Below are 56,984 nucleotides of genomic sequence, written 5' to 3'. Positions count from 1 at the left end.
GCGCCGGCGGCGCCTAACGGCCAGTTGGAGCCACCCGCGAACTGATTGGCAACCAGATTACCCAGCATCATGCCCTTGCCGCCCCCGAGCAGCTCGGGGATCACGTACATACCGAACGCTGGAATCGCCACCAGCACCGTACCCGCCAGCAGCCCCGGCAGCGTCTGCGGAAAGACCGCATGCCAGAAGGCGCGCACCGGCGAAGCATAGAGATCCTGGGCGGCCTGCACCTGGGCCGTATCGAGCTTCTCGAAGGCGGCGTAGAGCGGCAACACCATGAACGGCAGGAAGTTGTAGACCAGCCCCAGTGTGACGGCAAAGTTGGAGGGATAAAGCCCCATGTTGGGGGGGATGAAGCCCAGTGACTGAGCGATGTCGGACAGCGGTGTGCCCGGCGCCAGCAGATTCATCCAGCCGAAGGTACGGATGACCTGATTTGTCCAGGAGGGCACCACCACCAGCAACAGCATGATGGCGCGCCATTTCACACGACAGGTGGTGATGTAATAGGCGATGGGATAGGCCACGATCACCACCAACACCGTCGCGATCAGGGTCTGCCACAACGAACGCAGCAAGGTGTAGAGATTTCCGGGGCTCCAGCCCAGAAACCCGAAGCCGGCCAGCTGCTTGAAAGAGTCCAGAGTCAGCGGCATCTGGGGCAGGCCATAGGGGCCATTGGTCATGAACGCCACGGCCATCAGATAAAGGCCCGGCAGCACCAGGAATACCACGATCCAGATCGCGCCCGGTGCCACGCTGAACAACAGATGCCGCGACTCACCGACAACGGCTCGACCACGAAACGCCACACGTGAAGATTCCACCATTGCATTCATCCTTAGAAAGCGACCCACACCTTCGGAAAACGACCCGTGCCCCTCAGGAGGCGACCCGTACAAGATCGTCAGGGCATACACTGACCGTCACCCTGTCATCGACATCGTGCAGCCGCTGCCCGAGATTGCTCGCCGTAGCCATCACGGTCACGCCTTCTACTTCCAGGCGATACTCGACGCGGCTACCCCGGTAGAGCCGCTCCATGACCCTGCCTTGGAGCTGGTTGTAGTTCTCGGGAACCTCCGCATTGAGCTCCAGAGTCTCGGGGCGAATCAACAGCCAGCCATCCTGTTCCTGACGTTGCTCCTCAGGGTCGATACGCAGACGGCCCAGCTCGGTATCCACCCAGTCCTCCTGGCTTGCATGAATGGCGAACAGGTTGTCGTGACCCATGAAGCGTGCCACGAAGGCATTGCGAGGATGCTCGTAGACCTCGTTGGGCGGCCCGACCTGCTGAATGATGCCGGCATCGAGTACGGCGATACGATCCGACATCACCATGGCTTCGTCCTGATCGTGGGTGACGAACACGAAGGTCATGCCCAGGCGCTTCTGGATACGCTGCAACTCGACCTGAAGTTGGCCCCGCAACCCCGCATCGAGGGCCGATAGCGGCTCGTCCAGGAGTAGCACGTTGGGCTCGCAGATCAATGCCCGGGCCAGAGCGATGCGCTGGCGCTGTCCACCGGAGAGCTGATCGACGGGCCGCTCGACCAGAGACCCCAATTGGATGAACTCCGCGACCTCATCGACTTTACGCCGTTGTTCCGTTTTCGATTCGCCGCGCATGCGTAGACCGAAAGCCAAATTGTCACGTACCGACAGATGGGGAAACAGCGCATAGGACTGAAAGACGGTATTGACGCTGCGCTTATGGGGTGGAATGTCGGTGATATCCTCGCCACCGATCAGCAAGCGCCCGGCATCGGGTTCTTCAAGCCCGGCGAGAATACGCAGCAGAGTCGTCTTTCCACAGCCGGAAGGTCCCAGCAAGGTAAAGAACTCCCCGGCTTCGATGGTCAGATCGACATCGTCCAGGGCCACGGTGTCCTTGCCGAAGCGTTTGTGCAACCCTTTGAGTTCGATCGAACAGGGCTCACGGCGTCCGCGGGCGGCGCTCTCCTGTGCATCGTCGGCGCTTTGGTTCGCGTCGCTTCGGCGATCGGCCTGGGCGGTCGAGGTGGGATGATCCATGTAGTACTCTCCCGTTATTGTCGTCGTGTGTCGGAGAATAAGACGCCTCCGAAACTACAATCGGTCCCGCAACTTGTAGAAATTGGTTGCCAATACCAATAGTGGTTGGCGTAGCCAGCGCCCGCCAGGAAACCGACGATGCGGCATGTCGGCAAAAACATCGAAGCGCTCGGCTTGCCCCGCAATGGCATCGCTCATCAGACGCCCGGCCAAGCCAGCCAGGGACATGCCATGACCCGAATAGCCTTGCGCGTAGAAGATAGTGTGATCCAGACGCCCGAAATCCGGGGCACGATTGACGGTGATGGCCACATCGCCCCCCCAGCGGTAGTCGATCCTGATTCCCTTGAGGACAGGAAATAGATTGGCAATCTTGGCATCCATGCGGGCCTCGAGGCCGCGTGGCTCACGCCCGTCGTAGCTGACCTCGCCTCCGTAAAGCAGACGCCGATCGCCGGATAACCGATAGTAATCGAGCACGAAATTGGTATCCGAGAGGGCGTCGTTATGGGGCAGCACCTGGGCGACCTGATGCTCGCTCAAGGGTTCGGTGGCCACGATGTAATTGGCGGCGCTCATGATGCGACCGCTCAATTCGGGCAGCAGGCCACCCAGATAAGCATTGGCGGCCACCACCACGAAATCGGCGGTTACCTGACCCTGCGCAGTGATCACCCGGGCCGGTTGACCACGCTCGACACGGACTGCCGCGCTATGCTCGTGAATCACGGCACCTGCTCGTTGGGCGGCACGAGCCAAACCGAGGGTATAGTTGAGCGGATGCAGATGACCCCCTTCCGCATCGTGAAGACCCGCCAGATACGCATCGCTGACGACCCGCTCACGCAGGGCATCGCCTTCGAGAAACGTCATCGAATGATAATCGTAGCGCTGCGCCATGCTGTCCTGAAAGGCATGCAGCTCGCGCACATGGCGGGGCTTGATCGCCGCGTTCACATAGCCCCAGGTGAGATCGCAAGGGATGTCGTGGCGTTGAATCAACTGTTCGGTGAGGCGTACCGATTCGCGGCTCATTTCCCATATTTCTCGCGCCCGCTCGAGCCCCAGCGCCTTTTCGACCACCTCGAGTTCGGTGCCCAGCCCCGGCAGGATCTGTCCTCCACTGCGCCCTGAGGCGCCATAGCCGATTTCACCGGCCTCCAGCAGCACCACCGAATAGCCACGCTCGGCCAGATGCAAGGCCGCCGAACAGCCGGTCACACCGCCCCCGACGACGCAGACATCGGCCTTGCCATCGCCCTCCAGCGAGGGAGTAGGCGCCAGGCTAACCGCGATGCTGGCATTGTAGTAAGAGGCAGGACGATGAGGTCCGGGTGCAGCAGTCATACGCCTTCCTGGTCCAGTGAGCCGCCAAAGACGGCTCGATATTATTGTTGAATTCTTCGACCGCTTTCGCATTGCTGTTTCGAGCATCTGGTTATCAGTCTTGCACCAAACCCCACACGGGTGTCAAGTATAAAATACCAAACGTTCAACGCAGCGATACGAACAAGGGCTAGTTCAGACCCCATCTTTCATCCGAATGAGCTTCTTGTTGACGAACTCATCGATGCCGAAACGACCGAGTTCCCGCCCGAATCCACTGCGTTTGACGCCACCAAAGGGCAACTCCGCGGCTTCGCCACCTACTTCGTTGATGAAGACCATACCCACCTCGAGTTGATCGGCGACACGTAGCGCCTTCTCCCGATCCTGGGAGATAACGATGGAACCAAGACCAAAAGGCGATGCGTTGGCAAGCTCGATGGCCTCGTCTTCACTCGCTATCTTGTAGACCACGGCGACCGGGCCGAACAACTCCTCGCGATAGGCATCCATTTCCGGCGTAACCTGGGTAAGCACGGTGGGTGCAAAGAAGTTACCCTCGGGATCTTTACCGCCTACCTTGGCGACCGCTCCCTGTTCGAGCGCTGTCTTGACCTGGCGCTCGAGGGTGGCGGTGGCATTGGCGGAGGACAACGGGCCCAGGGCGACGCCTTCGACCGTGGGATCGGCAGGCTCGACCCTGTCCATGGCGGAGGCGAACTTCTCGACGAACTCGTCGTGGATATCCTCCATCACCAGGATGCGCTTGGAGCCATTGCAGGCTTGGCCGCTATTCTCCAGACGTCCCGCCACGGCCATCTCGACGACGCCATCGATATCGTCGGTATCGAGCACCAGGAACACATCGGAGCCGCCTAGCTCCAGCACGACCTTCTTGAGATGTCGTCCGGCGATCTCTGCCACGGCCGCACCGGCACGCTCGGAGCCGGTCAATGAAACCCCTTGAATACGAGGGTCGGCAATGACATCGGCCACCTGTTCATTGGTGGCAAAAACGTTGACGTAGGCCCCTTCCGGAAAGCCTGCATCGTTGAAGATTCTTTCCAGTGCCAACGCAGATTCAGGACACTGCGGGGCGTGTTTGAGCACGATCGTATTGCCCAGCACCAGATTGGGCCCAGCGAAACGCGCCACTTGATAGAAGGGAAAATTCCACGGCATGATACCGATGAGCACCCCGAGGGCCTGACGGCGGATGAAGGCCTTGCCACCGGCCGGGGACGGAATGGGCTCGTCTGCCAGGAAGGTCTCGGCATTGTCCGCGTAGTAATTGTAGATATCGACGCAGAAGTCGATTTCCCCCCGGGCCTGATCGATCGGCTTGCCCATCTCCTTGACGATGATGGCGGCCAGTTCTTCGCGACGTTCCGCGTGCAACTGCGCCACGCGCTTGAGAAGCGCTGCCCGCTTGGCCACATCGGTAGTGCGCGACCATTGGCGATAAGCATTATCGGCACTGGTCACTGCCTGTTGAATCTGATCGTCCGTGGCGGTGGGATAAGTGGCGATATTTTCGCCGGTAGCAGGATTGGTGACCTGATAGTGACTCATGATGTCTCCTTGAAGTGTCTTATGTGACACCCGCGTGAATGATGGTAAATAGCGGGAGCGAGGGGACATTCTCAGGCAGATGATAGCCTCTCGACAAATGCTCGAGTGCTGGTAGCCGCTCTGCGCATGAATACGCAATGGACGACGCACGCCGCCCATTGTCAATTCCCTGGCGTTAACTACCGGACGGAAAATGAAACTCTGCATGCGCCTTCTCGAAGGGCGCTGCCCAGCGCTGAGAGACTGCCTTGCGCCGGGTATAGAAACGCACCGCATCCGGGCCGTAGGCGTGCAAATCGCCAAATAGCGAGCGCTTCCAGCCGCCGAAGCTGTGATAGGCCACCGGCACCGGTAGCGGCACATTGATGCCCACCATGCCGACTTCGATCTGATCCGCGAAACGTCGCGACGCCTCGCCGTCCCGGGTGAACAAGCAGGTGCCGTTGCCGTATTCGTGGGCGTTGATCAGTTCAATAGCAGCGTCCAGGCTAGCGACCCGCACCACGCACAGCACCGGGCCGAAGATCTCTTCCCGATAGATGCGCATCTCCGGGGTCACCCGGTCGAACAAGCAGCCACCGAGGAAGAAGCCGTCCTCATGACCGGGCACACTCAGGCCCCGACCATCGGCCAGCAGCTTGGCGCCGGAACGCACGCCATCCTCGATATAGCCCAGCACCTTTTCACGGTGTTCTCCAGTGACCAGCGGCCCCATGTCGAGCCCCTTGTCGGTCCCAGGCCCGACCTTCAGCTCGGCAATCTTCGGTTGCATGGCATCGATCAGCCGGTCGGCGGTGTCATCGCCCACGCACACGGCCACGGAGATCGCCATGCAGCGCTCACCGCAGCTGCCATAGGCCGCACCCATCAAGGTAGTGGCGGCGTTGTCGATGTCCGCGTCCGGCAGCACCACGGCATGGTTCTTGGCCCCGCCCAAGGCCTGGACCCGCTTGCCGTTGGCGCAACCCCGGGCGTAGAGGCTTTCGGCAATCGGCGTGGAACCTACGAAGGAAATCGCCTTGACGTCCGGCGCATCGAGCAGCGCTTCCACCGCTTCCCGATCGCCGTGCACCACGTTGATCACGCCCTTGGGAGCCCCGGCTTCTTCCAGCAGTTCGGCGATGGCCAGGGACGAGGTTGGGTCCTTCTCCGACGGCTTCAGGATGAAGGTATTACCGCAGGCGATCGCCATGGGGTACATCCATAGCGGCACCATGGCGGGGAAGTTGAACGGCGTGATACCGGCGACCACGCCCAATGGCTGGAAGTTGGACCAGGCGTCGATGTTGGGCCCCACGTTATGAGAGTACTCACCTTTGAGCAGTTCCGGCACGCCGCAGGCATATTCGACATTCTCGATACCACGCTTGAGCTCACCCAGGGCATCTTCCACGGTCTTGCCGTGTTCCTCGCTGACCAGTTGCACCAAACGTTCAGTGTGCTCCTCGAGCAGCTGCTTGAAGCGAAACATGACCTGGGCGCGTTTGGCCGGCGGCGTATCGCGCCAGGCAGGGAATGCGGCCTTGGCCGCCGCCACGGCCTGCTCCACGGTAACGGTATCGGCGCAGGCCAGTTGGCGAATCACCTGACCGGTCGACGGATTGGCCACCTCGAGGGTGCGATTACCGGCGATGCGTTCACCGCCTATCAAATGCAAAACCTGCTCCATCGTCGTCTCCTATGTTGTATTTCGGTTTAATCCAGCTTATCGAGGGTCGTGGCCACCGCATCGAACAGGCGCTCGAGCTCTTCCGTTGTGGAGGCGAAAGGCGGGCCGAACTGCAAGGTGTCGCCGCCGTAGCGCACATAGAAACCGGCTTCCCAGAGCGCCAAATGCGCGTCCCGTGGTCGAACCGTCGGGTCTCCGTCCCGGGGTGCCAGTTGAATGGCGCCGGCCAGGCCGTAGTTGCGAATATCCACCACGTGGGGGCGCCCTCTCAGCGCATGCAACTTCTCTTCGAATGCCGGCGCGATGGCTTGCACCTGAGCGGGAAAGTCTTCGCGCTCGAACAGCTCCAGTGCCGCCAGCCCCGCGGCGCAGGCCACCGGATGACCGCTGTAGGTGTAGCCGTGGGGAAACTCGATGGCATGCTCGGGTCCGCCGGCCTGCATGAAGGTATCGAAAATTTCATTCGAGGCGATCACCGCGCCCATGGGTACCGCACCGTTGGTCAGCTGCTTGGCGATGTTCATGATGTCCGGCGCGACGCCAAAGGCCTCGGCCCCGGTACGCGCGCCACTGCGGCCGAAGGCGGTGATCACCTCGTCGAAGATCAGCAGAATATCGTGCTGAGTGCAGATCTTACGCAGGCGATCGAGATACCCCTTGGGCGGCACGATCACCCCGGCGGAGCCGGCCATGGGCTCGACGATGACTGCTGCGATGTTCGAGGCGTCATGCAGCGCGATCTGATCGAGCAAGGCATCCGCCAGCTCCACGCCGATCTCAGCTTGCCCTCGGGTGAAAGCCAGATGGGCTTGCAGGGTATGGGGCAGATGCGTGACGTCCATCAGTTGGCCATAATGCTTGCGATTGCCACCGATGCCGCCAAGGCTGGTGCCGCCGATGTTGACACCGTGATAGCCCTTGGCACGGCCGATCAACCGGGTCTTTTCCGGTTTTCCCTTGAGCCGCCAGTAGGCCTTGGCCATCTTGATGGACGTATCTGCGGCCTCGGAACCGGAGTCGGTGAAGAACACATGATCGAGCCCTTTCGGGGTCAGGCTGGCAACCTTTTCCGCCAGCTGAAACGCCAGCGGATGAGCGACCTGAAAGCCTGGTGCAAAGTCCAGGCTGCCCAGCTGCTTGGCCACCGCTTGCTGAATCTCGGCGCGATTGTGGCCGGCGCCACAGGTCCAAAGCCCGGACAGGGAGTCGAACAGCCGTCGTCCCTTATCATCGATGAAATAGCGCCCTTCAGCCCCGGTAATCACCCGTGGGTGGGCGTGAAAATCCCGATTGCTACTGAACGGCATCCAATAGTGCTGATTGAGTGAGGTTGAACCTGCGCTGGGCATGCGCTCGGTTTGAGTTGTGCTATCGCCTTTGGTCTCAACCTGATGGTTTGTCTCGAACATGACGTGATCCTCCAGCTGCCTAGTAGTATGTATTACAGCATGGCTCAGTCATCAGGTTTGAAAAATACACGCTTGCTTGCGTTAACGTGAGCCCTGGCTGACGTATTGCGCCTGCCCTTTCCTCTCTCGAGCCAATCTCAAGCCAATCCCTCCAGAAACGCCTCCAGCACGCGATGAAAACGTCGATCGCGCCGGGTGATGACCACGAAGGGCGTCAGATAATGGCACTTCTCAACGAGCAAAGCCTTGAGGCGTCCGGCTGCTATCCAGGGAGCGGCGAGATGCTCCGGCAGATAACCGATGTAACGCCCGGTCAGTATCAGGAAGACGGCGCCCTCGCGATCCGAGGCGCTGGCAGTGCCGTCGAGAATGGCGTGAGCCTCACGCGCAGCTTGAGGTAGCGGATAACCGGGGATCACTGCATCCTGCTGACTCAAGCAGGAAATCGTCAGTTCCTTGTCCAGCGCTGCGAAAAGTGGATGGGTGTTAGAGCAATAGAGCAGCGAGCGCTCATCGTATAGCGCGCGGGTTTCGAGGCTGGCAAGCAGATTGACCTCCGGCACCACCCCGACATGCAGCCGAGCGTCCAGCACCCCCTGGGCGATCGTGTCCGAGGACTCCATGTGAATGTTGATGCGCACCTCCGGCCCCTTTTCCTTGAGATCCGCCAGGGCATGGGTGATGCGCATTTCCGGTTTGCTGACCAGATTGTCGGTGATACCGATATTGAGTTCGCCGCGCAGGGTCTGGTGCAGCCCATTGACCTCGGTGCGAAAGGTCTCAAGCGATGCGAGCAAAGTGAGCACGGCGCCGAACACCTGGCGCCCCTCCTCGGTGAGCGAGAAGCCGCCGCGCCCACGCTGGCACAGACGCAGCCCTAGACGTTTCTCAAGATCGCTCATGTGCAGGCTGATTGCCGAACGGCTGATACCCAGAGTCGGTTCGGCGGCGGTAAAACCGCCGCACTCGACCACTGTCTTGAACACCCGCAGCAGGCGGATATCGAAGTCGCTGACCTGACTCAAAGGAAGAGGCGAACGCTCCATGGCCATCTACCGTTCAACCTGATGCACTGCAGACGCTGCACTCGGGATCTCGCTGCACATTGAAACGTCGCCACTCCCCGCTCAAGCCATCGAAGGTGGAGAGGCCTTGGTGGGGCGTACCGGCACCGCTCAGCAACTTCATCGCCTCGAGTGCCTGAAAGGTACCAATCATGCCGACCAGTGGCGAGATGACGCCATTCTCGGCGCAGCGCAGTTCCTGATCGGTGTATTCATCCTCCTTTCCTGCAGGATAGAGACAGGCATAGCAGGGGCTTTCCCTGTTCCGCAGGTCGAAAACCGCCAGTTGACCGGAAAAACGAATGGCAGCGCCCGAGACCACGGGCTTACGCATCTGCAGACAGGCACGATTGATGGCATATCGACTGGAGAAGCGATCGGTGCAATCGAGCACCACATCCGCCTCCGCCACCACCTCTGCCAGGGCGGTCCCTTGCAGATGATGGGGAACGACTTCGATTCGACAATCAGAGTTGAGCGCCTGGACCGCCGCCGCTGCGGAATCGACCTTCAGCCGGCCAAGATCCGCTTCACCATGAGCGATCTGGCGCTGTAGATTGGAAAGCTCTACCACATCATCGTCGATCAGGGTCAGACGCCCCACCCCCGCTGCCGCGAGATAGAGCGCCACTGGCGAGCCCAACCCACCGGCACCGACAATCACGGCATGTCCGGCAAGCATCCGTTCCTGGCCGGCAATATCGACCTGCGGCAGCATGATTTGCCGGCTGTAACGCAATAGCGCTTGATCATTCATGGCTCACCTTGATGCTCAATGGCGACTCTGGCAATAGTGCTATACGAGGCGCGTGCTTTCCTCGCGGCATCATTGCGCGCGCTGATCGAATTCTGGAATCGGCAACGCGAACTCTTCCTTGACCTCTTCCATGACCACATAGCTCTTCGACTCCTTGACCCCGGGCAGGGTCAGCACGACTTCGCCGAGCAATTGACGATAGGCGGACATTTCGGGAATTCGACACTTGAGAATGTAGTCGAACTGGCCGGACACGAGATGACACTCCTGGATCTGAGGCAATGTAGCGATCGCGCGGCGGAACTCGTCGAATACAGCCGGCGATTGAGTTTCAAGGCTGATCTCGACGAACACCAGCAGGTTGGCCTTGAGTGCCGTCGGATCGAGCAAGGCCTTGTATCCACGAATGATGCCGGTGCGCTCGAGACGCTTGACGCGCTCAAGGCAAGGGGTCGTCGAAAGCCCCACCCGGGAAGCGAGATCGACATAGGAGATGCGGGCGTTCTCCTGCAAGACACCAAGGATCTTGAGATCGATGCGATCCAATGATCGCGCCTTGTTTTTCATCGTAATGACGTCCCCAGTCGAGTGTCAGCAGTGTGATCGTCTGCCTGTCGCATTTCGAGTAGTTGCAATTATAACTATCACAGTCGATCACCGGGGCTCTAGCCTGGGATATTCCACGCTCTATTCATGACGACAAGCATGCCGGCATGCGGCCCAAGGATACCCGTGGCTGGCCCGCCAGATCGGCGAGCGTCATGACGTCGGCATAGCCCGCTTGGCGCAACGCCTCGGCAACGGCCTGTCCCTGGGTCCAGCCATGCTCGAGCAACAGCCATCCCTGTGCTTCAAGATGTGCGCGCGTCGCGACGATCAGGTGCCGAAGATCCGCAAGTCCCTTGTCGTTGGCCACCAGCGCCGAACGCGGCTCGAAGCGTACATCGCCTTGCCCCAGGTGAGGATCGTCGTCAGCAAGATAAGGCGGATTGGCCAGGATCAGCTCGAATCGCCGGTCCGCCAGCGCCGAGAACCAATCGCTCTCTAGAAACTCGACGCTGGCGATACCCAGGCGTTCAGCGTTGCCTTGCGCCAGGGAAAGCGCGTCGGCGATTCGATCGACCCCCGTTACCTGCCAGCCAGGGCGTTCGCTGGCAAAGGCCAAGGCAATGGCGCCGCTCCCGGTGCCGAGATCCAGCGCCCGCCCGTCCAGCGCCGTGGCCTTGGCCAAGGCCGCCTCGACCAGACATTCGGTATCCTGTCGTGGAATCAAGGTAGACGCCCGGGTCTGCAGCCGCAGCCCCCAGAACTCCCGCTCACCGACCAGATAGGCAATCGGCTCGCCATGGTTTCGTGCCGCCACAAGCGTATCGAAATGCGACCGTTCTGCATCGGTAACGTCCCGATCACTCCAGGTATAGAGCCAGGTACGATCGCGCTTCAGCACATGTCCCAACAGCACCTCGGCATCCAGCCGTGGTGTGGTTGATCCCGCGGCACTCAAGCGCGTACCCGCTTGAATCATTAGCTGCTCGATAGTCATCAGGCGTCCTGCAGCGCAGAGAGGCGTTCGGCCTGGTACTCGTTGATCAACGGCTCGATGACCTCATCCAGCTCGCCGGCCATCACCTCGCCGAGTTTGTACAGGGTCAGGTTGATGCGGTGATCCGTCAGCCGTCCCTGGGGAAAATTGTAGGTACGAATACGTTCGCTGCGATCCCCGGAGCCGACCAGGGAACGGCGGGTGTCGGCCTGTTGCTGGCGCTGATTGGCCACGGCGCTTTGCTTCAGACGCGCGGCCAGTAGCGACATCGCCTTGGCTCGGTTCTTGTGCTGGCTGCGCTCTTCCTGGCACTCCACCACCACCCCGCTGGGCAGATGGGTAATGCGAATGGCCGAATCAGTGGTATTGACGTGCTGACCACCGGCGCCACTGGAACGAAAGGTATCCACCCGCAGCTCGTTGGGGTCGATGTCGACATCCCCTACTTCATCGGCTTCCGGCATGATCGCCACGGTACAGGCCGAGGTGTGGATGCGTCCCTGGGACTCGGTGGCCGGGACGCGCTGTACCCGATGCGCCCCGGATTCGAACTTGAGCCGGGCATAGACGCCCTCGCCCCGCACCCGGGCGATGATCTCCTTATAGCCCCCCTGGTCGCCATGGCTGGCACTCACCACCTCGATCTTCCAGCCCAGCTTTTCGGCATAGCGCGAATACATGCGAAACAGGTCGCCGGCGAACAGCGAGGCTTCGTCGCCTCCGGTGCCGGCGCGCACCTCGAGAAAAACGTTACGGTGATCGTCCGGGTCCTTGGGCACCAGCAGTTTCTTGAGGCGTTCTTCCAGGTCTTCGAGACGAGCGCGCCCTTCTTGAAGTTCCTCTTGTGCCAGCTCCCGCAGGTCCGCATCGCCGTCGGTACTCAACTGAGCAGCATCCTCGACATCCTGTTCGACCTGGCGGTACTCACGCCAGGCAGCAGTGAGCTCCTCGAGTTCGGCGTACTCTCTCGAATAGTCGCGAAACCGCGTCTGCTCAGCGATCACGTCGGGATCGGCGAGCAGCGCCGCCAGTTCCTCGAAGCGTTCCTGAAGACTTTCCAGACGTTGACGCAGTGACGCTTTCATGAAGGGTCCTGTTGTGAATCCCGGGAGGAGTCTGCCGAGTCGAGCAGCAGTTGCTCCGCGGCTTGAATGAGATCATGACGTTCCGCACCGGAGGCTTCCCGCATGCGCAACGTCGGGCCGTGCAGTAACTTGTTGGTGAGTTGCTGGGTCAGGCGACGGATGACCTTCTCGGGATTCTGGCCCCGAGCCAATTGCGCTAGCGCCTGGGATTCGGCGCTCACCCGTAGCGCCTCGCTCTGCTCGCGATAACGGCGGATCAGCTCTCCCGCCCCGCGCACACGACGTTCGTGCAACCAGTGATCGACCCCAAGCGCGATCAATTCCTCGGCCTGATCCGCCGCTACCTGCCGATGGCGACGGTTTTCCTCGATCACTTCCTGCAGGTCGTCGACGGTGTATAAAAAGACATCGCCGAGCTCGCCGACCTGAGGTTCGATATCTCGCGGCACGGCGATATCGACCATGAAAACGGGACGATGGCGGCGCAGTTTCAGAGCGCGCTCGACCATGCCCTTGCCCAGGATCGGCAGTGGCGCGGCCGTCGAGGTGATCACGATATCGGCACGCGGCAGCACATCCGGGATCTCGCTCAGAGAAATGGCCTCGCCGTCAATTTCTTGAGCCAGCGTCGAGGCCCGCTCCCGAGTGCGGTTGGCGACGATCATTTCTCGGATACCCGCCTCCTTGAGATGTCGCGCCACCAGTTGGATGGTCTCGCCAGCGCCTATCAGCAGCGCCCGCGAACGCGATAGATCGTCGAAGATACGATTCGCCAGGCTAACCGCGGCGTAGGCGACCGAGACCGGATTTTCACCGATACCGGTCTCGGTACGCACCTGCTTGGCCACGGCGAAAACATGCTGGAACAGGCGCTCGAGTTCGCCCCCGAGGCCCTGGAGGTCATGCGCCTGCTGATAGGCCGTCTTGAGCTGTCCCAGTATCTGCGGCTCGCCGAGCACCATCGAGTCGAGCCCCGACGCCACGCGCATGAGATGTCTGGCCGCTGCCTCGTCGAGATAATGATAGGCACACTGGGTCAGCTGATTTAGCGTCAGACCATGAAAACGGCTCAACCAATCGAGGATCGTCTGTTCACCCTGCTCGCCGGTGACACAGTACAGCTCGGTCCGGTTGCAGGTCGACAATACGGCGGCCTCGTGCACTTGAGGCAAGCATTTGAGTTCGTTCAGGGCCATTTCCAGCTGGCTCGGCGCGAACGCCACCTGCTCGCGTACCTCGACAGTCGCGGTATTATGATTGATTCCCAGCGCAAGAAGCGTCATTGCAGCGTCACTAGCATCGAGATCATGGATCGCACGGAAATTGAAATGGAAAAGATATTTGGCGCAGTAGTTTATCACACCCACTTCGCCAGGGCAGGATACGTTGCGCTTCGCTTTGCCCGGGCTGATCAAGTCGGTATGCTGAGCGGCAGTCCCTTGCCGGCCCTGGTGGCCGATGATGCACTCTGGAATTGCAGGGCATTCCAGTGATTTCTTTAGCGAACGAGGAAGGCATGCGCCCACGCTTGGTTACGACCACTTTGCTCACTGTCCTGTTGACGGCTTGTCAGAGCACGGCCTCCGGTCCTTCTTTGACCGCTGCAGACGATCCCATGGCGTCGGCTCCTCCGATTCGCAAAGGACTCGACGCACAGGGTCTGGCGACCTTGCTCACCGCCGAGCTGGCCGGACAACGCGATGATTTCGACCGCGCCGCCAGAGGCTACCTGGAGAGTGCCGATCGCTATGGTTCATCGGCACTGGCCGAGCGTGCCGTCCTCGCCGCGCGCTACAGCAACGATCAGGCATTACTTTTACAGGCAACGCAGCGTTGGCACGCACTTGCGCCGGACAACGAGGCGCCGACTCGCCTACTGGCGGGGCTTGCCATGGAGCGCGGCGACTGGCAAGCCAGTCTGGAGCAACGCCTGACCTTGGCAGCACGCGGCGATCAGGGAGATCTGATCAGCTTTGCGGAAACCGTCATCGACGAGCAGGTCGATCTTATTCCCTTGCTGGATACGCTGTATCGATTTCTTGATGACCACCCGCGACAAAGCGATGCCATCGTCGCCACGGCCTTGCTCGAAGCGGCTGTCGGCGATACCCGGCAAGCTGAACGGCGTCTAGCCGAACTTGCCCGAACGCAACCGGAACTCCCGGCGGTGTGGCTGGTGCGTGGGCGGATCGCCCTGGAGCAAGGACGTGTCGCAGCGGCCCGGGATGCCGCCCGGCGAGGGCTCGAAGCCGCGCCCGACGACAATCGTTTCATCCTGATGCTCGCCCAGGCTCAGTTGCGCCTGGGCAATGTCGATGCCGCCGAAGCCGGACTCGATCCTCTGCTGGCGCGTCATCCCGATGCGCCCCAGCTGCGCCTGGCGCTTGCACAGCTCTATATGGAGGAAGGCTATAACGCACCGGCACGCCGCCTGCTGCTTCCCTTACTCGAAAGCGACCCGGCACCGCCGGCGGCCTATATCCTGCTGGGAGCCATTGCCGACGAACAGGAAGAAGTCGACAACGCGCTGCTCTACTACCGTCAGGTGCCGCCGGGTGATGGATTTCTCGAAGCTCGACTACGCGCCGCTCAAATGCTGATCGAAGCGGGGCGACTGCTCGATGCCCGAGATTTTTTGAACATCGAGCGCCTGCGTCATCCGGACATGCGCGGCGAACTGGTGACTATCGAAATCGATCTGCTGGAAGAGCAGAATCTGACGGATGCCGCCACTCAATTGCTCGAGCGCGAGATCAGGCGTGCCCCCGAGGACAGCCAGTTGCGCTTCTTGCGCTCCATGCGTCGCTATGAAAAAGGCGATCTGGAGGGCATGGAACGCGATCTACGGTCCATCCTCGCCCGGGAACCGGACAACGCCATGGCCTTGAACGCCCTGGGTTATACACTGGTAGACGTTACCGAGCGCCATCAGGAAGGCCTCGAACTGATCCAGCGGGCCCATGAACTGGAACCCGAGAGCCCAGCGATTCTCGATAGCCTGGGCTGGGCCTATCACAAACTGAATGATAACGAGCGTGCGCTGCCCTATCTGCAGGAGGCTTATGCGGCACAGCCGGACCAGGAGATTGCCGCGCACCTGGCCGAGGTATTGTGGCTGCTCGAACGCCGGCAAGAAGCGCGGAGAGTCATCGCCGAGGCGCTCGAGCGCTTCGATGAACGACCCAGAATAGACGAATTGCTCGAGCGTATTCCTGCCCTCGCCCCTTGAATGCATACCCTTCTTCACCGTCGAGATGAGCTTATATGATGCGACTGCTGATGCCATTGCTTGGCTTGATATTGCTGGCGGGTTGTGCCGCTCAGTCCCCGACTCCCGATATCCCTCGGGAACGCGGCGACTGGTCCGCTCAACTCGAGGAGCTCGAGGCGCTTGAGCGTTGGCGCCTGGCCGGCAAGGTCGGGTTGCGCACCAATGAAGATACCACCAGCGCCAATCTGGATTGGTATCAGGCACCGCGCCACTATCGCATGCTGATAAGCGGCCCCTTCGGCACGGGTCGTAGCGTACTCGAAGGAACGCCGGAAGGCGTGACGCTAACCACCGGCGATGGACGCTTCTCGGCGGAAACTCCCGAACAGCTGATGCAGGAACAGCTTGGCTGGTCATTGCCCATCTCCGCCCTCGACAACTGGGTACGCGGCTTGCCCGCCCCGATCGTGGCGCATGAGATGCAAACCGACGAGAGCGGCTTTCCCGAGCAGCTACGCCAGGCCGGCTGGACCATCGAGTATCGCGACTGGACCTGGGCACCGGAACTGCGCGGAGGCTTATGGCTGCCGCGTCGTCTGGTGATGACCTTCGATGATCTACGCGCCACCCTGGTGGTCAATCAGTGGCGTTCAGCCGATCCAGCACCATGAAGGAACTGATACTGCCGGCGCCGGCCAAGCTCAATCGTCTACTGCATATCACAGGGCGGCGCAGCGATGGCTATCATGAGCTACAGACGCTCTTCCAGTTTCTCGATCATGGCGACACCCTGCGTTTTAGACGCCGCGATGACGGGATCGTCAATCTCGAATCGACCCTCGACACGGTGGCTCAAAACGACAATCTAGTGGTACGCGCCGCTCGACTGCTTCAAGTAGACATCGACTGCCGCCTGGGGGTCGATATCCATCTCGACAAGCGTTTACCCCTGGGCGGCGGGCTGGGCGGTGGCAGCTCCGATGCCGCCACTACCCTACTTGCTCTGAATCACCTCTGGAATCTCGGGCTGAGCCCTGATCGCCTTGCAGCGCTCGGGTTGCGCCTGGGCGCCGATGTGCCGGTATTCGTATACGGCCATGCCGCCTGGGCCGAAGGTATCGGTGAGCGTCTGACGCCGGTCGAACTGGACACCCCCTGGTTCGTGGTGCTTCATCCAGGAATCGAGGTCGCGACACCGCAGGTGTTCGGCGCCCCACAATTGACACGAAACACCCCCCCCATTAGTATGGCGCGCGCACTGCAGGAGGGGCCCGAAGCCTGGCGCAACGATTGCGAAGCGACGGTGCGGCGCCTTTATCCCAGAGTTGACGAGGCGTTCGAATGGCTGTCCGCCTTTGCACCACCGTTATTGACCGGCACCGGCGCCTGTCTATTCTGCAGCTTACAACACGAAAGCGATGCTCAGAGACTACTGGAGCAAGTGCGTGACGATTGGCATGCCTTCAAGGCTCGGGGATGCAACGTCTCGCCTCTTCATCAGGCACTGAGCCTCATGTAGATCTGGGCCTGTTGTAGAACCGAGCTTTGAAGATAATGAGAGCAGAGCAGTCCGGAGCATTCAACGGCTAGCGATGCAGTAGGGGTCGTGCCGGCTGTGAGGCAACGGCGAGAGAGTTTATAGTACTGGGGTATAGCCAAGTGGTAAGGCACCGGTTTTTGGTATCGGCATTCCCAGGTTCGAATCCTGGTACCCCAGCCAGTTCTCTGATGAAACTGCCAACATTCCTATCGAGATTCCCTAGAGGTCTGTCGTACCCCACAGGCTCTCAGACTCCAAAGGTGGCTGCGCGTGTCTAAATTGATGGTTTTCGCCGGGAACGCCAATCCCGAACTTGCTCGCAAGGTGGCCGAATGTCTCGACAATCGGCTGGGTCATGCCACGGTCGGCCAGTTCAGCGATGGCGAGATCGCAGTCGAGATCAATGAGAACGTTCGCGGCAAGGATGTGTTCATCCTGCAGTCCACCTGCGCCCCGACCAACGATAACCTGCTCGAACTGATTCTGATGGTGGATGCCCTGCGCCGCGCCTCCGCGACTCGCATCACCGCCGTCGTTCCCTATTTCGGCTATGCGCGTCAGGATCGCCGCGTGCGTTCGGCGCGGGTGCCCATTTCCGCCAAAGTGGTCGCCGACATGATGGTCAAGGCAGGGGTCGACCGGGTCATGACCATGGACCTGCATGCGGATCAGATCCAGGGCTTTTTCGACGTGCCGGTGGATAACGTCTACGGCTCGCCGATCCTGCTCGACGATATCGAGCGCCAGAACTACGACAATCTGGTGGTGGTATCGCCGGACGTAGGTGGCGTGGTGCGTGCCCGAGCCATCGCCAAGCAACTCAATGCCGACCTGGCCATCATCGACAAGCGCCGGCCGCAGTCCAACCAGGCTCAGGTGATGCATATCATCGGCGAGATCGAGGGTCGCACCTGCGTGGTGGTCGATGACATGGTCGATACCGCCGGCACGCTCTGCAAGGCCGCCGAAGCCCTCAAGGACCACGGTGCTCAGCGTGTAGTGGCCTACGCCACCCACCCGATCCTGTCGGGGCCGGCGGTGGATAATATTCTGGGTTCGGTACTTGACGAACTCGTCGTCGGGGATACCATCCCGCTTGCCGAAGAGGCACGGCGCAGCGGCAAGATACGCCAGCTAAGCGTGGCAGGCTTGATCGCCGAGGCGATCCGCCGTGTCAGCAATGAAGAATCCGTGAGCGCGATGTTCCACTAGAACATCCTGCTCGGATACGTGCGCTGCAGTAGTTTGTTCAAAGAGCGCTATCGGAAACGTCACCGCCTGGTCGCGGGGGTGATGATTTCCTTATTTCAACCCCATGAGGTTAACCAATGTCCGATTTCAAACTTAACGTCAAGGTCCGTGACGAGCTGGGGAAAGGTGCGAGCCGCCGCCTGCGTCGTGAGGACCTGTATATTCCCGCCATCGTCTATGGCGGTGACAAGGCTCCGCGCCCGATCTCCGTGGAGAAGTCCGCCTTCTACAAGGCCATCGAGGACGAGGCCTTCTTCTCTTCCCTGATCGACCTGGTGGTGGATGGCAAGACCTATCAGGTGGTAGTGCGCGATCTGCAACGCCATCCCTACAAGCCGCTGGTCACCCACGCAGACTTTCTGCGGGTTAGCGCCAAGGAAGCATTCACCATGAGCGTGCCGCTGCACGTGACCGGCCAAGAAGAGTGTGTAGGCATCAAGGAAGAGGACGGCGAGCTTCACCAGTTGATGACGGAAGTCGAGATCAGCTGTCTGCCGAAGGATCTGCCGGACTATCTGGAAATTGACATCTCCAAGCTGGAAGTCGGTACGACGCTGCATCTGTCAGATATTACACTGCCGGAAGGCGTGACCTCCGTGGCCCTCAGCCATGGCGAGGATTACGACTACGCCATCCTCAACATCGCCAAGGCTAGGATTCGCGACGAAGAGGAAGATGAAGCCGAAAGCGGGGAAACGGCTGAAGGCGAAGAAAGCGCCGAGAAGGATCAGGAGAGCGGAGAGGACGAAGGCGAAGACAAGAGCTAGTCATCTCTCTTGTCGGGTCTTTAGACTGGTCGAAAAGTCCCTTCTATCCATGGATCAAGCGCCGCTAGCCCGGCGCTTGATTTTTTTGGGAGTTGGTTTGCTTCCTTGGAGAAGAAAGCCTCATGAGTCAGCTAAAAGCGATCATCGGTCTCGGCAATCCAGGCACCGACTACGCCGACACCCGGCATAATGCAGGCGCCTGGCTGGTGGAAGCCATTGCGCGCGACAGCCTTACGCCACTGCGCATGGAGAAGAAGTTTCTTGGACAATACGCCAAGGTCAACTTCGCCGGTCAGGAGCTTCACCTGCTCAATCCGACGACGTTCATGAATCGCAGTGGTGCGGCTGTCGCCGCGCTTTGCCAGTTCTTCAAGCTCTCTCCCGAGGAGCTGCTCGTCGCCCACGACGAGTTGGATATCGCCCCAGGTACGGCCCGATACAAGCAGGGCGGCGGCCACGGCGGCCATAACGGCCTGCGGGACACCATCAGTGCCCTGGGCAACAACAACGCCTTTCATCGTCTGCGTATCGGCATCGGCCATCCGGGCGAGGCACGCCAGGTGGTCAACTATGTGTTGAGTCGGCCGGGCAAGAGCGAGCGCGCGTCCATCGATGCCGCCATCGACGAATGCCTTGCGACGCTACCCGAAGCCCTCCAGGGCGAATGGGCCAAGGCGATGAATCGCCTGCATAGCTTCAAGGGTTAACGAAAATGGCTGCGCTCGCCTATTTCCCGCACGTCTGACCTGCCACTCAAACGCAACGTTTACATTGCTAGTGAAGACATGGCGGGTGGCGTAGAATGCCCGCCATTGTTTTTTTCATCCGATTTCCAGGAACACATCATGGGTTTCAACTGCGGCATCGTCGGCCTGCCCAACGTCGGCAAGTCCACCCTCTTCAATGCGCTGACCAAGTCAGGCATCGACGCCGAGAACTTTCCCTTCTGTACCATCGAGCCCAACACGGGCATCGTGCCGATGCCCGACCCGCGGCTCGACAGGTTGGCGGAGATCGTCAAGCCGCAGAAGGTGATCCCCACCACCATGGAGTTCGTGGATATCGCCGGCCTGGTTGCCGGCGCTTCCAAGGGTGAGGGGCTGGGAAACCAGTTTCTGGCCAACATCCGCGAGACCGACGCCATCGCCCACGTGGTGCGCTGCTTCGACAGCGACAACGTCATTCATGTCGCCAACCAGGTCGATCCGCAGGCGGATATCGAGATCATCAACATGGAGCTGGCGCTGGCGGACTTGGACACCGTCGAGCGGGCCAGCCAGCGCCTGACCCGAGTTGTCAAGGGGGGCGACAAGGATGCCATCGCCACCAAGGCGATCCTCGATCGCATCCAGCCGCATCTTGCCGAAGGTTTGCCGCTTCGCAGCTTTGGCCTCTCCGACGACGAGAAGCGCCAGGTCAAGAGTTTCGGCTTTCTGACCCTGAAGCCGACCATGTACATCGCCAACGTCAATGAGGACGGCTTCGAGAACAATCCCTATCTCGACGTGGTGGATAGGATCGCCAAGGACGAAGATGCCGTGGTGGTACCGGTATGCAATCAGCTCGAGGCGGAGATCGCCGAACTCGACGATGAGGAGCGCAGCATGTTCCTCGACGAGATGGGAATGGAAGAACCGGGCCTCGATCGGGTCATTCGTGCCGGCTACTCGCTGCTCGGCCTACAGACTTACTTCACCGCCGGCGTAAAGGAAGTGCGTGCCTGGACGGTCAAGATCGGCGCCACCGCCCCCCAGGCTGCCGGCGTCATTCATACGGATTTCGAAAAAGGCTTTATCCGCGCCGAGGTCGTCGGCTATGAGGACTTCGTCACCCTGGGGGGCGAACAGGGTGCCAAGGATGCCGGCAAGTGGCGGCTGGAAGGCAAGGAGTACATCGTCAAGGATGGGGATGTGATCCACTTCCGCTTCAACGTCTAGAGGCCTGACGCCGATCAGTCTATTACAACTGAGAACCGCATAGGGCGCCGGGGACAGGTCGAAGCGAAGGTCTTTTGCCATGGATGGCAAAAGTAGCGCCCAGGGAAGGGTTCACAGCGCCTTCGCGAAGGCCTGTCGCCGGATAAGCCCCGAAAACACAGATAACAAGAAAACTTGACGTATCATGCGCTTATGTGTAGGATTCGCCCCCGTTGTACGGCTACGTAGCTCAGCTGGTTAGAGCACATCACTCATAATGATGGGGTCCCCTGTTCGAATCAGGGCGTAGCCACCACGATGAATACAAAAGGCCTGACAGGTCAATGCCTGCCAGGCCTTTTTCGTTCACCGTCGCGAATTCCTATCTAACGCGCAGTCTCCCCCATCAAGCGCGGTTCGCGCTCCAGGGTAACGTCAAAACGTGCCTGCACCTCACCGACGACACGCTGCGCCAAGGCCAGCAGCTCGGTGGCGCTACCGCCTCCATGGTGAACCAGCACCAGCGCCTGACGATCGTGAATGCCCACATGCCCTTCACGCAACCCCTTGAGACCGCACTGATCGATCAGCCAGCCGGCGGCCAGCTTGACATTGCCGTCGGCGAGAGGGAAATGCGGCATGCCCGGATTTCGGCTGAGCAGCATTCGAGCCTTTTCAGCAGACACTACTGGATTCTTGAAAAAGCTGCCGGCATTACCGAGCACCGCCGGGTCGGGAAGCTTCTCACGACGCACCGCACTAACCGCGGCGGCCACATCGCTGGCACTGGGCGCGGCGGGTAGTCGCGATGCCAGATCGCCATAGTCGAGCCGTGGCTGAGCCCGCTTGGACACCCGCAATACCAGACGGGTGATGACCACGCGATTTTCCAGGGCGTGCTTGAAGATGCTGTCGCGATAGCCGAAGGCGCAATCATCACGACCCAAGATGGCTTCGCGACCATCCTCGAGATGCAATAGATGCACTTGCTCGAGCACATCCGCCAATTCGACCCCATAGGCACCGATATTCTGAATCGGCGCCGCCCCGCAATGCCCAGGAATCAGCGCCAGATTCTCGATACCCCACAGATCGCGTTCTGCCAAGGCCTCGACGAGAACATGCCAGTTCAGGCCGGCTCCCACATGGACCAGCACCTCGCCCTGCCCTGCTTCCTCGAAGCGCAGATTGGTAAAGGTCGGTTGTAGCACCAGCCCCGGCAACCAGGGGTGTAGCACCAGATTGCTGCCGCCCCCGAGCACCGTCAGCGGCCAGCCCTGTTTCACCGCCTGACGCAATGCATCGCGCACGCTTCCGATATCGTCGGTGGCTAAAAACCGCTCGGCTCGGCAAGGCAAGCCCAGCGTATTGGCCGAGGAGAGATCGACGTCGCTGCGAATCATGCGCGGTCCAGGTGCCTACGCAGCTCATCGATCAGGCCATCACTGGCCGCCTCGATCAGATCGAGCACCTTTTCGAAACCGCGATCGTCGCCGGTATACGGATCAGGAATCGCCTCGTCGGAACGACCTGCGAAATCCAGGAAGAGACCGACATGGGCCTGACTTTTCGCCGGCCGCATCGCTTCCAGTTTTTCCAGGTTCATGTGATCCATGCCCAGGATGTAGTCGAAGCGCCGAAAGTCATCTTCGCACAGTTGGCGTCCGCGCAACCGGCTCAGATCGACACCGCGACTCTTGGCTGCCGCGACAGCTCGGGGGTCCGGGGACTCACCGATATGCCAGTCGCTGGTGCCGCAGGAGTCGACCTCGACCCGTTCCGCCAATCCTGCCTTATCAAGGCGTGAGCGAAAGACCCCTTCCGCGGTGGGAGAACGGCAGATATTGCCCAGACAAACGAACAGAACTCGCATTCAAAACCTCATGGCGTATTTGAAATCTTGTGGCTTATTCAAAACCTCATGAACCGGGATGGTCGGCCAGCAGCAGGCGCACGCGCTCGAGATCCCCCGGAGTATCCACCCCGGCCGGATGGGGCTCGGCACTGAGGGCCACCTGAATGGCATGACCATGGTGTAGCGCCCGCAGCTGCTCGAGTTGTTCCAACTGTTCCAAGGGACTGGGCAGCCAATCGATATATTCGGCAAGAAAGCCGGCACGGTAAGCATAAAGTCCCACGTGGCGTAGCCAGAGATCTGACTCAAGTAGTTCAGGGCGTGTCGCAAAGTGCTCCCGATCCCAAGGGATAGGTGCTCGGGAAAAATACAGGGCGCGCCCGTTCAAATCGCGCACCACCTTGACCACATTCGGATTGAACAGGGTGTCGATATCGCTGATCGATTCCGCCAGGGTGGCGATCGATGCTCTTGAGTCCTCTTCCAGGCGAGCCGCGACCTGGTCGATGAGCGTGGCAGGCAGCAAGGGCTCGTCACCCTGGACGTTGACCAGAATGGCATCGTCGGCGAGCCCGAGACGCTCGGCCACCTCGGCCAGACGATCGGTTCCCGACGGATGATCGGCGCGAGTCAACAATGCCTCCCCCCCCGCCTTCTCGACTGCCGTCTGAATACGCTCATCGTCGGTGGCGACGACGACCCGGGCAGCCTGGCTCTCACAGGCCCGCTGCCAAACCCGCACCACCATGGGTAGCCCCCCGATATCCAGCAGCGGCTTACCCGGCAAGCGCGTGGAGTGATAGCGCGCCGGAATGACAACGACAACATCATTCATGCAGGAAATCACTCATGCCGATGGTTTGCCGATTTCGGTTGCCTGCTCGTCTACCTTCTCACCTGGTGTCTGCCCACTTGCAGCAAGCCCATTATCCTGAGCGGTCGGTTTGTTGAGCTTTTCCTCGACGCTCATGACCCGGGCCTCTTCCTCGAGCATTACCGGAATGTCGTCGCGAATCGGAAAGGCCAGGCCATCGAAGTGACATCGCAACTCCTGCCGTTCGCGATCGTATTTGAGCTTGCCCTGACACAGTGGGCAAACCAGCAGGGCCAGTAGTTCCTTATCCATTGCTTACCTCCCGGGTAGCCGATTGAAGCGTCTCGAGCCGCGTTTGCAGCCAGTCGATAAAGGCCGATTCAGGATGCGCCTCCACGTCCAGCACCCAACAATTCCTATGGGCGAAGGGACGGCATTTCACCGCGTCCTTGGCGGTCATCACCACCGGCAGCTCGTCATCGAAGCGCAGATCCCCGGCGCTGAAATGATGATGATCCGCCAGCGGATGCTTCTCTATGTCCAGCCCCAGCGTCTCGAGAGTGGTGAAAAAACGCGAGGGATGCCCAATACCCGCCAAGGCATGTACAGAACTCGAGAACGGCGGTTTTTCGATAGGATAACAGACCCCGTCCATGAGATGACGCCAGTGCATCGGTCGTAATTGCATACGGTAGCCGGGCTGGGGAAGCGTCTTCGCCGGCTCACCGTTGACGATGACGGCATCGACCTCACCGAGCCGCGACAAGGGCTCGCGCAGGGGGCCGGCCGGTAGACAGCGCGCGTTGCCGAACCCCCGCTGACCATCGACCACCACCAGTTCGAGATCCCGCCCCAGTGCCAGATGCTGCAGACCGTCATCGGCGATCACGATATCGCAGCCTGCCTCGACCAGCGCCCAAGCCCCACGTGGGCGATCCGGATCGACCACTACCGGCAGGCCGGTCTGCTGGGCCAGCATCAATGGCTCATCGCCGGATTGATCCACCGAGGCCTCGACCCCGACCTGAAAAGGATAATGCGGCGCCTTGCCGCCATAGCCGCGGGAAACGATGCCCGGGCGCCGCCCCTGCTCGCTCAACCAACGCCCAAGCCAAGCCACCAGCGGCGATTTCCCGGTTCCTCCCAGAGTGATGTTACCCACCACGATGACCGGCACAGGCAAACGCTGCGCCCGTTTGCGACCACTCATGTAGGCGCGTCTGCGGCGCACCACGATACTCTTATAGAGCCATTCGAGCGGTATTAGCACCTTGAGCCAACCGGCACCCCGGTACCAGGCATCGACCCAGCGACTCACGCACTGGCCTCCTGAAACTGCAGTCGATACAGGGCGGCGTAGGCACCCTCACGCTCGAGCAGTTGAGCATGGGTGCCACTTTCGACGATCTCGCCCTGCTCCATCACCAGAATACGATCGGCCCGCTCGATGGTCGACAGGCGGTGGGCGATGACGAAGGTGGTGCGATCGCGACAGACTTCTTCGAGCGCCTGCTGAATATAGCGCTCGGACTCGGTATCCAGCGCCGAGGTGGCCTCATCGAAGATCAGAATGGGGGCATCCTTGAAGATCGCCCGGGCGATGGCCAGGCGCTGACGCTGCCCCCCGGAAAGCATCACGCCGTTATCGCCGACCACGGTATCGAAGCCCTTGGGCAAGCGTTCGATGAATTCACTGGCATAGGCCGAATCCGCCGCCGCCTTGATATGTTCGGGCGTCGCATCCGGAACACCATAGGCGATGTTGTCGGCAATCGAGGCATTGAACAACGTGACCTGCTGCGACACCAGGGCAATCTGTTGACGCAGAGGTGACAGGCGATATTCTTCAAGCGCCACTCCATCGATCATGACCCGTCCGGCGGTAGGCGCATAAAAACGCGGCAGCAGCCCCATCAGGGTCGACTTGCCGCTCCCGGAGCGTCCCACGATAGCCACCATCTCGCCGGGCGCGACATCAAGATCGATCCCCTTGAGTACCTCCGGTTGATCCTCACCATAGGCAAAGCGGACCCCCTCGAAGCGCACCCGCCCTTCCAGGCGGCCCGGGATTATCTCGCCATTGTCGGTTTCCGGCGGCACTTCGAGCAGGCCGAACAACTCCTGGGAGGCCGCCAGCCCCTTCTGGATTTCACTGTTGATTTCGGTGAGCTGCTTGACCGGCTTGGCCATCAACGAGGCGGCAGTGATGAAGGCAACGAACTCCCCGGCGGTCATGTTCGCCATCAGCTCCGGCGACATCGCCAACCACACCAGACCGGCCAGCGCTACCGCCACCAAGAGCTGAATCACCGGCGTGCTCACCCCTTTGGTCAGCGCCTCTTTCAGACTCTGCTCGCGGTTGTAATTGCTGGCCCGGGCGAAGCGCCGCTTCTCGTACTCCTCGGCGCCGTGAGTGCGTACCACGCGATAGCCCGAGAGCGCCTCGGAGGCCACGTGGGTGACATCGCCCATGGAGGTCTGAATGCGGCGCGAGATACGCCGGAAACGCTTGCTGGCAACGCGCACCACCAGGCCAATCAAGGGGGTCACCGTCAGAAAGACCAAGGTCAGCAGCCAGTTGGTCCACAACAGATAGCCGACCAGGCCGATGACGAACAACCCTTCCCGCAACAGGATGGTGATGGCCTTGGTGGCCGCTCCAGTGACCTGCTCGACGTGATAGGTCACGCGCGAAATCAGATGACCGCTGGAATGGGAATCGAAGAATCGTCCGGAAAGATGAAGCATATGGTTGAACACGTCACAACGCAGCGCATGGACCACATTGCGTGCCACGTTGCTCATGAAGTAGGTGCCGAGAAAGGTGCCGACCCCGCGAGCGGCGAACATGCCGATCACGAACAGTGGCAGGAACAGACGAAACGAGGCATCCGGGTTCTGGATGCCATCGATCAGACGCTTCATCATCTCCGCCAGCGCCGTGCTCGAGGCGGCATAAATCGCATAGCCCACCACCGCCAGGGCGAAATATTTCCAGTATGGTTTGACGTAGCCGAGCAGACGGCGATAGAGGGTCAGGCTGTTGGCTTGAGTCACGGCGTCTCCACGGATTCGGGGGCGAGCGCAGCAGGCCGACGAGTTGCGATACGCACACGTTGTATGCCCAGCGCCGCGGCCTCATCCAGCGCCGCGACCACGGTTTCATGAGTGGTTTGTGCGTCGGCTTCGATCACCAGGCCCTGTTCCCGAGCACTATCGGCTTGAGACATCAAGGCGTCGTGCAGCGCCTGGGCGGAATCAAGAGTCTGCTCACCCAGGCGATATTCACCGGCCTGGGTAATCGACAGGATCACCGGTGATGCGTCTTGCGCGGTAGCGCTGGCGCTACTGGGTAACGTCAATTCCAGTGCTCGGGGAGACTCGAAGGTGGTGGAGACCATGAAGAAGATCAACAGCAGAAAGACCACATCGATCAACGGGGTCAAATTGACATCCACCGAGTCGCGGCGATGACGCACGAACTTCATGCACGCTGCTCCCGAACACCTCGGCGCTCGGGGGATTCCCGACGCTCCGCCAGGGTCAGTTCCCCGCTTTGATGCGCTAACTGCTCGACCACCTGTCCCGCCTGCTGCTCCATGCGCACGGTAATATCCTCCACCCGACGCTGGAAATAGCGGTGAAACATCAGCGCCGGTATCGCCACGAACAACCCCGCGGCAGTGGTCACCAGCGCCTGAGAGATTCCTCCCGCCAGATCGGCGGTGCGCTCCGCACCGTTGGTGCTGACGATGACCGCAAAGACCTCGATCATGCCGACGACCGTGCCCAGAAGACCGATCAGCGGGGTAATCGAGGCGATGGTTCCTAAGGGGCTCAGATAGCGCTCCATATCATGAATGACTGCGGTTGCTGCATCCTGAAGCCGGGAGCGCACTTGCTCCTGGCCAAAGCGTGCGTTGCGCAGCCCTGCCGCCAGCACCGCCCCCAGCGGGGAGTGTCCTTCCAGCCAGTTCAAATCGATCTGGCCCTGACGAATACGCTCGCACACTTCCTGCCCTAACCCGCTGGGCGCGATCCGTGTTGCCCGCAAGCTCCAGAGTCGCTCGATGACGATCACCGTGGCCAGCAGCGAGCAGCCGAGAATCGGCAGCATCAGCCAGCCACCTGCCATCAGCGCATCGAATACATCCATCGATCAGGTCTCCTGCCCGGTCACCCGGCATTACCGGTTTGGCCTCCTGCATAAGAGGAGGATTCTACCGCAAGGCAGCCCCCTTCGACACCAGCACCGGGGATCGGGCGCTGGGTGACCACATCGGTAGACGCCGCACTGCCCAGGTCCAGCGTTATCGCGCCATCCTCGGCGGTATTCCACAGACAACTCCCTGCGTCGCGAAAGCGCCGTACTACCTCGGCATGGGGATGACCATGAGCATTGCCGCGCCCGGCGCTGAATATCACATGGTGGGGCCGGGTTGCCGCCACCCAATCCGCGGAGGAGCTGGTGCGACTGCCATGATGGCCGGCAATCAGTATCTGGATATCGTTTTCAAGCTCTCCGACAAGACGCGCTTCGACTGCATCTCCAGCATCGCCGCTGATCAGCAACCGTTGCCCGCCCGCCTCGACCAGCAGCACACAGGAGCGATCGTTGCGTTCCAGCTTGGCCGGATCACCCTCCGGCCACAGAAAACGAAACGCGACCCCATCCCAACGCCAACTCTCACCGGCACGACAGGATGAGTCCGGCACCCCAAGCGGTTCGGCCCCTGGCGACCACCAGCGTTCGACCCGGTGCTCCTCGACAAGTGCCGCTACCCCACCGGCATGATCATTGTCGCCGTGACTGACGATGACCCCGTCAAAATACTGACCCGCCGGCCACAGGGTCGTCAGAGGCATGAACCCGGAGCGAAAACGCGGCCCGCTATCGTAGAGCAGACGATGCCTGGAGGTGCGTAATTCGATCAACTGACCTTGGCCCACATCCTGGACGCGGACACGCAGCTGCCCATCGGCTAGCGTAGGCGGGGTCAGGTTGAAGGCGAGAGCCATGAGCAGCGTGCTGCCACTCCAGCGCAGTGCTTTTGAAAGCCCCGGCAACACCCAGAAAGCGGTCAGCAAAATCAAGCCCAGCGCGATCGGTAGCGTTTGCCAGGGCTCGGGGTGCCACAAGGGCGACCAGGCCACGACCGCGTGCAGGCTGGTCTGTATGCCGTGGGCCAGTATCGCGAAGAACCACCAGCAGATCTCGGCCAGTGGGGGTATCCAGGCCAGCAGCCAACCCGCAAGTCCCAGCGGCACCATCAGGCTACCGATCACGGGAACCGCGAGCAGATTGATCAACGGTGCCGCCGGCGCCACCCGATCGAAGGCAAGCAGTACCGCCGCCGCCATCAGCGGTGCCAATAGACACTGGCTGCGCAGCAGCGCTGCGCACCAGCCACGCCATCCGGCGGGCCGCGAGCGCCCTTGCCAGGCCAGGATCAACAACCCCACGGCAATGAATGACAACCACAACCCCGGTCGCCACAGAGCCAACGGATCGACCAGCACGATGATGGCCAGCGCCAGCCACCACGCCTGCCAAGGCCCGGGCGCATGGCGCCCGCTAGCCACCCAGAGCCCCACCAGGGTCATGATCATGGCCCGCAAGGCCGGTGGTTCGAGACCGGCAAGCCAGGCATAGCCCACGGCTGCCGCGGCTGCACTCCACCAGGGCCAGGCCACCATACGCCAGCGCTGCGGTGTCGCCAGCCGCGCGGCCCCTCGAGCGAGCATCAACATGAAAGCCGCGACCAGACCAACGTGCAGTCCCGAAATCACCATCAGATGGGTGGTGCCGCTGGCATTCAACAGCGCCCAATCCTCTTGATCCAGACGTTCACTCGCCCCCAGAGTGAGCGCGGCTAGCCAGCGTCGGGACAACTCATCGGATACATGGCGTTCGAGATAGGCCAGGGCTTGCTTGCGAAAAGTGTCATGAGACGCCTGCAGACGTCGCGGCGCTGGGGCGCTGCGCACATAGCCGGTAGCATCGATGCCTTCCCGCCACAGCCAGGCGGCATAATCGAAGGTATGCGGATTGGCAAAGCCGCCGGGGGGTCGCAGGCGCAGGGTCAATGCCCAGTGCTCGCCGATCTCGAGGACGGGCGCGTCGTACCAACTGACTCGCACCTGATCCAATCGATCACAGGCAAGACGTGCTTGCTCGATCGAGTGACAAGAGGTCAGCGATAGACGCAGACGCTTGGAGCCTTCTTCATCGTTGAGTTCGGAGATCCGCGCAGTCACGGCAAGATCCGTGCCCGCGAGACCCGGCGGCAGTATCGAACCGCGGGCCAGCAATACCTGGGTCGCGCTCAATGCAAGCAGCAGTATCAAGAGCGCCAGCCCATAGCGTGAGGCGGCCAGCGTCCCCAATAGCCCTATACAGATAACGGCAAACAAGCCCGGCGGTGTAAGAACGCCCATGGCAGCGCCCAGCATTGCCGCCATGGCCAGTGGCGCAGCCAGCCCCATAAGCTCTCTCTTATCGTTTTATCGCGGGCCGTGGCAGGGCGACGACCATGTGTGGATAATGGTGCGTGTTCAAGATCAGCGAACGAGACCATGTTGCGCAGACTGCTTCAGCGTCACATACCCCATCAGGACACCCTGAAGCGCAACCGCTCACTGCGCTTCTTGAGCCCGATTGTCGCCAACACCTCGCTATGGGTATTGACGCGACGCTCTGTTGGCAATGCGTTCATGGTGGGATTGTTCTGCGCCATGCTGCCGATTCCGTTTCAGATGGCATTGGCCGCCTGTGGCGCCTGGCTGTTGCGTTGCAACCTGCCATTATCGGTAGGCCTGGTATGGCTGACCAACCCCTTGACCATGCCGGTGGTCTTCTATGGCAACTATCGGCTGGGAAGCTGGCTTCTTGATACACCGGTGCAGCCGGCACCGAATCATCTCAGCACCCATTGGTTCGCTGCCAAGATGGTCGATATTTTGCCGGTGCTTTTTTTGGGCTCGCTGGTGTCGGCCGTCGTTCTGGGGATCATCAGCAACATCGTGCTGCGCCTGATCTGGCGCTGGCAGGTATCACGCAGTTGGAAGCGCCGCGCCAAACGGCGCTGCGCCCAGCGCGAGGTCATTCATCGCAATACGCTCACCTGACCCTGCGCCAAGGGATCGGGCATAGCCTCAAGCGCTCAGAAGGCGACCACCATCCAGCCTGAGCACCCGATCCTGATGCGCCGCCAGACTCGGATCATGGGTGACGATCACGAACGCACAGGCACTCGTCCGTGCCAGCTCATCCATCAAGCCGAGGATATTCGCCGCCGTCGTCTGATCGAGATTACCGGTGGGTTCATCCATGAGCATCAGGCTGGGGTCGGTGATCAGCGCCCGGGCGATAGCGACTCGTTGGCGCTCTCCACCGGACAGCTCGCCGGGCTTGTGATCGCCCCGCGGCGCCATGCCCACTTGCTCCAGTATGCCCATGGCGCGTCGTTCCGCATCGCGACGCTTGTGTCCACGCACGATCAAAGGCAAGGCCGCATTCTCACAGGCGGTGAACTCGGCCAGTAGATGGTGAAACTGATAGACGAAACCGATATGACGGTTTCGAAAACGCCCCATGGCGTCATCGTTGAGTTTGGTCAATGGCTGGTCGGCGATGGTGACCGTGCCACGGCTGGGGTGATCAAGACCGCCCAGCAGATTGAGCAGCGTGGTCTTGCCCGACCCGGAACTGCCGACCACGGCAACCCGCTCGCCGGCCCGCACTACGAGGTCGAGCCCATCCAACACAGTCACATCTTGCGGGCCTTCGCTGTAGACCCGGGTCAGGTCCCGACATTCGAGCATCACTTGTTTCGTATCGGCGGTCATGCGTGGCCCTCACTCGTAACGCAATACTTCGGCTGGCTGAACACGCGCCGCGCGCCAGGCCGGATACAGGGTGGAAAGAAAGCTCAGGCCGAAGGCCGCCGCGACGATCGTGCCTACATCGCTCCAATTGAGTCGTGACGGCAGATAGCTGATGAAGTACACATTGGGATCGAGGAACTGGATGCCCGATACCGCCTCGAACCAGGCGATGATATCGGAAACCGACAGCGCCAGGACGATGCCCAAAGCTACGCCAATGGCGATACCGATCACCCCGATCGACATGCCCTGTACGATGAAGATGCCCATGATCGATTTGGGGGTGGCCCCGATGGTGCGCAGGATGGCAATATCGGCGTGCTTGTCGGTGACCACCATGACCAGGGTCGAGACGATGTTGAACGCCGCCACGGCAACGATCACCATCAGCAACAAGCCGATCATGCGCTTCTCCATCTGGATCGCCTGAAACAGATTGCCGTGGGTAAAGGTCCAGTCCATGCCGCGATAGCCGTAACCCAGTTCATTGAGGATCGCCTGGGTTTCGTCCTTGGCAAGAAAGAGATCGTCGAGCTCCAGACGCAACCCGCCGATGGCATCCCCCATGCGCGCCAGGGTCTGCATGTCTTCCATGCTGGCGTAGGCCAGATTCGCGTCGATATCCGCGCCCACCTTGAAAATACCGCTGACGTTGAAGCGCTTGAGCCGGGGGAATACACCGCCGGGGGTTATCGATGCCTCCGGCACCAGCAGCGTGACGCGATCACCCACCCCGACCCCCAGGTTCCGGGCGAGTAATTGCCCGAGCACGATGTTCCATTCCCCTGGCGCCAGAGAGTCGAGATCGCCCTGCTGCATGTGATTGCCGATGATCGACACGCGCCGCTCGTAGTCGGGCTTGATGCCGTACACGAGTGCGCCTTCATTGCGCCCACCCACCGAGAACATGCCCTGCTGATCCACGTAGGGCGCTGCACCGATGACATGCTCGCGCTGACTCAGGCGCTCCGCCAAGGGCTTCCAGTTGGCCATGCCATCCTGCGCCTCGATGCGTGTGTGCGGCACCATGCCCAGCACCCGAGAGCGCAATTCGTGATCGAAGCCGTTCATCACCGACAGCACCAGGATCAGCACCGCCACCCCCAGCATCAGCCCCAGCATGGACGTCAATGAAATGAAGGAAATGAAATGGTTACGTCGTTTGGCGCGCACATAGCGCAGCCCAATCAGAAAGGGTATGCGGTCAAGCATCAAGTTCGGTTCCTCGTCGGCAGGCGCCCATGGTACGGTTTTTCACGGTCGGGTGCACCGGGTTCACAAACACTGCACTATTGCCTGCCTGCACCAGGCCAATAATTAAAATGCCGTTACTGCGCTGACAAAGATTCGCTTGCAACGTTTCACAGGCTTCTGGAGACCATCATGACTCAGCGTCTACTTCCCGAGTGGCACCCCCAGGACGCCGTTCAGCTCACCTGGCCGAGCCTCGAAAGTGACTGGGCGCCTCTGCTCGAACGCATCGAGGCGACCCTCGAAGCCATGGTGGTCGCCATCACGCATTATCAACGGGTGTTGATCAGCGTCCCCGACCAAGCGACCCATGAACGCCTGATCAGAACTTTTCGTCAGCTTGGTGTTCCCGACGATCGATTGATACTGATCGAAGCTCCCGCCGACGACACCTGGGCCCGGGATCATGGCCCCATCGCCATCCAGCGCGACGGCAAGATCGTATTGCTCGATTATGAGTTCACCGGCTGGGGCGGCAAGTTTCCCGCTACACGCGACAACGCCTTGACCGGCCGGCTGCATGAAGCCGGCGTATTCAAGGCTCCGGTGGAACCCCGCGACCTGGTGCTGGAAGGCGGCGCCATCGACACCGATGGTCAGGGGACGCTACTGACCACCGAAGCCTGCCTGCTCAATCCCAACCGTAACCCCCATTTCAATCGCCAGGCCATCGAGGCGCGACTGCGCGAGGATTTCGGCGTCGAACGCATCCTGTGGCTGACCCAGGGCCATCTGGAAGGTGACGACACCGACAGCCATATCGATACCCTGGCACGCTTCTGCGATCCGGGAACCCTTGCCTACGTGCGCTGCGACGACCGAGACGATCCTCATTATCCGGCGCTGGCCGCCATGGAAGAAGAACTTAACACATTGCGCCAGGCGGACGGTTCGCCCTACCGGCTGATCCCGCTGCCCTGGCCGCGACCCTGCTTCGATCCTGACGATGGCCATCGCCTGCCGGCGACCTACGCCAACTTCCTGATCCTCAACGGCGCGGTATTGGTGCCCATCTACGGTGATGCCGCAGATATCCAGGCTCTCGATGCACTGGCGACAGCCTTTCCAGAGCGCGATATCCTGCCCATCGACTGTCGCAGCGTGATCCGTCAGCATGGCAGTCTGCACTGCCTGACCATGCAGTTACCCCGGGGCACATTGAACCGTCCCAGCTCGATAAACGAGGAGCATTGAGATGAGCAAGATCCTCAAGGTAGGCCTGGTGCAACAACCTGCCTGGCCGGACAAGCAGCGTAGTCTGGAAGCCAGCGAAGACGGTGTTCGGAAGCTGGCCGAGCGCGGTGCCGAACTGGTTCTTCTGCAGGAACTGCACGCCACGCACTATTTCTGCCAATGCGAAGACGCGGATCTCTTCGATCTCGCCGAGCCTATGGACGGCCCCACCGCCACGCGCCTGGCGGAACTCGCCGAGGAATTGAACATCGTGCTGGTCGGCTCAATCTTTGAGCGTCGAGCCGCCGGTGTTTATCACAATACCGCCGTAGTCATGGATCGCGCCCGTGGCCGGGTCGGGCACTATCGCAAGATGCATATCCCGGATGATCCCGGCTTCTACGAAAAGTTCTACTTTACTCCAGGGGATGCGGATACCGAACAGGGCTTCGAGCCCATCGACACCTCGGTGGGCCGCCTCGGCGTACTGGTATGCTGGGATCAGTGGTATCCGGAGGCGGCGCGCCTGATGGCCCTGGCCGGTGCCGAGATGCTGCTCTACCCCACCGCCATCGGCTGGCATCCGCCGGACGATTTACCCGAGAAGAGCCGCCAGAAGGACGCCTGGACGATCGTCCAGCGCGCTCATGGCGTAGCCAATGGCCTGCCGGTGCTGGTTGCCAACCGGATCGGTTTCGAAAAAGATCTGAGCGGTGTCAGCGAAGGCATCCATTTCTGGGGCGGCAGTTTCATCTGTGGCCCGCAGGGCGAACTGCTGGCCCACGCCGGCGACGACGCCGAAAATCTGCTGGTCGAACTCGACATGAGCCGCAGCGAGCAGGTCCGACGCATGTGGCCCTATCTGCGGGATCGCAGGATCGACGCCTATGGGGACCTGACCCGGCGTTATCGAGATCGCTGATCCGGTGACCGGACAGTAACGAATAGCGTATAATTTGCCCGCTTGAAAAACACGTTCCGGTCCGTCCTTTACGCGGACGACCTGCTGGAGACATTTGCATGAATCAGCCGATTGTCGTGGCGGCGCTGTACAAGTTCGTCACCCTCGAGGATTTCGAAGAACTGCGCGAGCCGCTGCTCGACGTCCTCAAGACCCATGACATCAAGGGCACGCTGCTACTGGCCAAGGAAGGTATCAACGGCACCGTGTCCGGTCGCCGCGAGAGTATCGATGCGCTGCTGGCCTGGCTCAAGGCCGATCCTCGCTTTGATGACCTTGATCACAAGGAGTCCGGTTGCGAGAAACAGCCCTTCTATCGAACCAAGGTCAAGCTCAAGAAAGAGATCGTGACCCTGGGCGTGCCGGGTATCGACCCCAATCAAACCGTGGGCACCTATGTCGAGCCTTCGGAATGGAACGCTCTGGTCAGCGACCCCGAGGTATTGATGATCGATACACGCAACGATTACGAGGTCGAAATCGGTTCCTTCAAGGGGGCGATCAATCCCGAGACAAGATCGTTTCGTGAGTTTCCCGAGTACGTCAAGGCCCATTACGATCCATCGAAGCACAAGAAAGTCGCCATGTTCTGCACCGGTGGCATCCGCTGCGAGAAGGCCTCGAGCTTCATGCTCAACGAAGGGTTCGATGAGGTCTATCACCTCAAGGGCGGCATCCTCAATTATCTCGAGCAGGTGCCGGAATCCGAGTCCCTGTGGCAAGGGGACTGCTTCGTCTTTGATAATCGCGTGACCGTGCGTCACGACCTGAGCGAAGGCGAATTCGATCAGTGCCACGCCTGCCGCCGTCCCATTTCTGCCGAGGATCGTGCATCGGCGCACTATTCTCCCGGCGTGAGTTGCCCGCACTGCTGGGACTCGCTATCCGAGAAAACTCGAGCTGGCGCCAGAGAGCGTCAGAAACAGATCGAATTGGCCAAGGCTCGCCAGGAGCCCCATCCCATCGGTCGTGATCCTCGGGAGCTCATCAAGTCCTGAACCAACGCAACCCATAGCCCGGCATCTCTTGCCAGGATGCCGGCCGCTCCCCTGGAATTGGCAGACTCATGATGCTGATGGCAAAATCGAGCTCAGTGATTGAGGTAACGGTATAAGAAACGATATAAAAATTACGAGGAATGATTCGATGGATGTACAGTATCGTCTGCTCGCGGAACTGGAAGCGGCCTTTGATCGTCTGGTTGAACGAATCGATGCTTTACTCGAGGTCTACGAGGCGAGTCCCGGACAGGCTTGGGCGCTTGAGTCGCCACGTCCTGACGCCGAGTGGCTGCGCCGTGCTCTGCTCGATTTCTGGTATCAGGATGGTCAAGATGGGCGGGTGACACGCAGCTATGTGGGTCTGATCGCCGCCAACGAGAGGTTGCTGGGCACTGTCGCAGAGGTCAACACGGCCAAGAGTCATTTCAGCACGATACTGGCGCAGATTCGCCAACAAGCGGCCTCTCTGATTCCCGAGATCAAGGCAGTGCTCCCCTTTCGCCATCCAGTGCTGCACGATCACCTGCGCGGACAGGGACTGGCACGATTGCATCTCAAGCAATGCTGGCGCCATTTGCCTGTCGCCGACGCCCCTTTATCCCGAGTGCGCCTGGCCTGGTACACCAGCGGACGCTCGATCAAGCGCCTCACGACCCATGATGCCGAGCGCATGTTACTGGCATTGGACAGCGATGCGCCGCACGTGCGGATTCAACTCAAGCGCCTGGGCGGCGTACCGGATGGCGAAGCGCTGGCCCAGGTACAGCGTCAGGCACCGGTCATGCGTGCCAATCTATTTTTCCGGGAGCCGCTGGCCGATGGGCGCTCCCGCCGCGCCATGAACCTGCCCTTGCCACTTTTCATCCCGGCTTGCGATGGTCGCTTGCCGGATCACAATCAACCCCTTCCGCGACCGCCTCAAGGGCGCACCCGCGCCAAACGTAGTGACGAACGACTCGAAGAGGAGGTCTTCTTGCCGAGCCTGCGAATCTTTCGTTATCGCGGATGAACAACGAGGCCCTCTCCAGCGACCTAAGGATGCTTGTGATGAAGGCTAGGCTTACGGCACCTTGTCAAAATAGCCGGTCAATTTCGTTTAGTACCGCACTCGATAGGCCTTCGACATCATCGGATACCCGAAACACTTCAAGAGCAGTCTTTACCGCCGCGTCGCGTCGTAGCCGAGATCGGCACCGCGCTTTTCATCGGCACGGCGTTGAGCCATGGCTTGTTGCTTGCGATTCTCTTCCTCGCATACTTCGTCCTTGCCACCGCAAATGTCGCAGCCGTCCTTGAGCCCCAGATTGTTGAGGCCCCCACAGGACCCGGCGATCGGTTTACGCCCAAGCAATACACCGACCGACATGGCCGCTACCACCAGCAGCATGAAACCCAGTACCAGTATCCACAATGTCATTATGCCTCCTCCTCGGCAGCAGGCTCATCCAAGTAGGGCTCAAAGGATGAGCTCATGCGTGTTTCAAAGCCATCACCCTCTCTGACAACGAAATAGACGGCGATGTTCTCTCTCTCGGCCATGGCTAGGCCGGCCTCGGCCCCCATCACGGTAAAGGCGGTCGCCAGTGCATCCGCGGTGGCGCAACGCTTTGTAATGACGGTCACCGAGGCAACCCGATTGTCGATGGGCCGGCCGGTTCGCGGATCGATGGTATGGGAATAGCGTACGCCATCCGCTTCAAAATAGTTACGATAATCCCCTGAGGTCGCGACGGCGGCGGCCTTGAGATCGATGATGCGTTGTACGCTACGCTCACTGGATACCGGCTTTTCTACGGCGATACGCCAAGGACTACCGTCAGGCTTGTGGCCATGAGTGCGAATTTCGCCACCGATCTCGACCAGATAATTCTCGATGTCACTGGCCTCGAGATAGTCGGCCACTCGATCGCTGGCATAGCCTTTGGCGATTCCTGACAAGTCGACATAGACAGGCTTGGTCTTGTGAAGAATGCCGTCTTCCAACCGTAGCGCACCGACATCAACGCGAGTCAGCGCCTCATTGAGCGTCGAGGAATCGGGCACTTTTTCCGGTCGCCCTTCGGGCCCGAAGCCCCACAGGTTGACGGCTGGCCCGACCGTAATATCAAAGGCCCCTTGGGAGAGCTGCGCGATATGCTTTGATTCGCGAATGACCTCCGCGGTGGCCGGCGACACGAAAAAAGGCACGCCGACCGGAAGTCGATTGAAATGCGACAGTTCGGAGTCGTCACGATAGGTCGACATCAGGGCATCGATACGCTCGAGCTCGGCAAGAATACCCGACTCTAGCTTGGCAACATCGTCTTCCTCCAGATCGGCATAGGCGGTGACATGATAGCCGGTTCCGAAGATCGGCCCCTGAAATCGATGCTCTTCAGGCCCGCTGTCGCATCCCGCCAACAGTATCGATGACAGCATCACTAACAACAGGGCCAGCCCTCTTGAGGCCGGCCCTGTCAGTTTTCGAGAAGCAACTTCCATCATCCGCCGAAGTCATCCAGCATGATGTTCTCCGGCTCGACCCCCATGTCGGTCAGCATCTTGACCACGGATGCGTTCATCATGGGCGGCCCGCACATGTAGAACTCACAATCCTCCGGCGCCGGATGATCCTTGAGATACATGTCATACAGGACATTATGAATGAAGCCGGTCGGCCCTTCCCAGTTGTCCTCCGGCTGAGGATCGGAAAGCGCCAGGTGCCACTCGAAGTTATCGAACTCCTCGGCCAGCTGGTCATACTCCTCGTTGTAGAAGGTCTCGCGCCAGGAACGCGCGCCGTACCAGAACGACATCTTGCGCGTGGACTTAAGGCGCTTCAACTGGTCGAAGATGTGGCTGCGCATTGGCGCCATGCCGGCACCACCGCCAATGAAGACCATTTCCGCATCGGTGTCCTTGGCGAAGAATTCACCAAAGGGCCCCATTACCGTGACCTTGTCGCCGGGCTTGAGGGAGAACACATAGGTCGACATCAATCCCGGTGGATAATCGGTGTTGGGCGGTGGCGTGGCAATACGGATGTTGAACTTGAGCAGGCCTTTCTCTTCCGGGTAATTGGCCATGGAGTAGGCGCGTATGACCTCTTCATTGCTCTTGTGAGAGACATTGAAGAGCCCGAACTTTTCCCAGTCACCGCGGTACTCTTCCTCGATATCGAAATCGGAGAACTTGATATCATAGGGCGGCGCCACCAGCTGTACATACCCACCTGCACGGAAAGCCACCTCCTCACCTTCCGGCAGCTTCAGATTGAGCTCCTTGATGAAGGTTGCCACGTTGGGGTTGGAAGTGACTTCACACTCCCATTTCTTGACTCCGAAGACCTCCTCCGGCACCTCGATCTTCATGTCCTGCTTGACCGGCACCTGGCAGGAAAGTCGCCAGCCTTCCTTCTTCTCCCGCATGGTGAAATGGGATTCCTCGGTGGGCAGAATCGAGCCTCCTCCCTCGGAGATACGACACTTGCACTGGGCACAGGAACCGCCACCACCACAGGCGGAAGACAAGAAGATGCCATTGGAGGCCAGCGTCTGAAGCAGTTTGCCACCGGCCTGGGTAGTCATCGTGTTTTCGGGATCGTCATTGATCTCGATCGTAACGTCCCCGCTACTGACCAGCCGACTGCGTGCCGCCAGAATCACCAGAACAAGGCCGATGACGATCACGGTGAACATGATCACACCGAGCAGGATTACAGATATATCAACCATGTCGATTTCCTATTCCGTTGGCTTTATAGCTGGACGCCGGAGAAGGACATGAAGCCCAGCGACATCAGCCCGACGGTAATAAAAGTAATACCCAGCCCTTGCAAGCCAGCCGGCACGTCGCTGTACTTGAGTTTTTCACGAATACCCGCCAGCGCGGTAATCGCCAGTGCCCAGCCAATACCGGCGCCGGCGCCGTAGACGACAGACTCGCCAAAGCCGTAGCTGCGCTCGGCCATGAACAGCACCGCCCCGAGTATTGCGCAATTGACCGTGATCAATGGCAGGAAAACGCCAAGAGTGTTGTAAAGCGCCGGTACAAACTTGTCGAGGAACATCTCGAGAATCTGCACCATGGCGGCAATGACGCCGATGTAGCTCAGAAGCCCGAGGAAGGAGAGATCGATATTTTCCGTACCTTCGATGCCCGTCCAGGTTAGCGCCCCTTCCGCCAGCAGGTAATGCAGGATCAAGTTATTGGCCGGCACCGTGATGGTGAGCACCACGACCACAGCAATGCCCAGGCCAATGGCGGAAGAGACCTTCTTGGAAACGGCCAGAAAGGTACACATGCCCAGGAAGAACGCCAGGGCCATGTTTTCGACGAAGACCGCCTGAACGAACAGACTGAGATAATGGCCAAGCATTACGCGGTCTCCTTGATCTTGGTTTTACTGTTGGCAACGATACGGTATTCCGTCTTCTCGACCTGATCCGGATTGAAGGAACGCAGTATCCAGATCAGCAATCCAATGACGAAGAACGCCGACGGGGGCAACAACATCAGGCCATTGGGCACGTACCAACCGCCATTTTGCACCGCTGGCAGGATGGTGACACCAAACAAGCTGCCGGAACCCAGCAACTCACGCACGAAGCCGACAAACAGCAGGATCACGGCGTAACCCAACCCGTTGCCTACACCATCGAGGAAGCTCATCACCGGGCCGTTCTGCATGGCGTAGCCTTCGGCACGACCCATGACGATACAGTTGGTGATGATCAGCCCAACGAATACCGACAATTGCTTGGACATCTCATAGGCGTAGGCCTTGAGCACCTGATCCACCACGATGACCAAGGAGGCGATGATGGTCATCTGCACGATGATGCGGATGGATGAGGGAATGTGATGACGAAGCAGGGATACGAAGAGGTTGGAGAACGCAGTGACCACGATCACGGCAATCCCCATGACCAGCGACACGCTCATCGAGTTGGTGACCGCCAGAGCCGAACAGATCCCGAGCACCTGCAGGGCGATGGGATTGTTCTTGAACACCGGCGATAACAGCACACTTTTAGGAGTATCAGAGGCAGCCATGCTTACGCGTCTCCTTGGGTATTGTCATGAAAGCGGGCGAGATATTCGGCAAAACCCGCTTCGCTGAGCCAGAATTGCAGCATGTTGGTGACACCGCGGCTGGTCAAGGAGGCACCGGACAAGGCATCCGCCTCGTACTCGGAGTCGGCGCCGCCTTTCACCAGATGGATCTTCGGCTGCGTCGGGCTGTCATCGTAGACCTTCTTGCCATTCCATTGAGATTTCCAGCGCGGGTTGTCCACCTCGCCGCCAAGCCCCGGGGTCTCGGAGTGATCGTAGTAGGACAAGCCGACGATGGTGTTGCCGTCCCCTTCCAGGGCCAAAAAGCCGCGCATCATGCCCCACAATCCCTGGCCACGAATCGGCAGAATGATCTGGTTCGGGTCTTCCGGATCACCCACCAGATAGACCGTCGAGAATTTCTCCTGGCGCATAAGACCTGCCGGATCATCACCGGACAAGGTGCGCGAGGTCGCGGGATCCTTGGCCGCATCGAACTGATTATAGGTCTCGGCATCGAGCTCTTCGGTATACTCGCCAGTCTCGAGATTGATTACGCGGGAGGTAATCTTTTCCTTGAACAGCTCGTTGACATCGACGCCGGGCTGGTTGAGTTCGGCAACCTGCAGGATGTTGCTCTTGCGATCGAGCTCCTGATTCATCTGCTGGGTCGGCCGCAGCACCACCGCCGCAGTGGAGACGATGACAGAACAGACGATGCACAACGACAAGGCAACCGTCAGCGTCTTCTTGATGGAATTATTACTGGCTGCCATTAGGCGACCTCCTCGGTGCTCGAATTGAAGGCGACCTCACGCTTCTGACGGCGTTTGACATTGGCCTGCACGACAAAGTGATCGATCAGCGGCGCAAACAGGTTGGCGAACAGTATCGCCAGCATGATGCCCTCCGGGAAGGCCGGATTGACCACTCGGATCAGCACCGTCATCACGCCGATCAAGGCGCCGAAGATCAGCTTACCGGGGTTGGTCATGGAGGCCGAGACCGGATCGGTGGCCATGAACACCAGGCCGAAGGCGAAACCGCCGACCACCAGATGCCAGTACCAGGGCATGGCAAACATCGTATTGGTATCGGAGCCGATGACATTGAGCAGCAAGGACATCCACACCATGCCGAGGAAAACCCCTAGCATGATGCGCCAGGACGCCACCCGGGTCAGCAGCAGCACCGCCGCACCGAGCAGAATCGCCAAGGTGGATACCTCGCCTATCGAACCCGGCACGAAGCCCAAGAAGGCATCCCACCAGCTGTACTGCTCGGTCATGCCCGGCATGCCGTCGGTGACCACCATGGAGAGCGCCGTGGCCCCGGTATAGCCATCGGCGGCCACCCAGACCGCATCACCGGAAATCTGGGCCGGATAGGCAAAATAGAGGAAAGCCCGCCCGGTCAGCGCGGGATTGAGAAAGTTCTTGCCGGTCCCCCCGAAGATCTCCTTGCCGATCACGATCCCGAAGGTGATACCCAATGCCACCTGCCACAGCGGAATGGTCGCCGGGAGAATCAGCGCATAGAGAACGGAAGAAACAAAGAATCCTTCGTTGACTTCATGGCCTCGCTTGACGGCGAATAGCACTTCCCAGAAACCGCCCACCACGAAGGTCACCAGATAGATGGGCAGGAAGTAAGTAGCACCGAGAATGAAGTTGGCCCAGATGCTGCCCGGCTCATGTCCGCTGGTCAACGCCAGCGTCACCGCCTCACGCCAGCCTCCCAGAGCGCCATAGCCATCGGCGATGGCCAGATTGGCCTGCAAGCCAGCATTGTACATGCCGAAGAACATGGCGGGGAACGTGCACAGCCATACCGTGATCATGATGCGCTTCAGATCGATACCATCGCGCACATGCGCCGTGCCCTTGGTGACATCCGGGGGCGCATAGAAGATGGTGTCTACCGCTTCGTAAAGCGCATAAAACTTCTCGTAGCGACCACCTTTGTGAAAATGCGGTTCGAGATTGTCGAGTGTCTTGCGGATACCCATCATCGGATTAGGCCTCTTTCTCGATCGTGGTGAGGTTGTCACGCAGGATGGGACCATACTCGTACTTGCCAGGACAGACGTACGTGCACAGCGCCAGGTCCTCTTCATCCAGCTCAAGGCAACCGAGCTGCATGGCGTCTTCAATATCGCCGACGATCAACGAACGTAATAACTGCGTCGGCAGAATATCCAGCGGCATGACCTTTTCGTAGGCACCGACAGGTACCATGGCACGCTCGGAACCGTTGGTCGAGGTGTCCGGTGCGTACTTGGGCAGGCCCAGGAACTGGGAGATGTAGATACCCATGACCGAATGACGATTACGACCCGGCGACAGCCACCCCATGAAGGCGCGCTTGTTGTTCTCTTCTATCAACGAGAACTGAGAATGAAAGCGGCCCAGGAAACGGCGCGATCCCTCGGCGGTGAAGCCGCCGAACACCGAGCCGGAAATCACACGGGTCTCCTCGGGTTCGACGACTTCGTTCTCGAGCAGTTCCGTGCTGCTGGCGCCGACCCGGGTACGAAGTAGCCGCGGTTGCTGGGCGCGAGGCCCGCCGACTGCGACGATCCGCCGCATATCCAGGCGCCCTTCGGTGAACAGGGTACCGATCGCCATGACATCCTGATAGCCGATGTGCCAGACCTTACGCTTCAAGCCCACCGGCGACAAAAAATGGATATGGGTCCCCGGCAACCCCGCCGGATGCAGGCCGCTGAAAGTCTCGACCTGCACACCGTCACTGTCGCCGCCTGGCAAATCGATGTCGGGTGACTGACACAGATACACCTTGCCCGGCGTCAGATGCTTGAGCACCTTGAGTCCATTGGCAAAGGCCTGAGGATTTTCATTGATGACCACCGCCGGCTCAGCGCAGAGAGGATGGGTATCGATGGCGGTAACGAAGATATCGGCAGGCACGGCATCGAGGGCCGGCGTCCGTGAGAAGGGACGTGTGCGCAGCGCGGTCCAAAGGCCGGACTCGATCAGTTGATCGACCACCTCCTGACGCCCGAGATTGGCCAACGCTCCGGCGCCATGGGCCTTGAACTCGATGGCTTGTTCCTGGTCGTCGAGGCGAATCACCACGGACAGCAGCATGCGCCGCTCACCCCGATTGATAGCCACGACTTCACCAGCACCAGGTGAAGTGAAACGAACACCGGGGATCTTCTTGTCGGTGAACAGGAGCTGTCCCAACGCTACCCTGTCCCCTTCCTTGACCTCCATAGTCGGCTTCATGCCGACATAGTCAGGTCCCAGAATCGCCACATGACGAACGGGCGTGGCATCGTGGATACGCTGCTCAGGAGCTCCAGCGATTGGGAGATCCAGGCCTCGTTTGACTTCGATCATAGTCTCGCCCAGTTATCGGTTCTGATAATAGAAATGACAAGCAATACAGCGAGCATCGGCTCCAGCCTGCGGTCGTACCATGCCGTATTCCGCCTGAGATGATTAGGCGGCTTCGTGCTTTTCTTATCAGAAGGTTGTCTTGAACGGTTCGCAATCAAACGAACCGCAGCAAAAAGTCGCCATCATTATAAAGAGGCATGGTGAGAAAGACCACCTGACCGAAGGTCGGGGTTGCCAGGAAAATGGCGGTGAAGGCAGCTGCCCCGGTCCAGCCGGGGCAATGAAGACAGGCGATCAGTCGCGAGCGACGGGGAGATATTTGAAGCGCACGTTGGACATGTACTGCATGAGTCGCACCACCTGACAACTGTAGCCGAACTCGTTGTCGTACCAGACATACAGCACCACATTCGAGCCGTCGACGATGGTCGCCTTGGCATCCACGATACCGGCATGCCGATTACCGACGAAATCGGAGGAGACTACTTCAGGAGAATCGACATAGTCGATCTGCTTCTGCATCGATGAATGCAGGGCCACTTCACGCAAATAGCCATTGACGCCGTCCGTATCGGCGCTTTTCTCGAGGTTGAGGTTGAGAATGGCCATGGAAACGTTGGGTGTCGGGACGCGAATGGCATTACCTGTCAGCTTGTTGGAAAGCTCGGGTAGTGCCTTGGCTACTGCCTTGGCGGCGCCGGTCTCGGTCAGCACCATGTTTAGCGGCGCGCTACGACCACGACGATCGCCCTTGTGATAGTTGTCGATCAGGTTCTGATCGTTGGTATAAGCGTGCACCGTTTCCACGTGACCATGCTTGATGCCGTACTCGTCATTGATCGCCTTGAGCACCGGCACGATGGCGTTGGTGGTACAGGAGGCTGCAGAGATGATGCGATCCTCACCGATATCACGGTGATTGATGCCGTAGACGATGTTCTTGACATCGCCCTTACCGGGAGCCGTGAGCAATGCCTTGGCCACACCCTTGCACTGCAGGTGCTGCGAAAGCCCCTCTTCGTCGCGCCACTTGCCGGTATTATCGACGACGATCGCATTATCGATACCGTACTCGGTGTAATCGATCTCAGCGGGTGAGTTGGCGTAGATGACCTTGATGTAATTGCCATTGGCGATCAGCGCACCGTTCTCGTGATCGACGCTGATCGAGCCGGCGAACGGACCGTGCACCGAATCGCGGCGCAGCAGACTGGCCCGCTTTTCCAGATCGTCACCGGAACCACGCACGACGATGGCACGTAGACGCAGCAGATTACCGCCGCCCGCCTTTTCGATCATGATGCGCGCCAGAATGCGGCCGATACGACCGAAGCCATAGAGCACCACGTCCTTGGGCTCGCCTCCCATGCCATTAGCACTATGGGCATCCACGATCTCGGCCAGCTCTTCTCTCAGATAGGCCTCGGCATCATCACGGCCACTGCGCTTGAAAGCGACGGCCAATCTCCCCAGGTCGATATGCGCCGGCCCTAGCTCGAGTTCGGTCATGGCCTTGACCAGCGGAAAAGTATCACGCACGGACAGCTCGGTCCCTTCGACTCTCTTCACGTAGCGGTGATTCTTGATGATGCGCAGAACTGAGCGATTGATCAGTGAGCGGCCATAGAGTGACGGCACGACATTGTACTTGCGATAGAGCTTGCCAAGCAGCGGAATCATCTCTTCGGCAAGGGCTTCATTGTCCTGCCATTCCTGGAAATAGTTATCGAGTTTTTCCTGGCTCACGGGGGTAGTCTCCTCACTGACATAAGTATCCAATAATGGCGGCTATTATCCTTACCCTCTATGGATGACCGCAATCGCTGTATGGTCGCAGGCGTTGTAAGCTCACTACAGGATTCGGGGGTTGACTACAAACGCCGATTAGCGCATGGCATCTCTTCGCTTTCTCGTTCCCGCACCAAGACTGCTATCATCGCCTACTCTCAATGCCTTTGCGTTCAAATCGCCGATGTCGAATTTCTCTGCCTTAGCACCGCCTCAGCCTTCCGGAACCCGCGAAACTCTCTACTGGCAAGCCCCCCACGGCTGCGCCACCGCGCTGGCGCTGGCCCGATTGGCGGATAGCGCCCCGTTGCTGGTGGTCACCCCGGACACCGCCGCCGCTCAGCGCCTGGAAAGTGACCTGCGTTTTTTTGCCAGTGTCCCGGTACTGCCATTTCCCGATTGGGAAACGCTGCCCTACGACAGCTTCTCGCCGCACCAGGACATTGTCTCCGAGCGTTTGCGTACGCTGCGGCGGCTTCAGGAGTCGCGGGACGGTATCGTACTGGTGCCGATCAACACCCTCATGCAACGCCTGCCGCCGAGCGACTATATCGCCGGGCGCGTGCTGACCTTGAGCATCGGCATGACCATCGATCGCGAAGGGTTTCGCGAGAAGCTCTCCCGGGCCGGCTACCGGGCCGTGGAGACCGTGTATGAGCCCGGCGAATATGCCTTGCGCGGCGCTCTGATCGATCTGTATCCCATGGGCTCCGAGGCGCCACTGCGCATCGACCTGTTCGATGACGAGATCGATACCCTGCGCCACTTCGATCCCGACACCCAGCGCAGCGCCGACAAGGTCACGAGCGTCGAGCTACTGCCGGCCCACGAATATTCGCTCTCGCGTTCGGCCATCGCCTGTTTCCGCGAGGGTTTCGAGACGCTGTTCGACGTCGACCCACGCCAGTGCCCCCTCTACAACGACGCCCTCAAAGGCATCCCTTCCCCGGGGCTCGAGCAGTATCTGCCGCTATTCTTTGAAGAGACCGCGACCCTGTTCGATCATCTGGCCGACAGGACACAAGTCGCTCTGCTGCCGGGTGTATTCGAGGCGGCGGAACACCACTGGGCTGCGATCCAGAGCCGCTATGAGAATCTCGGCGTCGACCCTACCCGGCCGTTGCTGCCACCGGCCCGGGCCTTCATTCCGGTGCCCGACGTATTCGCCGCCATCAAGGCCAAACCCCGGGTCGCGCTGGTCGATAACGATGAACATCCTCATGCACATCAACCCTCGACCCAGGCACCGCCTCAGGTGGCCATCAACGCCCGGGCCCAGAAGCCCTTGGCCAAGCTCGAAGAATTCTTGGCGGCGCATCGGGATCTTCGCGTGCTGTTCGTCGCCGAATCCCGCGGTCGTCGCGAAGCGCTGGAGGAAACGCTTGGCGTGTTGCATCTGGAAATACCGCATGTCGAACACTGGCAGGCGTTCCTCGATGCCGACAACCGACTTGCCATCACCGAAAACGAACTCGATGAGGGTCTGTGGCTCGCGGATCCGGCCCTCGCCATCGTCACCGAAACGGAACTGTTCGGTGAGGTGGTGCGCCAAACCCGACGCCGCGAAAAGACGACCGACGACAACGAACTCGCGGTTCGCCACCTTTCCGAGCTGCGGCCCGGCGCACCGGTGGTCCATCAGACCCACGGGGTGGGTCGCTATCAGGGGTTGGAAGCGCTGGAGGCAGGCGGTCAAGCGGCGGAATTCGTCGCGCTCGAATACGCCGGTGGGGCCAAACTCTACGTACCGGTGGACAACCTGCATCTGATCTCACGCTATGCCGGCGCCTCGGAAGAGCTTGCACCCCTGCACAAGCTGGGCTCGGACAGCTGGGACAAGGCCAAGCGGAAGGCTGCCGAAAAGATCCGCGATACCGCCGCGGAACTGCTCGATGTCTATGCTCGCCGCGAAGCTCGCGAGGGATTCGCCTGTGCCGAGCCCGGTGAAGAGTATCAGCGCTTCGCTGCCAGCTTTCCCTTCGAGGAGACGCCGGATCAGCGTGCCGCCATTCATGCCGTGATTGGCGACATGGTAGCCCCCCGCCCCATGGACCGGGTGGTCTGCGGCGATGTGGGCTTCGGCAAGACCGAGGTCGCCATGCGCGCGGCTTTTCTGGCGGTCCATTCCGAACGTCAGGTAGTGGTGCTGGTACCCACTACCCTGCTCGCTCAGCAGCATTTTGATAACTTCCGCGACCGCTTTGCCGATACCGCCGTGCAGATCGAACTGATCTCGCGTTTCACCGGCGGCAAGGGTCAGGCCGACACGCTCAAACGCATCGAAGATGGGCGTGCCGACATCGTCATTGGCACCCACAAACTGCTCTCGAAGACGATGAAGCTCCCCAACATGGGGCTGCTGATCATCGATGAGGAGCATCGCTTCGGGGTAGCGCAAAAGGAAAGATTGAAAAGCCTGCGTGCCGAGGTCGATATTCTCACCCTGACCGCCACACCGATTCCGCGCACCCTGAACATGGCCATGAGCGGCATGCGCGATCTATCGATCATCGCCACCCCGCCGGCGCGCCGCCTCTCCGTGAAGACCTTCGTTCAGCAACGCAACGAGCCGATAATCAAGGAGGCGATGCTGCGCGAGATCCTGCGTGGGGGGCAGGTCTACTTCCTGCACAACGAAGTCAAAAGTATCGAACAGGCAGCCCAGAAGATACGCGACATGGTGCCGGAAGCCCGGGTCGCAGTGGCCCATGGTCAACTGCCGGAGCGCTCTCTGGAGCGCATCATGTCGGACTTCTACCACAAGCGCTTCAATGTATTGGTATGCTCGACCATCATCGAGACCGGCATCGATGTGCCCAGCGCCAACACCATTCTCATCGAACGCGCCGACAAGTTCGGCCTGGCCCAGCTTCATCAGTTGCGTGGCCGTGTCGGGCGTAGTCACCACCAGGCCTATGCCTATCTGCTGACGCCGCCACCCAAGGCCATCACCAAGGACGCCTTGAAGCGTCTCGAGGCGATCAGCCAGGCCGAAGACCTGGGTGCCGGCTTCACCCTGGCCAGCCACGACATGGAAATTCGCGGTGCCGGCGAACTCCTCGGCGACGAGCAGAGCGGTCAGATGGAAACCATCGGCTACAGCCTCTATATGCAGATGCTCGATCGTGCGGTAAAGGCGATCCGCGCCGGCAAGACCCCCAACATCGAGGCGCCGCTGGACGAAGGTGTGGAAGTCAGCCTCAACTTGCCTGCGTTGATTCCCGACGACTACCTGCATGATGTACAACAGCGCCTGATCATGTACAAACGCATCAGCAACGCGGAGAACGAGGCGGATCTTCGCGAGCTTCAGGTTGAAATGATCGACCGCTTCGGCCTACTGCCCACGCCGGTCAAGACGCTGTTCCGTCAGACCCGGCTGCGCCAACGGGCCGAACGCCTGGGGATCGTACGCCTGGAGGCCGGCTCGGAGCGCGGGCGTGTGATTTTCGGCAGCGCCCCCGCCGTCGAGCCGATGACCCTGGTCGAGCTGATTCAACGCGATCCGGCTCATTACCGGCTGGAAGGGGCCGATACGCTACGCTTCGAGCTTGAGATGGAAACCGCCGAAGCCCGCTTGCAGGCCATCGACGCCCTACTCGACACCTTGAATCGCAAAGCGCAGGCGGCCTGAGGAAATACCAGCCGCCATTTCGCTGGGCTCCTGGACTACCGGGAATCCGCCTGCGGGAATATACTTAACGAGATGGCAACGGCCACCCGATCATCGACTTGGACAGGTCATTTACATGCATTCGATGCTGATATCACCGCAGATGTGGTTGGCCTTAAGCCTGCTGGCACTGCCCCCTTCCCTTTTTGCCGCGCAAGACGTGGCTCCTTCAGCCGCACGAGATGCGGCGAAGACCACCACTCCACAGCCGGGAATCGAGCATTATAGGCTGCAGGAAAACAGCGATGTCATCGGCCAGGTACAGACGACCACGGCACGTCATGACGACACCCTGATCGATATCGGCCGCCGCTATGGCATCGGCTATGAGGAAATGCGTCGAGCCAATCCGGAGGTCAGCGTATGGCTCCCGGGGGAAGGTACCGAGATCGTCATTCCCACACACTTCATTCTACCGCCAGGCCCGCGAGAGGGCATTGTGGTGAATGTCGCTGAAATGCGACTCTACTACTATCCCCCCACCAAGGAAGGCGAGGCACCGGAGGTCGAAACCTATCCAGTAAGCGTTGGCCGTATGGATTGGAAAACCCCCTTGGGCGAGACTACGATCACCGCCAAGGCCAAGGATCCCGCCTGGTATCCCCCCGCCTCGATCATCAAAGAGCACGCAGAGGAAGGTCGGCCTCTGGGACGCGTCGTTCCCCCGGGCCCTGACAATCCGCTGGGGCGACATGCCCTGCGCTTGAACATACCCGGCTATCTCATTCATGGCACCAATCGCCCAGGGGGGGTCGGCATGCGCGTGACCCATGGCTGTATTCGCATGCTGCCCGAGGATATCGACAGCTTGTTTTCCCGGTTACCCGTAGGCACCAAGGTGCGCCTGATCAACTCCCCTCTCAAGGTCGGCTGGTCGCAAAGTGGTATTCTTCACGTTCAGGCCTATCCATCCATGGAGGAGTCGGATGACACCTCGATCAAGCGCATCGATGAGGCATTTACCGCCGTGTCGAATGTCGTGAAGGGTCAGCAGTATCCGGTCGATTTCGCACGCCTGAAGCGAGTGACCGAAAATGCCACAGGCATGACCGAACCCCTGGTATTGGTCGAGCAACCCTTTGAGACGATCGAGCGCAAACCCAATGATCCTCTCTACGACAATCTCGAACTTCTCGAATCGATATACAGCCGTCTCGACACAGGTATGGCAACGGATGATGCTTGAATCAAGCCCTGCTGACCCATGTCGTGATGGAGTGTCGAGATTGACGCCTCCATAACGACGAAAGCCCTGCCTAGGCAGGGCTTTCGAGTCTTTCAGTCCATATCATGGCATCTCTTCGAGATGCCATGATCGATGGATCACTTACGCATGGAACGCTCGAACATCCGATCCATTTCCTGCTTGTTTTGCTGACTCTGCTGCAGGGCCTGCTCTGCAGTGCGCTGTGCCTGCTGCGCAGTGCTCAGAGCTTCGCGAGCCATGGTACGGGTTTCCTGACTCTGCATGTCAGCCTGGCTCATCTTGCCACTTTGCTCTTCGCTAGCGTTTGATGAGCAGCCTGCCATGACGGCCAGCGCCACACCAGCAGCAGCGATCTTGAGCGTAGTGCGAGTATTTTTCATGCTGTTCTCCTTGAGTCTTCCTTGGTTTTACTTACGTTTCCTGCGTAGGCAGGCCTTCTTGCAACTTCTTCTTTCATAACCTAGCGGATGATAACTTTCGTGCCAAGCTTCACCAAGTCCGTCAGACGTTCTATTTGCTGGTTGGTCACCGCAACACAGCCTTCCGTCCAGTTATAACGTCGATGAATGACCGGGTCACTCTCCCCTAGACCATGAATACCGATGTTGCCACCGAGCACTGTATCTTGAGGCGGTGCTCCGTGACGCCGATAATACGATAGGTAATCATAGAATTCATCATCGCTCAATATGCCCGCTTCCCGAGCCTCACGAGCATGCGCAAGTGTAGGATAATCGAGCCCCAGGAAAATATTGAAGCGACTATCGAGGTTGATCCAATTGATATGAAACTCACCCGTAGGCGTGGTTTTATCGCCACTGAAACGCGGTCTTTTGGCGCCTGCACGCCCTAAGGAAATCGGTGAGAACCGCTCGATTTCCTGATCGCCTCGATAAACGTGCAAAGTGGATGTTTCATCGTCTACCAGCAACCACACCGCTTGATCATCGGGGCTAGCATATAATCCTGGAATACAAAACAGCAATATTAAGAATAGTAGCAGCCCACGTATCACTTGACTCTTCACACCTTTTTTCTCTGGTTTCACACAATATGTCATTAATTGAAAAGAAGTAGCGGCAATCGACTCCTTGCGCAGAGAGCTCGCATGCTCGCCGACTTGGGTGCCTGACTCCTCTGACCCTTACCGAAGAGGCGATAAGTTCATCGGCACCAGCCACCCGATATCGCAGCATACAGATTCCTGCGTTCGTATGCTCGACAAAATAATGACGTTTCAGTGGTGTGATGCGAATCCACGGCGGGCGCCCAGATGGACCCATCGTGTCTTATGCTCCAGATCGGTTATCCGACTCTTGTCCAATGGCATCGTCTGGGCTAATCGGTCGCGCTCAGACGATATAACCGATTCAAAGCCGGTCCTGGGCTTCTTCTAGCACTCGGCACTGGGCTTGCTTCTGGTCGATGAATGAGGCGAACAGGGCTGCGAGCTCCGAAGTGGCATTGACCTCGAGCAGCTGTTGATAAAGATGCCGAGAGTGCCGTTCATCGCCGAGCATGCGCTCCAGCGCTTGGCTGGCCACCTGCTGATCGAGAACGAAGAAGGGATGATGACCAAGGGGTGTCTTGTGCACTGCCCTGGTCGTGGGCAAGTATTCAAAACCGAGATAGGCATTCACCCGGACGAGTTCATCCAGACGCCACTGGCTTTCGAGCACCAGCATGTCCATCAAGCGGCTTATCCCGATATTGAAGGGCTGAAAGCGTAGTGCCATGAGCCGATAGCGTCTGACCTCCTGGCCCTCGTGGGCATTGGCCAGTATGAGCAGTTCTTCTGGCAGAAGATTGGCGATGGTCGTGTCTTTTGCGTGCCGCATGACACCTCCCCCTTGCAACGACGTTTGACAAGCCATGGCCACGGCCTCAGTGACCTGGAAACAGGCGTGACAACAGTATGGAAGCGGGAAAGAGGCGAAAAATTGATCTTAGTCAGTTAAAAATAGGCTTTAGCTATAAATAGCAAGCTATTCAACATCGTTGATGGCAAATGCCATCTTGGTCAGGCAAGAAACTGATACCAACACCGCGAGCAGGATGAGGCTTTCGTGCAATCACTCCAGGGCTTTCTGCACCAGACGTTGCGCCTCGGCCGTCATCGGAATCGTGACGGCAAGCTCGTGCCCACGCGGCGACATCTTGTTCCAGGTCTTGCGCAGGATGCGCATCAGCTTCTCTTCATCATGTTCACTGGAAAAGTCGGCGAAGTAGTGCTCGAGAAAGACCAGACAGGCCGTGTCCTCAAGCGCCTGGGCCTCCGGGTCACGCCGTAATTGCTCCTTGCGAATCATCTGGGCAACACGTTCGCAAAGTGCCGCTTCGTAGCCCACTTTATCCAAGACCTGGGCGGCCCATTCGGCCTGAATACGACCCAGGTCGCGGCGCCAGGTCAGGTAGCCGGGGCGATCCTGGGGGTAGTCGGCTCTCGGAACGCGCCAGCGTTGCAGATGCTGAGCACGCACCGCCAGACGCAGAGCGTCCGAGGCATTGGGCTCCACCTGGTCAAGCCAAGCGCTCATGCGCTGGGCATAGAGCAGCTCATGGGGCACTTCCTGACCGTCGACTATCTCCCGACGCGGATCTTCGGCATGCAGGGCATCCAGACGGGCGATGGCGGTATCAAAGCGTGCATTAGGCGTGTTCATAATGAGATTTCCCCTCAAGCTCCGGTCCATTGGTCAGAATACGGTAAGCGCCGCGCATGTCACTAACCAAAGACACCCTGGCTACGCAGATACTCATCGTAACTGCCACTGAAATCGACCACGTCCTCGCCGCTCATGTCCAGGATGCGCGTGGCCAGCGAGGAGACGAATTCTCGATCATGACTGACGAAGATCAGCGTGCCCGGATAGTGCTCAAGCGCCAGGTTGAGCGCCTCGATGGATTCCATGTCGAGGTGGTTGGTGGGCTCATCCATGAGCAGGACGTTGGGCTTCTGTAGCGCCAGCTTGCCGAACAGCATGCGTCCCTGCTCGCCACCGGAGATCACCTTCACCGACTTGCCGATCTCGTCGTTGGAGAACAGCATGCGCCCCAGGGCGCCGCGAATCATTTGCTCGCCACCATCGGTCCACTGCGCCATCCACTCGTAGAGGGTGGCGTCATTGGCGAAATCGTCGCCGTGCTCCTGAGCGAAGTAGCCGAGCTCCGCGCTGTCGGTCCATTTTGCCGAACCGGCATCCGGCGCCAGTTCGCCCATCAGACAGCGCAGCAGCGTGGTCTTGCCGACGCCGTTGGGGCCGATGATGGCCACCCGCTCGCCGGCCTCGATCTGTAGGCCGAGACGCTCGAAAAGCGGCGCTCCTCCGAACCCTTTGGTCAATGCCTCGACGTTGACTGCGCCACGATGAATCTTGCGGTTCTGCTCGAAGCGAATGAAGGGACTGACCCGGCTCGACGGCTTGACCTCCTCGAGCTTGATCTTGTCGATCTTGCGCTGGCGGGAGGTGGCCTGCTTGGCCTTGGAGGCATTGGCCGAGAAACGGCTGACGAAGGCCTGTAGCTCGGCGATTTCCGCCTTCTTCTTGGCGTTATCGGCATGCAGGCGGTCGCGCGCCTGGGTCGCCGCGGTCATGTACTCATCGTAATTGCCAGGGAACAGCCGCAGCTCGCCGTAGTCCAGATCCGCCATGTGAGTACAGACACTGTTGAGGAAGTGGCGATCGTGGGAAATGATCACCATGGTGCTGTTGCGAGCCGTGAGCACCCCCTCGAGCCAGCGAATGGTGTTGATGTCCAGGTGGTTAGTGGGCTCGTCGAGCAGCAACACATCCGGGTCGGAAAACAGGGCTTGAGCGAGCAGCACCCGCAGCTTCCAGCCCGGCGACACCGCGCTCATGGGGCCGACGTGCTGCGATTCGGGAATCCCCAGACCCAGGAGCAGTTCGCCAGCGCGGGCGTCGGCGGTATAGCCGTCGAGTTCGGCGAACTGGACTTCCAGGTCCGCGACCCGCATGCCGTCCTCTTCGCTCATGTCCGTCTGGGCGTAGATGCGCTCGCGTTCGACAGCGACTCGCCATAACTCGGTGTTGCCCATGATCACGGTATCGATGACCCGATGCTGCTCAAAAGCGAACTGATCCTGGCGCAACTTGCCCAGGCGCGTACCGGATTCGAGCATCACCTGGCCGGCGGAGGGTTCGAGATCGCCACCGAGAATTCTCATGAAGGTCGACTTGCCGCTGCCATTGGCGCCGATCAGGCCGTAGCGATTGCCGTTGTTGAACTTGACCGAGACATTCTCGAACAGGGGCTTGGCCCCGAACTGCATGGTGATGTTGACGGTAGAGATCACGAAAGGTCCAATCGAAGGGGCTCGACGAGGCCGAGCGTGCAAAAGTGCGCGATTGTACCGATTTAACCAAGTTCTTTCATCAATACACGCTGCTCGTCACCTCAAAAGAAAAGGCACCGCATGGGTGCCTTGTCGAATGCCGTTGGGATTGCCGCCTCAATCGTCTACTGGCTTGAGTGGCGCCCAATCCGAGCGATTGGCCAGGAATTCGGGTCTCGGCTTGTTGCCGCAGTACGGGTCGTGCAACGTGTTCTCGACGCTGTTGTAGACGAAGAAGAGGTTGCTGCGCGGCCAGCAGGACATGTTGATGTTCGACCCATGCAGGGTATTGCACTCGAACATGATCAGCGAACCCGCCGGCCCCTTGGGCGCCTCGATCTCGCCCTTGAGCATGAGCTCCTTGAGACTGGCACCATCCGGCACACCGATTTCCTGGCTCTTCAGCGACTCCTTGTAGTTATTCTCCGGGGTGCGTCCCATGCAGGGGACGAAATACTTGTGTGAACCGGGAATCAGCATCAAAGGACCGTTGAACTCACCGTTATCGGTCAACACGATCGAGCAGCTCAAGGAGCGCATGCGCGGCATGCCGTCTTCGCTGTGCCAGGTCTCGAAGTCGGAGTGCCAGTCGAAGCCCTTGCCCTTGAAGCCAGGCTTGTAATTGATACGCGACTGGTGGATGTAGACGTCGCTACCCAGCAGTTGCTGGACCATCGCCAACAGGCGTGGGTCCCGAGTCAGACGACTGAAGCGCTCGGAGACCTCATGGATGCCGAAAATCGATCGGATCTCCTCATGGCCCGGCTCGAGGATGGTACCTTCGGACAGCTTCAGATCCTCGTCGTCCTCGTAGTCGCGCAGCTCCTGGATGAAGGCATCCATGTCCTCCTTGTCGAAGAAGCTGTCGAATGAGATGAATCCCTTGCGATCGAACTCGTCGATCTTGTCTTGGCTCAAGGGTCCGTTGGAGCGCTGCTCGCCCTGGCTATGTACCGTCGGGTCGATGCGCTCGAACATTCCCAACTTGCGTTCCAGACGTGTCGGAAACAGATCTTGAGTATCTTTCATGGCAAACTCCTCCGTTAGTCTGCTGTCAGCGTTGGCCATGCCATCTCAGGGCATAGTGCATACCAAGTGAGAATGAAATTCTCAAGCCGTGCGTGTCACAGGCTAATATGGAACACAGCCTATGCCATGATCTCCAGGTTGTATTTATCAGACGTTAAATCCTGAGCAGCGCTTCAGAACACAGCGGTCCTGTCGGTGTCGTGGGCGCGAGGGTCCCGGGGATAGTAGCGTTCAGGAAGGCGCTCGATATGTGAAAACACCTTGGTGTCCTTATAGGGCATCTTCATGTAACCGGAGATACCCTGGCCTCGAATCAAAGGTACCGCCTTCAACATGGCATCCAGGCAATCGCGGAACGCCGTCTCCCGAGCCGGGTCCAGCAGGCGATAGTAGCTGTGGATCTTGAGATGAGTAGGCAATGCCTCGAAGATGATCAATCCGGTGTGGT

General features: G+C 59.7%; 53 protein-coding genes and 2 tRNA genes (2 of these 55 cut by a window edge). 16 read left to right on the top strand and 39 right to left on the bottom strand.

The features are described from left to right. From ACPF7Z_RS01870 to hemA, 12 genes are all read right to left on the bottom strand, one after another. Positions 1–830, bottom strand: the 5' portion of a protein-coding gene (locus ACPF7Z_RS01870; RefSeq protein ID WP_425191456.1) for an ABC transporter permease. Its footprint begins 91 nt before the window's first position; only the first 830 of its 921 coding nucleotides appear in the window; its start codon is at positions 828–830; its stop codon lies beyond the left edge, outside the window. A gap of 52 nt (positions 831–882) precedes the next feature. After that, a complete protein-coding gene (locus ACPF7Z_RS01865) occupies positions 883–2,034 on the bottom strand; it encodes an ABC transporter ATP-binding protein (RefSeq protein ID WP_425191455.1) in 1,152 nt (383 codons plus the stop codon). A gap of 54 nt (positions 2,035–2,088) precedes the next feature. Beyond that, positions 2,089–3,381, bottom strand: a complete 1,293-nt coding sequence (locus tag ACPF7Z_RS01860; protein WP_425191454.1) for an NAD(P)/FAD-dependent oxidoreductase — start codon at positions 3,379–3,381, stop codon at positions 2,089–2,091. Positions 3,382–3,555: 174 nt separating this feature from the next. Beyond that, on the bottom strand, positions 3,556–4,932 hold the full coding sequence (locus tag ACPF7Z_RS01855) for an NAD-dependent succinate-semialdehyde dehydrogenase (protein ID WP_425191453.1): 1,377 nt from the start codon (positions 4,930–4,932) through the stop codon (positions 3,556–3,558). A 175-nt stretch (positions 4,933–5,107) separates the two neighbouring features. Then, entirely contained in the window at positions 5,108–6,601 is a 1,494-nt protein-coding gene (locus ACPF7Z_RS01850; RefSeq protein WP_425191452.1) for a CoA-acylating methylmalonate-semialdehyde dehydrogenase, read from the bottom strand. A 26-nt stretch (positions 6,602–6,627) separates the two neighbouring features. Continuing rightward, entirely contained in the window at positions 6,628–7,950 is a 1,323-nt protein-coding gene (locus ACPF7Z_RS01845; RefSeq protein ID WP_425191554.1) for an aspartate aminotransferase family protein, read from the bottom strand. A gap of 197 nt (positions 7,951–8,147) precedes the next feature. Then, positions 8,148–9,056: a LysR family transcriptional regulator gene (locus ACPF7Z_RS01840; RefSeq protein ID WP_425191451.1), complete on the bottom strand. Its 909-nt coding sequence runs from the start codon at positions 9,054–9,056 to the stop codon at positions 8,148–8,150. 13 nt (positions 9,057–9,069) lie between these two features. Next, positions 9,070–9,831, bottom strand: a complete 762-nt coding sequence (locus tag ACPF7Z_RS01835; RefSeq protein WP_425191450.1) for a HesA/MoeB/ThiF family protein — start codon at positions 9,829–9,831, stop codon at positions 9,070–9,072. Between the two features lie 69 nt (positions 9,832–9,900). After that, entirely contained in the window at positions 9,901–10,398 is a 498-nt protein-coding gene (locus ACPF7Z_RS01830) for an Lrp/AsnC ligand binding domain-containing protein (protein WP_425191449.1), read from the bottom strand. Positions 10,399–10,522: 124 nt separating this feature from the next. After that, positions 10,523–11,374 (bottom strand): peptide chain release factor N(5)-glutamine methyltransferase, encoded by an 852-nt coding sequence (gene prmC / locus ACPF7Z_RS01825; protein ID WP_425191448.1) that lies wholly within the window; start codon positions 11,372–11,374, stop codon positions 10,523–10,525. Continuing rightward, positions 11,374–12,459 carry a peptide chain release factor 1 gene (prfA, locus tag ACPF7Z_RS01820; RefSeq protein WP_425191447.1) on the bottom strand — a complete coding sequence of 362 codons (1,086 nt, stop codon included), beginning with the start codon at positions 12,457–12,459 and terminating at the stop codon, positions 11,374–11,376. Before prfA ends, prmC begins: the two co-directional genes overlap by 1 nt. Then, positions 12,456–13,742, bottom strand: a complete 1,287-nt coding sequence (hemA, locus tag ACPF7Z_RS01815) for a glutamyl-tRNA reductase (RefSeq protein WP_425191446.1) — start codon at positions 13,740–13,742, stop codon at positions 12,456–12,458. Before hemA ends, prfA begins: the two co-directional genes overlap by 4 nt. 332 nt (positions 13,743–14,074) lie before the next feature. On the opposite strand from hemA, the gene ACPF7Z_RS01810 reads away from it, so the two are divergent. The 9 genes from ACPF7Z_RS01810 (at position 14,075) to ACPF7Z_RS01770 (ending at position 21,460) form a co-directional block, all read left to right on the top strand. Continuing rightward, positions 14,075–15,688 carry a tetratricopeptide repeat protein gene (locus ACPF7Z_RS01810; protein ID WP_425191445.1) on the top strand — a complete coding sequence of 538 codons (1,614 nt, stop codon included), beginning with the start codon at positions 14,075–14,077 and terminating at the stop codon, positions 15,686–15,688. 35 nt (positions 15,689–15,723) lie between these two features. Next, positions 15,724–16,341 (top strand): lipoprotein insertase outer membrane protein LolB, encoded by a 618-nt coding sequence (gene lolB / locus ACPF7Z_RS01805; protein WP_425191444.1) that lies wholly within the window; start codon positions 15,724–15,726, stop codon positions 16,339–16,341. After that, complete coding sequence (gene ispE, locus ACPF7Z_RS01800) at positions 16,338–17,189, top strand: 4-(cytidine 5'-diphospho)-2-C-methyl-D-erythritol kinase (RefSeq protein WP_425191443.1); 852 nt, start codon at positions 16,338–16,340, stop codon at positions 17,187–17,189. Before lolB ends, ispE begins: the two co-directional genes overlap by 4 nt. Positions 17,190–17,315: 126 nt before the next feature. Continuing rightward, a tRNA-Gln gene (locus ACPF7Z_RS01795) sits at positions 17,316–17,390 on the top strand. Between the two features lie 90 nt (positions 17,391–17,480). After that, positions 17,481–18,422, top strand: coding sequence for a ribose-phosphate pyrophosphokinase (locus ACPF7Z_RS01790; protein WP_425191442.1), 942 nt, complete (start codon positions 17,481–17,483; stop codon positions 18,420–18,422). Between the two features lie 116 nt (positions 18,423–18,538). Continuing rightward, complete coding sequence (locus ACPF7Z_RS01785; RefSeq protein ID WP_425191441.1) at positions 18,539–19,228, top strand: 50S ribosomal protein L25/general stress protein Ctc; 690 nt, start codon at positions 18,539–18,541, stop codon at positions 19,226–19,228. Positions 19,229–19,350: 122 nt separating this feature from the next. After that, complete coding sequence (gene pth / locus ACPF7Z_RS01780; RefSeq protein ID WP_425191440.1) at positions 19,351–19,935, top strand: aminoacyl-tRNA hydrolase; 585 nt, start codon at positions 19,351–19,353, stop codon at positions 19,933–19,935. Positions 19,936–20,073: 138 nt separating this feature from the next. After that, complete coding sequence (gene ychF, locus ACPF7Z_RS01775; protein WP_425191439.1) at positions 20,074–21,165, top strand: redox-regulated ATPase YchF; 1,092 nt, start codon at positions 20,074–20,076, stop codon at positions 21,163–21,165. Between the two features lie 218 nt (positions 21,166–21,383). Beyond that, a tRNA-Met gene (locus ACPF7Z_RS01770) sits at positions 21,384–21,460 on the top strand. Between the two features lie 70 nt (positions 21,461–21,530). Here ACPF7Z_RS01770 and murB read toward each other — a convergent pair. Genes murB through ACPF7Z_RS01725 form a run of 9 tightly spaced genes read right to left on the bottom strand, consistent with a single transcriptional unit; the run spans position 21,531 to position 30,299 of the window. Continuing rightward, entirely contained in the window at positions 21,531–22,547 is a 1,017-nt protein-coding gene (gene murB / locus ACPF7Z_RS01765) for a UDP-N-acetylmuramate dehydrogenase (RefSeq protein WP_425191438.1), read from the bottom strand. Further along, a complete protein-coding gene (locus ACPF7Z_RS01760; RefSeq protein WP_425191437.1) occupies positions 22,544–23,017 on the bottom strand; it encodes a low molecular weight protein-tyrosine-phosphatase in 474 nt (157 codons plus the stop codon). Before ACPF7Z_RS01760 ends, murB begins: the two co-directional genes overlap by 4 nt. A 46-nt stretch (positions 23,018–23,063) precedes the next feature. Then, entirely contained in the window at positions 23,064–23,834 is a 771-nt protein-coding gene (kdsB, locus tag ACPF7Z_RS01755; protein ID WP_425191436.1) for a 3-deoxy-manno-octulosonate cytidylyltransferase, read from the bottom strand. A 12-nt stretch (positions 23,835–23,846) separates the two neighbouring features. Further along, positions 23,847–24,125, bottom strand: a complete 279-nt coding sequence (locus ACPF7Z_RS01750; protein ID WP_425191435.1) for a Trm112 family protein — start codon at positions 24,123–24,125, stop codon at positions 23,847–23,849. After that, positions 24,118–25,131 carry a tetraacyldisaccharide 4'-kinase gene (lpxK, locus tag ACPF7Z_RS01745; protein WP_425191434.1) on the bottom strand — a complete coding sequence of 338 codons (1,014 nt, stop codon included), beginning with the start codon at positions 25,129–25,131 and terminating at the stop codon, positions 24,118–24,120. Before lpxK ends, ACPF7Z_RS01750 begins: the two co-directional genes overlap by 8 nt. Then, positions 25,128–26,870, bottom strand: coding sequence for a lipid A export permease/ATP-binding protein MsbA (gene msbA, locus ACPF7Z_RS01740; protein ID WP_425191433.1), 1,743 nt, complete (start codon positions 26,868–26,870; stop codon positions 25,128–25,130). The genes lpxK and msbA overlap by 4 nt, the downstream gene beginning before the upstream one ends. Then, on the bottom strand, positions 26,867–27,301 hold the full coding sequence (locus ACPF7Z_RS01735; protein WP_425191432.1) for an ExbD/TolR family protein: 435 nt from the start codon (positions 27,299–27,301) through the stop codon (positions 26,867–26,869). Before ACPF7Z_RS01735 ends, msbA begins: the two co-directional genes overlap by 4 nt. Further along, complete coding sequence (locus ACPF7Z_RS01730) at positions 27,298–27,969, bottom strand: MotA/TolQ/ExbB proton channel family protein (protein WP_425191431.1); 672 nt, start codon at positions 27,967–27,969, stop codon at positions 27,298–27,300. The genes ACPF7Z_RS01735 and ACPF7Z_RS01730 overlap by 4 nt, the downstream gene beginning before the upstream one ends. Positions 27,970–27,989: 20 nt before the next feature. Beyond that, a complete protein-coding gene (locus ACPF7Z_RS01725) occupies positions 27,990–30,299 on the bottom strand; it encodes a DNA internalization-related competence protein ComEC/Rec2 (RefSeq protein WP_425191430.1) in 2,310 nt (769 codons plus the stop codon). A gap of 90 nt (positions 30,300–30,389) precedes the next feature. On the opposite strand from ACPF7Z_RS01725, the gene ACPF7Z_RS01720 reads away from it, so the two are divergent. Then, the gene (locus ACPF7Z_RS01720; protein ID WP_425191429.1) at positions 30,390–30,941 is read left to right on the top strand and encodes a DUF2062 domain-containing protein; all 552 of its coding nucleotides are present in this window, start codon (positions 30,390–30,392) and stop codon (positions 30,939–30,941) included. 27 nt (positions 30,942–30,968) lie between these two features. Here ACPF7Z_RS01720 and ACPF7Z_RS01715 read toward each other — a convergent pair whose 3' ends face one another. Both ACPF7Z_RS01715 and ACPF7Z_RS01710 read right to left on the bottom strand, forming a co-directional pair. Continuing rightward, the gene (locus ACPF7Z_RS01715) at positions 30,969–31,661 is read right to left on the bottom strand and encodes an ABC transporter ATP-binding protein (RefSeq protein ID WP_425191428.1); all 693 of its coding nucleotides are present in this window, start codon (positions 31,659–31,661) and stop codon (positions 30,969–30,971) included. 9 nt (positions 31,662–31,670) lie between these two features. Further along, on the bottom strand, positions 31,671–32,912 hold the full coding sequence (locus ACPF7Z_RS01710) for a lipoprotein-releasing ABC transporter permease subunit (RefSeq protein ID WP_425191427.1): 1,242 nt from the start codon (positions 32,910–32,912) through the stop codon (positions 31,671–31,673). A gap of 171 nt (positions 32,913–33,083) precedes the next feature. Between ACPF7Z_RS01710 and ACPF7Z_RS01705 the strand changes: the two genes are divergently transcribed. The 4 genes from ACPF7Z_RS01705 (at position 33,084) to ACPF7Z_RS01690 (ending at position 37,095) form a co-directional block, all read left to right on the top strand. Then, positions 33,084–34,145 carry an agmatine deiminase family protein gene (locus ACPF7Z_RS01705; protein WP_425191426.1) on the top strand — a complete coding sequence of 354 codons (1,062 nt, stop codon included), beginning with the start codon at positions 33,084–33,086 and terminating at the stop codon, positions 34,143–34,145. 1 nt (position 34,146) lies between these two features. Beyond that, complete coding sequence (locus ACPF7Z_RS01700) at positions 34,147–35,046, top strand: carbon-nitrogen hydrolase (RefSeq protein ID WP_425191425.1); 900 nt, start codon at positions 34,147–34,149, stop codon at positions 35,044–35,046. A gap of 98 nt (positions 35,047–35,144) precedes the next feature. Continuing rightward, complete coding sequence (locus ACPF7Z_RS01695) at positions 35,145–36,083, top strand: rhodanese-related sulfurtransferase (protein ID WP_425191424.1); 939 nt, start codon at positions 35,145–35,147, stop codon at positions 36,081–36,083. A gap of 148 nt (positions 36,084–36,231) precedes the next feature. Beyond that, on the top strand, positions 36,232–37,095 hold the full coding sequence (locus ACPF7Z_RS01690; protein WP_425191423.1) for a DNA replication terminus site-binding protein: 864 nt from the start codon (positions 36,232–36,234) through the stop codon (positions 37,093–37,095). A 150-nt stretch (positions 37,096–37,245) separates the two neighbouring features. Here ACPF7Z_RS01690 and nqrM read toward each other — a convergent pair whose 3' ends face one another. The 9 genes from nqrM to ACPF7Z_RS01645 all read right to left on the bottom strand — a co-directional run bounded on the left by nqrM (position 37,246) and on the right by ACPF7Z_RS01645 (position 46,231). Further along, complete coding sequence (nqrM, locus tag ACPF7Z_RS01685; protein WP_425191422.1) at positions 37,246–37,503, bottom strand: (Na+)-NQR maturation NqrM; 258 nt, start codon at positions 37,501–37,503, stop codon at positions 37,246–37,248. Next, a complete protein-coding gene (locus ACPF7Z_RS01680) occupies positions 37,503–38,570 on the bottom strand; it encodes an FAD:protein FMN transferase (RefSeq protein WP_425191421.1) in 1,068 nt (355 codons plus the stop codon). The genes nqrM and ACPF7Z_RS01680 overlap by 1 nt, the downstream gene beginning before the upstream one ends. Then, positions 38,567–39,799: an NADH:ubiquinone reductase (Na(+)-transporting) subunit F gene (gene nqrF, locus ACPF7Z_RS01675; RefSeq protein WP_425191420.1), complete on the bottom strand. Its 1,233-nt coding sequence runs from the start codon at positions 39,797–39,799 to the stop codon at positions 38,567–38,569. The genes ACPF7Z_RS01680 and nqrF overlap by 4 nt, the downstream gene beginning before the upstream one ends. 23 nt (positions 39,800–39,822) lie before the next feature. Further along, positions 39,823–40,443 (bottom strand): NADH:ubiquinone reductase (Na(+)-transporting) subunit E, encoded by a 621-nt coding sequence (gene nqrE, locus ACPF7Z_RS01670; protein ID WP_425191419.1) that lies wholly within the window; start codon positions 40,441–40,443, stop codon positions 39,823–39,825. Continuing rightward, complete coding sequence (locus ACPF7Z_RS01665; protein ID WP_425191418.1) at positions 40,443–41,120, bottom strand: NADH:ubiquinone reductase (Na(+)-transporting) subunit D; 678 nt, start codon at positions 41,118–41,120, stop codon at positions 40,443–40,445. Before ACPF7Z_RS01665 ends, nqrE begins: the two co-directional genes overlap by 1 nt. A 2-nt stretch (positions 41,121–41,122) precedes the next feature. Then, entirely contained in the window at positions 41,123–41,896 is a 774-nt protein-coding gene (locus tag ACPF7Z_RS01660; protein WP_425191417.1) for a Na(+)-translocating NADH-quinone reductase subunit C, read from the bottom strand. Next, complete coding sequence (locus ACPF7Z_RS01655) at positions 41,896–43,131, bottom strand: NADH:ubiquinone reductase (Na(+)-transporting) subunit B (RefSeq protein ID WP_425191416.1); 1,236 nt, start codon at positions 43,129–43,131, stop codon at positions 41,896–41,898. The genes ACPF7Z_RS01660 and ACPF7Z_RS01655 overlap by 1 nt, the downstream gene beginning before the upstream one ends. A 4-nt stretch (positions 43,132–43,135) precedes the next feature. Continuing rightward, positions 43,136–44,485: a Na(+)-translocating NADH-quinone reductase subunit A gene (locus ACPF7Z_RS01650; RefSeq protein WP_425191415.1), complete on the bottom strand. Its 1,350-nt coding sequence runs from the start codon at positions 44,483–44,485 to the stop codon at positions 43,136–43,138. A gap of 294 nt (positions 44,486–44,779) precedes the next feature. After that, positions 44,780–46,231, bottom strand: coding sequence for a glyceraldehyde-3-phosphate dehydrogenase (locus ACPF7Z_RS01645; RefSeq protein WP_425191414.1), 1,452 nt, complete (start codon positions 46,229–46,231; stop codon positions 44,780–44,782). 226 nt (positions 46,232–46,457) lie between these two features. Here ACPF7Z_RS01645 and mfd point away from each other — a divergent pair, with 226 nt between their 5' ends. Together mfd and ACPF7Z_RS01635 are read left to right on the top strand one after the other, a co-directional pair. Next, positions 46,458–49,907 carry a transcription-repair coupling factor gene (mfd, locus tag ACPF7Z_RS01640; protein WP_425191553.1) on the top strand — a complete coding sequence of 1,150 codons (3,450 nt, stop codon included), beginning with the start codon at positions 46,458–46,460 and terminating at the stop codon, positions 49,905–49,907. Positions 49,908–50,022: 115 nt separating this feature from the next. Then, on the top strand, positions 50,023–51,132 hold the full coding sequence (locus tag ACPF7Z_RS01635) for a L,D-transpeptidase family protein (RefSeq protein ID WP_425191413.1): 1,110 nt from the start codon (positions 50,023–50,025) through the stop codon (positions 51,130–51,132). A gap of 137 nt (positions 51,133–51,269) precedes the next feature. Here the strand turns inward: ACPF7Z_RS01635 and ACPF7Z_RS01630 are convergent, their stop codons facing one another. From ACPF7Z_RS01630 to ACPF7Z_RS01600, 7 genes are all read right to left on the bottom strand, one after another. After that, positions 51,270–51,533 (bottom strand): Lpp/OprI family alanine-zipper lipoprotein, encoded by a 264-nt coding sequence (locus ACPF7Z_RS01630; RefSeq protein ID WP_425191412.1) that lies wholly within the window; start codon positions 51,531–51,533, stop codon positions 51,270–51,272. Positions 51,534–51,613: 80 nt separating this feature from the next. Then, a complete protein-coding gene (locus tag ACPF7Z_RS01625) occupies positions 51,614–52,201 on the bottom strand; it encodes a L,D-transpeptidase family protein (protein ID WP_425191411.1) in 588 nt (195 codons plus the stop codon). A gap of 322 nt (positions 52,202–52,523) precedes the next feature. Next, positions 52,524–52,991 carry a hypothetical protein gene (locus ACPF7Z_RS01620; protein ID WP_425191410.1) on the bottom strand — a complete coding sequence of 156 codons (468 nt, stop codon included), beginning with the start codon at positions 52,989–52,991 and terminating at the stop codon, positions 52,524–52,526. 234 nt (positions 52,992–53,225) lie between these two features. Then, positions 53,226–53,816 (bottom strand): DUF4202 domain-containing protein, encoded by a 591-nt coding sequence (locus ACPF7Z_RS01615; RefSeq protein WP_425191409.1) that lies wholly within the window; start codon positions 53,814–53,816, stop codon positions 53,226–53,228. Between the two features lie 62 nt (positions 53,817–53,878). Next, complete coding sequence (locus tag ACPF7Z_RS01610) at positions 53,879–55,468, bottom strand: ABC-F family ATPase (protein ID WP_425191408.1); 1,590 nt, start codon at positions 55,466–55,468, stop codon at positions 53,879–53,881. A 156-nt stretch (positions 55,469–55,624) separates the two neighbouring features. Next, positions 55,625–56,536, bottom strand: a complete 912-nt coding sequence (thpD, locus tag ACPF7Z_RS01605) for an ectoine hydroxylase (RefSeq protein WP_425191407.1) — start codon at positions 56,534–56,536, stop codon at positions 55,625–55,627. Positions 56,537–56,709: 173 nt separating this feature from the next. Then, on the bottom strand, positions 56,710–56,984 hold the final stretch of the coding sequence (locus tag ACPF7Z_RS01600) for a protein kinase domain-containing protein (protein ID WP_425191406.1). It continues 1,579 nt past the right edge of the window; only the last 275 of its 1,854 coding nucleotides appear in the window; its start codon lies beyond the right edge, outside the window; the stop codon is at positions 56,710–56,712.

Source organism: Halomonas sp. GXIMD04776, from assembly GCF_049808615.1.
GTDB lineage: Bacteria > Pseudomonadota > Gammaproteobacteria > Pseudomonadales > Halomonadaceae > Modicisalibacter.
Note: the sequence above shows the minus strand (reverse complement) of the source record. Positions and strands in the feature narration are given on the sequence as shown.

What these genes read in the sequence shown, in the direction of transcription:
- ACPF7Z_RS01865 (WP_425191455.1), bottom strand. Translation starts at nt 2,034, where the DNA reads ATGGATCATCCCACCTCGACCGCCCAGGCCGATCGCCGAAGCGACGCG.
- ACPF7Z_RS01860 (WP_425191454.1), bottom strand. Translation starts at nt 3,381, where the DNA reads ATGACTGCTGCACCCGGACCTCATCGTCCTGCCTCTTACTACAATGCC.
- ACPF7Z_RS01855 (WP_425191453.1), bottom strand. Translation starts at nt 4,932, where the DNA reads ATGAGTCACTATCAGGTCACCAATCCTGCTACCGGCGAAAATATCGCC.
- ACPF7Z_RS01850 (WP_425191452.1), bottom strand. Translation starts at nt 6,601, where the DNA reads ATGGAGCAGGTTTTGCATTTGATAGGCGGTGAACGCATCGCCGGTAAT.
- ACPF7Z_RS01845 (WP_425191554.1), bottom strand. Translation starts at nt 7,950, where the DNA reads ATGCCCAGCGCAGGTTCAACCTCACTCAATCAGCACTATTGGATGCCG.
- ACPF7Z_RS01840 (WP_425191451.1), bottom strand. Translation starts at nt 9,056, where the DNA reads ATGGAGCGTTCGCCTCTTCCTTTGAGTCAGGTCAGCGACTTCGATATC.
- ACPF7Z_RS01835 (WP_425191450.1), bottom strand. Translation starts at nt 9,831, where the DNA reads ATGAATGATCAAGCGCTATTGCGTTACAGCCGGCAAATCATGCTGCCG.
- ACPF7Z_RS01830 (WP_425191449.1), bottom strand. Translation starts at nt 10,398, where the DNA reads ATGAAAAACAAGGCGCGATCATTGGATCGCATCGATCTCAAGATCCTT.
- prmC (WP_425191448.1), bottom strand. Translation starts at nt 11,374, where the DNA reads ATGACTATCGAGCAGCTAATGATTCAAGCGGGTACGCGCTTGAGTGCC.
- prfA (WP_425191447.1), bottom strand. Translation starts at nt 12,459, where the DNA reads ATGAAAGCGTCACTGCGTCAACGTCTGGAAAGTCTTCAGGAACGCTTC.
- hemA (WP_425191446.1), bottom strand. Translation starts at nt 13,742, where the DNA reads ATGACGCTTCTTGCGCTGGGAATCAATCATAATACCGCGACTGTCGAG.
- ACPF7Z_RS01810 (WP_425191445.1), top strand. Translation starts at nt 14,075, where the DNA reads ATGGCGTCGGCTCCTCCGATTCGCAAAGGACTCGACGCACAGGGTCTG.
- lolB (WP_425191444.1), top strand. Translation starts at nt 15,724, where the DNA reads ATGATGCGACTGCTGATGCCATTGCTTGGCTTGATATTGCTGGCGGGT.
- ispE (WP_425191443.1), top strand. Translation starts at nt 16,338, where the DNA reads ATGAAGGAACTGATACTGCCGGCGCCGGCCAAGCTCAATCGTCTACTG.
- ACPF7Z_RS01785 (WP_425191441.1), top strand. Translation starts at nt 18,539, where the DNA reads ATGTCCGATTTCAAACTTAACGTCAAGGTCCGTGACGAGCTGGGGAAA.
- pth (WP_425191440.1), top strand. Translation starts at nt 19,351, where the DNA reads ATGAGTCAGCTAAAAGCGATCATCGGTCTCGGCAATCCAGGCACCGAC.
- ychF (WP_425191439.1), top strand. Translation starts at nt 20,074, where the DNA reads ATGGGTTTCAACTGCGGCATCGTCGGCCTGCCCAACGTCGGCAAGTCC.
- murB (WP_425191438.1), bottom strand. Translation starts at nt 22,547, where the DNA reads ATGATTCGCAGCGACGTCGATCTCTCCTCGGCCAATACGCTGGGCTTG.
- ACPF7Z_RS01760 (WP_425191437.1), bottom strand. Translation starts at nt 23,017, where the DNA reads ATGCGAGTTCTGTTCGTTTGTCTGGGCAATATCTGCCGTTCTCCCACC.
- kdsB (WP_425191436.1), bottom strand. Translation starts at nt 23,834, where the DNA reads ATGAATGATGTTGTCGTTGTCATTCCGGCGCGCTATCACTCCACGCGC.
- ACPF7Z_RS01750 (WP_425191435.1), bottom strand. Translation starts at nt 24,125, where the DNA reads ATGGATAAGGAACTACTGGCCCTGCTGGTTTGCCCACTGTGTCAGGGC.
- ACPF7Z_RS01735 (WP_425191432.1), bottom strand. Translation starts at nt 27,301, where the DNA reads ATGAAGTTCGTGCGTCATCGCCGCGACTCGGTGGATGTCAATTTGACC.
- ACPF7Z_RS01730 (WP_425191431.1), bottom strand. Translation starts at nt 27,969, where the DNA reads ATGGATGTATTCGATGCGCTGATGGCAGGTGGCTGGCTGATGCTGCCG.
- ACPF7Z_RS01725 (WP_425191430.1), bottom strand. Translation starts at nt 30,299, where the DNA reads ATGGGGCTGGCTGCGCCACTGGCCATGGCGGCAATGCTGGGCGCTGCC.
- ACPF7Z_RS01720 (WP_425191429.1), top strand. Translation starts at nt 30,390, where the DNA reads ATGTTGCGCAGACTGCTTCAGCGTCACATACCCCATCAGGACACCCTG.
- ACPF7Z_RS01715 (WP_425191428.1), bottom strand. Translation starts at nt 31,661, where the DNA reads ATGACCGCCGATACGAAACAAGTGATGCTCGAATGTCGGGACCTGACC.
- ACPF7Z_RS01710 (WP_425191427.1), bottom strand. Translation starts at nt 32,912, where the DNA reads ATGCTTGACCGCATACCCTTTCTGATTGGGCTGCGCTATGTGCGCGCC.
- ACPF7Z_RS01705 (WP_425191426.1), top strand. Translation starts at nt 33,084, where the DNA reads ATGACTCAGCGTCTACTTCCCGAGTGGCACCCCCAGGACGCCGTTCAG.
- ACPF7Z_RS01700 (WP_425191425.1), top strand. Translation starts at nt 34,147, where the DNA reads ATGAGCAAGATCCTCAAGGTAGGCCTGGTGCAACAACCTGCCTGGCCG.
- ACPF7Z_RS01695 (WP_425191424.1), top strand. Translation starts at nt 35,145, where the DNA reads ATGAATCAGCCGATTGTCGTGGCGGCGCTGTACAAGTTCGTCACCCTC.
- ACPF7Z_RS01690 (WP_425191423.1), top strand. Translation starts at nt 36,232, where the DNA reads ATGGATGTACAGTATCGTCTGCTCGCGGAACTGGAAGCGGCCTTTGAT.
- nqrM (WP_425191422.1), bottom strand. Translation starts at nt 37,503, where the DNA reads ATGACATTGTGGATACTGGTACTGGGTTTCATGCTGCTGGTGGTAGCG.
- ACPF7Z_RS01680 (WP_425191421.1), bottom strand. Translation starts at nt 38,570, where the DNA reads ATGATGGAAGTTGCTTCTCGAAAACTGACAGGGCCGGCCTCAAGAGGG.
- nqrF (WP_425191420.1), bottom strand. Translation starts at nt 39,799, where the DNA reads ATGGTTGATATATCTGTAATCCTGCTCGGTGTGATCATGTTCACCGTG.
- nqrE (WP_425191419.1), bottom strand. Translation starts at nt 40,443, where the DNA reads ATGCTTGGCCATTATCTCAGTCTGTTCGTTCAGGCGGTCTTCGTCGAA.
- ACPF7Z_RS01665 (WP_425191418.1), bottom strand. Translation starts at nt 41,120, where the DNA reads ATGGCTGCCTCTGATACTCCTAAAAGTGTGCTGTTATCGCCGGTGTTC.
- ACPF7Z_RS01660 (WP_425191417.1), bottom strand. Translation starts at nt 41,896, where the DNA reads ATGGCAGCCAGTAATAATTCCATCAAGAAGACGCTGACGGTTGCCTTG.
- ACPF7Z_RS01655 (WP_425191416.1), bottom strand. Translation starts at nt 43,131, where the DNA reads ATGATGGGTATCCGCAAGACACTCGACAATCTCGAACCGCATTTTCAC.
- ACPF7Z_RS01650 (WP_425191415.1), bottom strand. Translation starts at nt 44,485, where the DNA reads ATGATCGAAGTCAAACGAGGCCTGGATCTCCCAATCGCTGGAGCTCCT.
- mfd (WP_425191553.1), top strand. Translation starts at nt 46,458, where the DNA reads ATGTCGAATTTCTCTGCCTTAGCACCGCCTCAGCCTTCCGGAACCCGC.
- ACPF7Z_RS01635 (WP_425191413.1), top strand. Translation starts at nt 50,023, where the DNA reads ATGCATTCGATGCTGATATCACCGCAGATGTGGTTGGCCTTAAGCCTG.
- ACPF7Z_RS01630 (WP_425191412.1), bottom strand. Translation starts at nt 51,533, where the DNA reads ATGAAAAATACTCGCACTACGCTCAAGATCGCTGCTGCTGGTGTGGCG.
- ACPF7Z_RS01620 (WP_425191410.1), bottom strand. Translation starts at nt 52,991, where the DNA reads ATGCGGCACGCAAAAGACACGACCATCGCCAATCTTCTGCCAGAAGAA.
- ACPF7Z_RS01615 (WP_425191409.1), bottom strand. Translation starts at nt 53,816, where the DNA reads ATGAACACGCCTAATGCACGCTTTGATACCGCCATCGCCCGTCTGGAT.
- thpD (WP_425191407.1), bottom strand. Translation starts at nt 56,536, where the DNA reads ATGAAAGATACTCAAGATCTGTTTCCGACACGTCTGGAACGCAAGTTG.